This is a genomic window from Fibrobacter sp. UWCM, assembly GCF_900129735.1.
GTDB lineage: Bacteria > Fibrobacterota > Fibrobacteria > Fibrobacterales > Fibrobacteraceae > Fibrobacter.
This window is the reverse complement of record NZ_FQWR01000027.1, coordinates 1-50,777: the sequence shown is the minus strand read 5'-3', so window position 1 is coordinate 50,777 and position 50,777 is coordinate 1. Positions and strand designations below refer to the sequence as shown.

Sequence of the window (50,777 nt, the reverse complement as noted above, 5' to 3'; positions counted from 1 at the left end):
TTGCGGTCGCCCTGAAGGAGAACGGAGATTGCGAGCAGGGCGGCGTTGCCCTTGCCTTCCTTGAGCACGTTCAAGTCTTCGGCCAAGCCTTCGAAGCCCAAATTGTTGATGCCGAACGCAGCGAAGAGTTCCTTCTCGGCGGCCATCTTCGCCTTGGTTACAGAAGAATCCTTCCTCGTGACAAGGTACTGCACGCGGTCGTACTCGAGGTGGGTCACCAGGTTGATGTTCGCGGAGGAGCGTCCCTTCAGGTTGGTCAATGCGCGCAGCTTGATGGCGGCGGAACTGTTCTCGCCCGTCACCTCGTTGCGGTAGAAGCCGTCCGCCACAATGTAGGCAAACGCACTGTTCAATTTTACAGTCTTGATATCGAACGTGCCATCGGCGCGTTCAATCTTGCCGCCGAACGTCTTGCCGGTCTGCTTGAGCGAGCGGCCGTTCTGAAGTTCGTACGCCGTAATATCCGTACCGGTAACGAACGGGCCCTTCTGGCTCACGCCGCTTAGGCTAATAGCACTATCCAGAGTAACGCAGTCCTCGGCACTCACGTTAGCGTCGCATGCCTCGGGCTGTTCCACATAACCCGTCAGATCCATCGTGAAGGTCTCGGAACCGCAGGCGATTGTCGCGGTCAGTGTGGAGGATTCCTTTATGATACAGCCCGTGCCGTTCGTACCGTTGGTGCCATCGGTGCCCTTGTCACCTTTTGCGCCAGGTGCGCCGTCCTTGCCAGCTTCGCCCGGCTCACCCTTTACACCGGGAGCGCCGTCTTTTCCGTTCTTTACCGTGCCGATAGATTCCCCGTTACAGAAAATCTCGAAGCCCGTGCCGTCGCTGAGGCTCGTGGAGGTACAGACGTTGTCGCCCACGCTCACCGTGTTCGCGCCGAGCGCCATCCACTCCTTGCCGTCGCAGCCCAGGAACTCGTGAGTTTCGGTGATGAAAGCTGTCTGGCCCGCAATTTCCTTGGTACACTCGGGCAAATCCTTGCTCGTTTCCACAGCGCCAACGTTCGCGTTTATCTGCTCAGTGATGTCGTCACCGCAGGCAGAGAGCCCAAAGGCAAGAGCAGCGGCAAGGGCAAGAACAATACTTTCAGATCCTCGCCTACGCGAGGATGACGTCAAGCAAGAGTGTGACGCGGGTAGAAAACGGGTTAAACGTTTCATAAAACAGTCCTCATAAGGATACGAACTTATATTTTACATACAAATGTAGTAAAAAGGCGACATTTATGACAAATTCGCTTACTTCACGTTATAAATCGTGAGGGTCTTGCTGTATTCGTAGCCGACAACGAGAAGTGCTGTGCCGTTCGGGCTCTTTTCGGCGGGGATAAACAGCACGCCTTCGGGGCCACGGTCGCTCGGGTCAAGGTAATAGTCAACAAGTCTTGGCGAGGGGTTGCTTGTCTTGCCGAAATCGGTAATGTCGAATACGGCAATACCGCTCGTGCGTTCAAGCCCCACGAAGGCGTATCGCTTGCCCGCGACCTCGCCCACGGTCACATTTTCGGGTTCGCAGCCCTTGTCTTCGCTGCGGGAATCCATCTTGACCTTGTTCTTTTTCGCATTCCAGTTAAAGTAATCGGGAGCGACCTTCGCAATCATGCGTTCGAGCATATCGCCGCTATCCCAGACAAGCGCGCCTGTCGCACCGTCGAAGATGCTCACGCTGCGGGAACCGAACGTGTATGCGTACGGGCAACGGCCACCGGGCGCCATATCGGGCACGGCATCGCAACGTTCCAGGTTGCTCACGGAAATCCCGCCCAAATCCCTGACCAGCTCCGGAGTAAACACCTTCGGGTCCAAACGCCCCTGCTGCGAAAGCATCACGAGGCTCGTCACATCGGTCCAAGCCTTGTAATCGTTCACGGGAGCGCCCTCGTTCGCCGTAACCACAAAAGGCCTGCCGTTTACTACAAACGAAGAAATGCCATCGGGTTGGCGCAGTCCACGTAACGGGTAGTTCGCAATTTCAACTTTCGAATTCTTCTTGGCGTCGAGCCCGAACCCGGGAACGGAATGGTCGACAAACCCGAGCGGGTACACGTTCGTGATTTTCTTTGCGGCAATGTCCACGACCGCTATAGCATTGTTCTCTTGCAGGCTCACCCACGCCGTCTTGGAATCCGGCGAAACGGTGATGTACTCGGGCTCGAGCGACTTCACGAACCCCTGTGCTCCGGTTCTGCGGACCCCCTGCGCCATCAGCGATGCGGTATCGAGCCCGTCAAAGCCCGCAACCGCAATCTCGAGGCGTGACCACGGACCACTCTTCGGGGCGGTTACAATCGCGACACCGCCCTCGGGATCTTCGTGGAAATTCATGTCGGGAGAGCCCTCGCAGGCAACCAGGAGTGCCGAGCCATCGGGCGTAAACGTGAGCATGTCGGGCTGGTGGCAGACCTCGAAGAACCCGAGAACCTCGAGGCTGTCGGTATAGCGCATCACCTGCACATGGCCCTTTTTCCATTCAGGTGCGTTCAGCAGGCTCACTGCGAAAAGGTTCCCGTTCACCGTCACGCTCGAGGCATCGCCCCCCAGCGAAACAGTCCTTACGACCCTCGGCTTCGCCACGTCGGAAAGGTCGACAATTTCGAGCAGGTTATCGCCACCCACGACAAACAACTTCTTCTTTTCGGGCATGTACGCCGATATTTCCGCAGACTTCATGGGAATTGTCGCGAGCGGCTGCAGCGTAGCCCCCAACTGGAACTGGCCCGCAGGCGCATCGCCACCCTTCGCAAGGCATAGCCCCGCACCCAGCAACACCCCCATAACAGCACACAGTCCAAGTCTCATACGGCCTCCGTCAGTCAAAAATCAGCCAGAACAGGAGCGCCCCGACAAGCAGGCCTCCCATAAACGAAGACGAGCTCATCACGGCCGCCTTGCGGCGTTCCTCGTCGGCACGGTCCTTATCCTTCTCGCTCGCCTCGATAGCAATCCCGAGGGCCTTCGCGCAAACCTCGTTGTTCTGCTTCATCACCTGGTAACTCTGTTCCCAGTTGGCGCACTTGGCCTCTTCCACGACAACCGTCTTGCGGAGCGAATCCTTTTCCACCATGCACAGGCTGTCGCGAACCTGCATCACGCTATCGCGCAGGGCGAGTTCCTCTTGCATCACGTCTACCGGGACCATTTCTGCAGGAGCGGCGGGCGATTCACCCGCAGGCTGTGCGGGCGCGGCTTGAGTATTCGCAACTTGCGTATTTCCGGCATTAGACGGCGCATTGCCTGCATTAGACGGCGCGGCAAACGCGAACGCAACTGCAAAAAGTAGAACAGCGAAAGACTTCACGAACATCGGTTACAACCTACCTGGGCAACACGGCAGTCTTGAGCCACTTGCCGTCGGAATATTTCATGTAGTAGACACCCGGAGCGAGCGTAGCGGAATTCTTCACGATGGAGCCGTCGAGGGTACGGACCTGCACCACGCGGGCCGTTGCACCCTGGGCGGGAGCGGTCACGAGACGCGTAGAACCCTCGGAAGAACTGGACGCAGGTTCGGTTCCCGAAGAAGAACTTGCGGGTGCATCGCCGGACGAAGACGTTCCCGGTTCTGCAGAGGACGAAGTCTCGGGCTTCGTAGAAGAAGACGTGCTGACCACGCTCGAAGAGGATGCATCCAACCCGTGGCTGGACGAGGAATTCTCTTCGGAAGAGATCGGCCCCGGAGTCCCGCTGGACGACGAAACAACAGGGGTCTCGCTCGAAGAAGACTTGCCTTCGGAAGAGGAACTCGCGGGCGGATTGCTCGAAGAAGATTCGGGCAAGAGCGGCTTTCGGGAATCGACAAGCACTACCTTGAGAGCCTGGACGCGGACATATTCCGAGCGTATAGTCCTTGTCGGCTGGGAAAAATCCATAGCGTTACGAGCAACCTCGAAAACATGCAAGGAATCCATGCCAATAGAAGAGGAATAGGACCTGCCCGTCGCTCCGTAAGTATTACCATTAATAACCGTATCGAAAACGAACTCGTGGGTAAGCCCGACAAACCACCATTCAAAGGCGAATTCGAACGTCTTGGAAGCCAGCATGTAACCAGAATTGTAGCTATTGTCTTCAGGAATCTTTGCGGGAGCCATACCCAGCAAATTGTACGTATTCGTAGAATCGTAGCCATCCAGTTTCATGTTGTGAATATCGAAAATGTATGTAGCAATGCCATCTTACGAATTCTCTTTCCACTGCTTGCTATTATTCCATGTCGCATACTTGAACTCCGTACCTCGCCTTTCGCGACACTCCGCACTTATCGAAAGCGGAAGCTTGTTTGCGAACGATTTTGCACTGACCGTCACCGTCCTATACGATTCATGCCGCGTGGAGTTAGAGGAATCCTTCGCCCAGGTGTGCGGATTGCCGTACCAGTTCGATTCTTCAATATAGGCAGGCACAAGTTCAATCACAGGCTGTTCGCCAAGCGAAAGGGAATCGCAGACGTTCCGATACGGCGTATCATCTGCCGCATAGAGGGCGGGCACCATCGCGAGTGCCACAAGAGCAAGGAAAAACTTCTTCATAAAACCTCCCTTTTCTCCTAAATATATATCGTTTTCGCGCGAATCGTTAGCGGGCAGGGCTCGCCGGCAACCAAATCTGCAGGCATACTACCCGCGGGCAGCCAGAATGCGCTTCCAGCCGTCTTCGGGAATCTGCGCGCCCATCACCTGCACCACCTCGTTGGAGACGACGCTCCCGAGGTTGCCGCTGCGTTCCATGTCCCAGCCGTTCATGTAGCCGTACAGGAATCCCGATGCCCACAGGTCGCCGGCACCAGTCGTATCGATGGCCTTCGCGGGGCCAGCCTGCACGCGGGTAACCTTGCCGTCCTTCGCAATGAGGGCGCCACGCTTGCCAATCTTCACCACGGCAACCTTCGCCTTCTGTGCAAGAACATCAAGTGCAGCCTCTTCCTTCACGCCCGCATACGCATACGCCTCGTCCTCGTTCGCGATGATGATATCAATCATCTTATCGGCAAAGAGTTCATCGAACAGCTTGCGGCAGGCTTCCACCACGCCAAAGCTACTGAAGTCAAGCGCGGTTTCCACGCCCAGGCTACGCGCCAGCGTAAACGACTTCTTGAAGCAATCCGCATTAAACGCGCGGTAGCCTTCCGCATACAAGAGGCCCACGCCGTCGTAGAGTGCAGGCACAAAGTCCTCGCTCACAAGGAAGTCAGAAGCGCCGAGATACGTCCACATGGAGCGCTGGGCATCGGGTGTGACCGCACTGAACACGCAACCCGTAGCCGCATCGCTCATCCCGAGTTTCGATTCCACGCCGTTGCGTTCCAGGTGCTCGCGGAAAATTTTCCCGAGTTCGTCATCGCCGACCTTCGAGATAAACGCAGCCTTGCCGCCCAGGCGCGAGAGCCCGACCATCGTATTGCAGGTAGAGCCGCCCGGCACGCGCAGCGGGTTCTTGAGCGCCGCAAGGAACTTTTCCATCTGCGGCCAGTCCACCATGTTCATGCCGCCCTTCTGCACGCCCTGAGATTCAATCCATGCGTCATCCACGTTCGCGAGAATATCAACGAGGGCTGCGCCCATACCAAGAACTTTCTTCATAACATTTCCTCTAAAAATGCCCTGAACTAAAAGCCTCCCCTACGGCGGCGCAACTTTTCGCCCGCGCGCAGCAAGAACTGCCGTTCGGATTCGGTCAGCGAGTTGATTCCCTCGCTATTGACCTTCTTCAAGATTTCGTCCATGCGCTTCTGCTCATCGACGTAAAAGACCTCGCCCTCGATAGGCTCGTCACTGCGGGCAGGGCCATTGCGGTAAACGGTACCCTCGCCATCATTACGGCCACCATCGTGAACCTTAAAGCGACGGCTGCGGATTTTTTCTTCCATACTGCGGCGCGCCCCCGCAAGCGTATTGCCGAACCCGTGTTCGTACAGGTACATGTAAAGGAACCCGCCCACGACACCGCCCAGGTGGGCAAAGTGCGCCACGCCATCGCTCGAATGCGCCATGAACACGTCTACCGCGACCATGAACCACATCGCATACTTGATGCGCATTGGGAAAAAGAAGAACATCAAAAGCATACGGTCCGGGAAGAACTTGTAGTAGGCGACGAATATGCCCATCAACGCGCCCGAGGCGCCGATAATCGGGGCGTTCGTCATGCCGAGCCAGTACATCGCGAGGCTGAACACCGCAGCAAAAATCCCGCAGAAGAAATACATTCCCGTAAAGTGTTTGGAGCCCATCATGTCGGCGATATCACTGCCGAACATCCACAGCATGAGCATGTTGAAAAGAAAATGCCAGAAGTCCACATGCACGAACATGTAAGTCACAAAGCGCCACGCCTGCTCCGGAGCGAACGGCCAGAAGGCTCCAAAGTATGCAATGTATTCGGCAAGGTTTCCATAACCGAGGCCAGGCAGGTTCAGGTGCAAGCCGAGGATTTTCCCGCCCACATAGGCGAGCAGAAAAATTACCGCATTGACAATCAGCAGGGTCCGCAGGACTTTAGGTAAAAACTGGAAAGGTCTCATAGTAGTTGGTCACTGGTTATTGGTCACTGGTTGCTAAAATTGCCGGACTCAAGAATCATTTCCGCGACGGGTTCAGGTACATACTTCGCGAGCAGTTTACGGCCTTCCTCGCCCTTCGCGATTCCCGCCTTCAAAAGTTCTCGCACCACCGTGCTCGAAATCATCAGGTGCTCGGGAGCGCTGGAAAGGAAAACCGTCTCGCATTCCGGGTAGAGCATCTTGTTGTTCCACGCAAAGGACTGTTCAAAATCCAGGTCGGCCGCATTACGGATTCCGCGCACCAAATAACTCACGCCGATATCCTTCATGAATTCGGTCGTGAGCCCGTCGAACGCATCCACATACACATTCGGGATTCCCTCGACAGCCTTCTTGATCATCTCCACACGCTGCGATTCGGAGAACATGTAGTTCTTGGAAACGTTCTTCGCCACAAGCACGTACACGTCGCCAAAGCACTCGGAGGCACGCCTCACGATATCAAGGTGCCCGAGGGTAAACGGATCGAACGACCCCGCGAATACGACATTTCTCTGCATGCCGTAAATATAGAAATTTAGCAGGCTCGCTTTTCAGCAAGGCATAAACAAATCCTTTATTACAGAGTGGTACTGCACTGGCCTAAAGACCCGATATGTTGAATACGGAAATCACCCGTAGTTCCCGCAGGGCCTTCAAATTTCAATCTGATAGTAGCAACATTTCTCAATACTTCATAAATACCAGGATATGGACCAAATGCAGACCACGGAAAATCAGTATGAGTCCAAAACTTTGACTCAGGAACCGTAACTCGGTAATTGCTATAGGACGAAACAGGCTCATTTTCGACACCAAGTTCAATAACAAAATCAATGGTAGACTGGTAGGCTACGCATATACCAAGCCATGCTTCAACATTCACTCCCTCCTGGTTTTCGCTCCATATATTGAAACCGAAACCCGCATACGGGTAATCAGAACCTTCTCCTAGAACCACGCTAGCCTTTATTCCCCCATAGGCATCAGCTAACAGACCAAAGAAATCTTCACCTTCGTTCCTCTCTATATCTGGAGGGAAAATAAACCTAGAAGATCCGCCTTCATTGTGGTCATAAAAATCATACCAGTAGCCAGAAGTTTCTTCCGGCGAGCCCGTATTAACTTGACCTCCACTACACTCTTCCCAACCGAAAAAGTAGTCAACAACTCTTCTGCTTGAACTAGATACATCTTCCGAAGAACTAGAAGATTCTGTTTCTACCAAACTGGAACTAGAAGAAACATCGGATTCGCTCGAGATGTCCATCACCGAAGAGCTTGATTCTTCAACAGGCACAGGTACAACACTACTACTAGAATCCACAACAACATCGGACGTTGCCAAAGACACATCGTCATTGCAGGCAGAGCTGAAAAAGGCAAAAGCGCCTAGTCCTAGTAGCAGAAACTTTCTCATAGCAGGCTTCCTCACAAGTAATATACACTATTTCTTGCGAAGTTGCAAACCAGTTTTTCAGATATTAAGAGTAGATCCCCGCCTACGCGGGGATGACATTGCGGTATATCACCAGCGAGGATTCGCCGTAGCGGCGGACCTGAACCGTTTCCGCTTCCGCGGCCTCTTTCACCCATGCGGGGAGGTTCTTGCTCGGGGCCTCGAACACGGCGACACCCCCCGGGTTGAGCCATTCCCAGTACTTGCGCAGGTCAGGGTATTCCCTGTCCTTGAACGGAGGGTCCGCATAGATAAGGTCAAAGCCCTCCGTTGCGCAGAGCGATTCCTTCTCGAGCGTGAGGACGTTCTTTTCCAACAAAGTAACTTTTTCGGAAAGGCCGAGCGCCTTGTACGCCTGGTACACGAGCCTCGCCTGCGAATGCACGAGTTCTACCGCTACAACGCTTGCAGCCCCGCGGCTTATCGCCTCGATGCCCATAATTCCCGAACCCGCAAACAGGTCGAGCATGCGGAAGTTTTCCACTCCCTGCAGAATGTTAAAGAGGGCTTCCCTCGTGCGGGAAGCCGTCGGCCTGGTCTTGTTGCCCTCCGGAGAAGGAACGTTTCTTCCGCGAAGAGCACCTCCGGTAATGCGGATAGACATGCTTACGGGGTGACAAACATCACCAGCGTGAATGCCGATGCGATTGCGCGCTTGGCGAACTTCATTTCGGCCTTTGTGACACCGATGCGAATCGGGGATGCATCGAGGGCGCTCATCAGGGACTGCAGTTCCGGGAAATCGGAGTTCGATGTCACCTGGTAGGTAAAGCGCTTGTACACGCCGAATTCCTCGACGGCAGGCTTGTCGAAACCGTTGAGCGTTACTTTGTTCGCAGCAGCGAGAGCCTTGAAGGCCTTGACTTCATCGGCAACCTCACCCACGTTCACGAACTTCGAGACGGCAGCCTTGTTTATGTTGTTCACATTGAACAGGCCAAACGCAGTAATGTCGGTCGCGGGAGCGTTTTCGGGCAGGGGCGGAGTCCTGAAATCGGAACTCACCTGCTTGATACGTTCAAGGAAGCTACGCTGCGACGTGGGCTTGACCGACACGCCACGCACGTAGAAGTAGTTGGGCGACTGGAACACGCAGTCCGAGAACCCGACATCGTCCGGGGTAGCCGTCGTGAGGAACGTAAAGAACTGGTTGATGGCGGCGCGCTGGAACGAAATCTTTTCCATCGGGAGGAACGAGCTGTAGTCTTCGCGCTTGTTGTTGAACAGCACCTGCGGCTTGACCTCGCCCACGACCTGCTTCACGGTCAGGGAATTCCTGTGCTTGATGGCCTCCTCGGCTGCAGCGTTCTGTGCCGCGAGCGAACCACCGGCGGAGGTCTGCTGTCCGCTGCTCAGGGTAAGTGCGGTACGGCTCGGGTCCTCGGCGCCAATGAGCGAGAGGTACGGGCCCGGCAGAACACCCTGCAATGGCTTGGGAACGCCGAACACGCTGATAAAGCAGCTGAAGGCAACAAACACGAACAAGGCGGCAAGCAGCCCGACCAAGGTTTTCTTCTTGGAGGTCTTTACCTGCGCCGAAACGTCGGTCACGCGGACCGGGGTAACGATATCGACGGTGGCCGCGCGTTCGGCGGCTTCCATCAAGTTCAAGCGAATCATACACCCTCCATCACGCTGAGTGCAGTCCCGATAGCGCCGGCGCAGTTAAGTACCGCGGCAGAATCGGCCTCGTCGACCGGGAGCCTTAAGTTGGAGAACGAATCCATCAGAATGAGCTGGCAGCTGTCCGTAAGCTTTTCGCGGAGTTTCTGGACGAACAGCGGTTCCATGGCCATTTCGCCGCAGATATTCACCTGCTTCACTTCGGGCACGGAGTTCTGTTCCTTCGCAAGCTTCATCTGTTCACAAATGCCATTAGCAAGAATCTCGGCAGCCTCTTCCATCGAGGCGTTCACGAGCGAAAGCGTAGACACGCAGCGGAGCGCATGCAGGTTGTCCTTGCTGAGCCAGAGCATAGTCACGCCAAAGTAGTCGGCCTTGATGACGCACTCGACCTGGTTTATGCCGTCGGCCACGTCCATGAGGTTCATGAGCGAAAGCACGTCCACTTCCATGCTCTTCGGCACGAGGCTCTTGCTGCGGAAGCCCTTGCGGAGCGCCTCGGCCCATTCACGCCGGACCGCGATAAGCAGAACGGTCTCGCCCACGGAGGCGTCGCCGCTCAAGACCTTGTAGTCGAGGATATAAGAATCCTTGTCGCCGTTGGTGATGAGGCCCAGGTACCACTGGACGTAGTCGTCGATGTTCGCGACGGCCTCGGCAGGCACGCAGATCTGGCGGACTATCGACCTGAAGGCGGGGACAGTCACCGAGATGGCCTCGACATCTTCCAGACCGTTTTCTTCCATCCAGCCCTGGAGGACGGTCTCGAAAGTGAAAATGTCATCGATGGGGCTCGTTTCCGTCTGGAGCACGGCAGTCTTCAAGACGCGCTTTTCGGCAGCGTCCAAGAGGGCGACTTTCAGGGAAACATCACCGACCTCAATACCTAGGTACAATTTCGTATCACTCATATACTCAACGACTTATGAAGATTTTGACACCCTAAAACTAATCAAAAATCACCCACGGGAGAATGCCCTCCAGCTTTTTTTTACCGATTCCGGGTACTTTTTGCAAGGAGGACGGCCCTCCGAAGGGTCCGTTCGCCTCCCGGAAGGCAATAATCTTGTCGGCGAGCTTGGGGCCGACCCCCTTCAGGGCGCAAAGTTCATCTGCCGTGGCATCGTTGATACGCAAGGGAAAGCGGACGACCGCCTTCTTTTTCTTGCCCCTTTTCGGGGGAGATTTCGCCTGCGGGTCGCCGGCGCTCTCGGCCACGGCGGGCATGTCCGGGGCACTCTCCCCCGCATATTCCAACTTGGACTGCGCCACACCCGAAACTTTGCTCGTTTGAGCATACTTCTGACGGTCTGCAATGTCCACGTTCTCGATGGCGGGCAGCCCCCAGGGGGCAAACCTCACCAGCGTACCCACCGCAAACAGGAATATTGCGATGCGCACGACTTTCTTTTCGGCAGCATTCATCGGACCCCTCCAATTTTAATTTATCTGCTTCCGCGGTTCATCATTTCTTTTTCTATCAGCGCCTCCACCGTGCCCGCGTCAGATGGGACATCCACCGACACCGACGGGTAGGGGCTCTGCACAATGCGTATCGGACGCCTGCCCAGAATGCGCATCTGCTCCAGCGAGCGCTCCTTCTCCACGGCGTTCTGCGGGAGGGAGGCGAACTCGTCCCGCGACACGCGGGAATACGCGTATATTCCCTGGTGCTGGAACCAGCGGGGAGCATCCGCCGGAGCCACGTTGCGGGTAAAATCTACGGCAAGGTCACCTTCCACGCGGACCTTGACTACGGTTTCCAGAGTCGATTCCGCAGGGTTCAGCGGGCAGGCGACGGTCACCCAGCAATCGGGGTGCAGGGCAAGTTCCTGCGCGACATCGGAAAGCACGGAAGGTTCCACAAGGGGCTCGTCGCCCTGAAGGTTCACCACAAGGTCCAGGCCCAGCATGCGGGCGGCCTCGGCAACGCGGTCGGAACCCGTCGCCGCGGGGCCGGTCATCACGAAGTCGAAACCCGCGTTAGATACCACCTCCGCAATCTGCTCGCTGTCGGTCGCGCATACGATACGCCCGAAACAGTCCGCTAGGAGCGCGCGCTCCAGCGTCCTTACAATCATTTCCTTGCCGCACAATTTAAAAAGAGGCTTCCCGGGAAACCGAGAAGACCCAATGCGTGCGGGTACAATGCAGTGTACATCCGTCATAATTCTAATAACGCCACTTAGGGCAAAAAGGTGCGACTAGCCGCCAATGACCTTCGGGATGGCGAAGTGGTCGTTTTCCACGGCGGGAGCGTTCGCGAAAGCCTGGTCAAGGGTAAAGCCCTGCACCGGGACGTCTTCGCGGAGAATCGTGGCGCCGTTTTCGACCGCAGTCATCGGTTCGACATTCGAAAGGTCAAGGGCCTTCAGAGCCTCGAGATGGCCGAGCATCTTGTCCAGATGCCCCTTCACCGCAGGGATATCCTCTTCTGCGATGCTCAGGCGCGAAAGCTTCGCCAGTTTCAGTACTTCATCATTCTCTAACATATAACCTCGTTACTTACAGTCCGTAAAATAGCAAATTATTTTCACGGGGACAAGTAGCTAGTAAAAGATCCCCGCCTTGGTTCGGCGACGCTCACCACAGGTCGCGGGGATGACATAACGCGGGAATGACGTGACGCAGGGACAACCGCTAGCCGATAATCTGGAGGGCGGCGTACTTGAGGACGATGGTCCTCGTGGTTCCATCACTGTTGAACCGCACATCCACGCGGGCGTTATCGCCGGTGCCGTAGCACTTGACGATGGTCCCGACGCCATACTTCGCGTGGCGCACGCGCACTCCCGGGTGGAACGGATTCTCGCTGAACTCGTCGTAGACGACCCGCGGGCCACTCGGCACAGCGGGCTTGGGCACGTTGTTTACCTTGATGGGGTTCCGGTAGACGATACGCTGGTCGTTCTTGCGGACAGAAGAGGGTACAGACGGTTTGGAGAACGAGCCCCGCGACATTCCGCCTCCAAACGAAGAACCGCGCGATGCCCCCGGGAAACGGCTTGCACCCGGGAACTGTCCGGAGCGCGGGTAAGGCGCACCCGAGGAGAACCCTTGCGACATGCCGCCGATGCAGGGCGTGAACTCCACCACCGACGGGTCGAGTTCCTTCAGGAATCTCGACGGCAAGAACGGGCGGATGGTACCCTGGAAAAAGCGTCGCTCCGCATGGTACAGATAAAGTTTCTTTTCGGCGCGGGTGCAGCCCACGTAGAACAGTCGGCGTTCCTCTTCCATCTGTTCACGCATTTCCTTATCCGTCGCAAACGAGGAACCGCGGACCAGCGGGAAAATTTCCTCATCACAGCCCGCGATATGCACCGTATTGAACTCCAGGCCCTTCGCCATGTGGATAGTCATGAGCGTCACCGCACCTTTGGAGGTATCAACCTTCTTGTCGGCATCGGTCAAAAGCGATATATCCTGCAGGAAGGCGTCGAGGGTCGCATTCGGGTGTTCTTCGTCAAATTCGCGGATGGCGTTCACCATTTCGTCGATGTTCGCGATGCGCTCGTCCGCCGTAAGTTCGTCGTCCTTGCGCAAGAACTCCTTGTAGCCCGTATCGGCAATAATCGTTTCGGCAAGGATGGGGAGCGGTGTCTCGCCCGCCTTAACCAGTTCCTTCCATTTCAGAATCATGTCGGCAAATCCCTTGAGTTTCAGGGCGCCACGGCCTGCGCCGTTAGCCTCCGCCACGAGCATCTGCCAGAAGGTTCCTTCGCCCCTGCGCACGCGTTCGAGAATCGACTCTACGGTAGTTTTCCCGATGGCGCGGGACGGGGTGTTGATTACGCGCAGGTGTGCGGCATCGTCCTTCTCGTTGGCAAGGAGCCTGAGGTATGCGAGAATGTCCTTGATTTCCTTGCGGTCCCAGAAGCGCGTGCCCCCGAAAATAACCGAAGGAATGCGCATGTCGTTGAGCGCCTTCTCTATCACGCGGGACTGCGCGTTGGTGCGGTAGAAAATCGCCGTCTTCGAGAAGTTGCTCATGCCCGCGGCGCTGATGTTTTCTGCAATCTGCTGCGCCTCGGAGCGGTCATCCATCATGTGTCGCACGCGGATCGGGTCGCCCGCCTCTTCCTTGGAGAACACGTTCTTCTGCATTTCGACAGGGCGGATGTTATGCGCGATTACGGAACCCGCGCCCTTCACGATGTTGCTCGTGGAGCGGTAGTTGCGTTCGAGTTTCACGATGGTCACCGGGGCGAAGTCGCGGTGGAAGTTGCGGATAATCTTGATGTTCGCGCCACGCCAGCCGTAAATACTCTGGTCGTCGTCGCCCACCACGGTTACGTTCTTATTTTCGTTTATCAGGAGTTTCAGCAGTTCGTACTGCACGTCGTTCGTATCCTGGTATTCGTCGACCACGACAAAGTCGAAATGATTCTTTAGCTGGTCGGCAAGTCCCGGAACCTTCTGCAGCATCAGGACCGTGTTGAACAGCAGGTCATCGAAGTCCATCGCGTTCGATTCACGCAGGCGCTTCTGGTATTCGGCATAATAGCGCGCGCGCTTTTCTTCGTCGGCAAACTCCGCATGCGCCATCGCCACCTCGGGCGTCTGGAGGACCGCGGAACCAAACTCGTAGAGCACCGTATTCTTGTAGCGCGAAATGGCCCCGTGCACGCGCTTGATTTCGGCGGCATCGCAGTCGTCGCCCAGGTCTTCCTTCAATATCTGCTTCAGCAGGCGTTTCTGGTCGTCGTCATCGTATATCGAAAAGTTGCCGTCGTACCAGGTACCACCAAATGCCTGGAGAGCCTGGCTCGTGTTGAGGCATTTCTTGAGCAAGCGCAGGCACACGGAATGGAATGTTCCCATCCACGAAAAGCGCAACGGGGCATCGAGCAACTTCTGGATACGCGCGGTCATCTCGCGGGCAGCCTTGTTCGTGAACGTCACTGCCAAGATCCTGTCGGATTCCACGTTATGGTACGACACCAGGTGCGCAATCTTGTACGTGATGGCACGGGTCTTTCCCGAACCCGCACCCGCCAAAATCAGCATAGGGCCTTCAATTTTCTTCGCGGCAGCCGCCTGTTCCGGATTCAGCTCGCTATCCAACACACTCGCATCGACAACACGTGCCATTAAAAACTCCCAAAAGACTCAAAATATCGTTTAATCTATAGCGCGCAAAATATAAAACAATGTCACCTTCTTTGTAGAAGAAGGCGATTAAAATTCAGGTATAAAATTCACGCGGGAGGGGCCCCAGCTCAGAGTTGCGAAGGCCGCACGGGCCCCTCCCTGCACCCTTCCCATCCTTGGCCGACGCTTATGCATACATTAAATACGTTTATTTCAAAATAAAAAGCGTTTCTTTCAATAAAGAAACGCTTATTTCAGGAATTTAGAACAGCATCATCGGGGGCCAGTGCCCGGACTTGGGGCGTTCCTTGAACGTCGCCTTCGGCAGGAACTCCTTGAGTTTCAATGTCATCGCGGGCGTCACGTCCTGGTCCATGCGGCCGTAGAGCACCTGGATGTCGTCGCCGTTTTCAATCACGCGGTCAATCCTGTTCTGCACCATGAACCTGAGCCCTTCGGCAAGGCAGTCCGGGTCCATTTTCTGTGCGGCCTCGAGCCATTCGTCGGGCCAGTCGCTGAACTCCTCGCCGAACTGATCCTTGAACGCATCCAGGGCGACATTCTTCGAGCCGTGCATCTCGCGCGCCTTGAAGAGAATGTTCTCGGAATTCCACGGGCCGTCCTCGTCGCAAAAGTCGGCGAACGGCGAAAGCAGAATCCACTTCTGCGACTTGGGGCGCTTGGACTGCGCGCACATAAGCAGGAACGCGCCCAGCCCCCAGCCTACAACGGTTTCCGCCTTCGGCATGCCGTCGATGGCGTAGACGTTGCCGAGGTTAGCGGCCATAGTTTCGTAGGGCACAAAGACATGGTCGGCAGAAGCATCCGCATCTGTCAGGTCGTCTTCCCAGAGGGAAAGATCCGAGGCCCAGTCGGGCAACCATATCCATTTTTTACTCATACCACAAATGTATATATGCAAATTCAAAAAAGAAAACTTTTTTCAAAAAAAATTAATTTTTTTACAGATACTATATTTTGGAATAAGCAAATTGTATTTTTTTTGAACAGAACAGCAAAAAATAATATAGATAGGCCACCCATGCGACTCCTTGCAATCACAGCAGCTTTCCCGATTATACTCGCCGCCTGCGCCGGCGCACCCGAAGTCGAAACTGAACCCGCAACCGACACCGCGGCCCCTTCAGCTAGTTCGGCAGGCTCACTAACCGGCTCAGGGACCTTATCAGTAACCGACGAAACCGCAGCAACCCCCGAACCGGCGAAGCAGCTCCCGGACAATTCGTCGCTCCCGAGCATCCTCGTGACCCCCGCCCAGAACGGCAAGGGAATCTCTGAACTGCAGGTAGTGCAAAACAACCCGATGGCACGCGCCATGATGGAAGCGGTAAACGAATACCTGACCAAGAAACTCTACGACGTGAAGTCGCTCGAGGGGGACGCAAACCTCAACTCCGTGGTGCAGATGCAGAACGACATCGCCGAGACGGACGAAGACCTCTCCTACCTCGCGAGCCTCGCCCTCGGTGCGGACGTGTACATCAAGTTTTCCGGCAACGTGAAGCCCGGCGCCATCTCCGTCGACCTGAACGCCTACGAATCTTCCACCGCAAGGCTCCTCGGGAGTGAATCCGCCATGGATGACGACTGCGGCGGCAACGACCAGACCGCTATCGCCGAATGCCTCCACAAGGCAGCAAGGCGCGCCATGCCCCTGCTCGAAAAGAAAATCAAGGCATACTGGCAGAAAGATTTAGAACAGGGGATTCAGTACAAAGTAATAATGAATATCAAGGGAGAATTCGACGAGGAAGAAATCGAGGACCTGCACGACGATATCGCCTCGGGGCTCAAGAAGGCGTTCAAGCGCGTAAACGTGAACGTGATGACCGCAAAGACCATCGACGCCATCATCTACGCCGACGGGAACGAGTTCCCGGATTCGCAGAGCGTGTACAGCGCCATCCGCGGTATGCTCAAGGGCAAGGGCCAGACCAAGAAAATCAACCTCACGAGAAAACTCATCCTGATGGATATCGAGTAGGTGACCCCGAACCTGAAAAACATTCTCGCGGCAACGCTCGTACTGTGCGCAATCGCGCAGGCGCTCCCCTCGCGCCCCGAAAACAGCCACATCTACGACGAGAACCGTCTGGTCCCAGCGCAACAGCTTGAATTTTTTGACCGGCTCTCGGACGAAGTCGCGAACGAGACGGGAATCAGCATCGATGCCGTGCTGCTGGACGACATCGGGGAGCGCGTCGCTGCAAAATACGCCGAGGGGATTGCGGAAAAATGGCAGGCGGACGCCGGCCGTGAAGGCGAAGTCCTGATATTCGTCGCCCAGAAGCAGAGGCGCAAGCTGGTAGTGACCCGGGGAACCGCAAGGGACATCCTTGACGAGGCAAAAATCCGCAAGGCCGAGCAGGAATTCCTTGTGCCGAACTTCCGCCAGGAACGCTACGGCGACGGAATCCTTTCGCTTGCCGGGTGGCTTACCTTCACCATCAGCGACAGCACAGGGAAAAAATTCGACATCGACATGCAGGAAGCACCCGCCGAAGAAGGCATGACCGTGCGCGGGTGGATTTTCGTCGCGGTCGTGTTCGGCCTGCTCATCGCCTTCGGGAGAAAGGGCCGGAGGTTCGGGTTCTTCGACAACATGAAGAAGTTGCTATGCGTTAGCGAAATCGAAAAGTCGCAGTGGCCGGGAATATTCCGGGACGCCTTCGGCGAGAACCTCGTTTCGGCGTTCATCTCGGGCAGGTGCCTCGTGGAAGGTTTCGACGCGCTCGCAACGCCCTGGACTATAGACTTTATCCTCAGGGACAATTCGCCCGAGGTGGTCGCGAAGCTTGACGCCTTCCAGGAAAAGGCCCGCAGGGAGAACATCGCGTTCGGGCACTTCTACACCCCGGCAGAAATCGCGCAAATCCACGACCCGCAGGAACTTGAATACCTGCAAATCGCAAGCAGGAACGCGCCCCTCTGCGGCGTTCAAGATTTCGGGGTTCAGGATTTGGGGGCTCAAGATTTCAAAAATTGCTGAAAAGTAGGACTAAGTGGGCGATTTTTTGAGGTTTAGTCCTATCGGCCTGTGCAAAGCCCGGTCGACAATAGGACTAAATCGCGGCAAATGTGAGGTTTAGTCCTATCTTGTTTGGCGTTCAGTCCTATTTTACTTGGCGTTCTTGAACATTTACCAGTAATTTGGGGAAATTTTTTGCACAATGCAGAATTAAAATAGGACTAAACATGCGAAACTTTGGGGTTTAGTCCTATCGGCTTGTATAAAGCCCAGCCGACAATAGGACTAAATCGCGGCAAATGTGAGGTTTAGTCCTATTTTAGCGCTTGATTACATCACGCGCTCCCTAATCGCGGAGCCTTCCCTAATCTCACTACCTCCGGCGGATTGCGCCGCCGAAGCCGCCACGCGAAGACCCGCGGTCATCGCGGTCCTGGTCGTCCCTGCGCGTTGAAGGTGGCTGCGGAGGCGGCGTGGACGAAGAGCCCGAAGACTGCCTGCGATTGTTCGCGATATCCATCGGGTCGTAATCGCTTCCCCGACCGTTATCCCAGCGGTCTTCTCGCGGGCTCTGCGCCCTCGGTGGAGGCGGAGCCGCCTGCATGTTCCTGCGGGTAACGTCGTTACGCGAGGTTTCACGAGACACCTGCGACTCGCGGGAATTCAAGTCCACAGGGCGCGTTGCCCCCGAATGGCGCGACACCGCTGCCGCAGGCCTTGAGGCCTGCGGGGCAGGCCCCGCCGAAGAACGGCGATTCAGGTCCGGCCCGACGGTATGCCTGTGGCGAGGAGGAGGCGCATAGCGGTGCGGGTGCCTGGGCCCGCGCCTGGGCGCGTGCCAGCGGTGGTCGCGCATGTAGATTGCGCGCGCATTCCAGTCAAACCAGCAGGAACCCCACCCCCAGTACCCGTAATGCGTGCCGAGCCATACTCCCGGAGCGTAGCTTACACGCACGTACCCGTCGTAATAATTGTAATAAACAACATACGGATTGTACACGGGAACGTAGACGTATTCCGTACGTACTGGCAAAATCGTGATGTTGTCGCCAGTCGTGACCTTCACGTAGTCGTCATTCCGCAAGTGCCCGTGCTCGTTTGCCGCCCTACGCAAGCGCTGCACCGCCTGCATAACGTCTTCCTTCTGGATAAACACGGCATCGCCAAGCTGGTCGGTCCATGCGGCATACCTATTCATCATCGAAAGCACGCGCGGGAACGGGATAAGCGCCTGGACGCTCGCATCGTAAGGCAGTTCTGCGGCCGCAATCGCATTCGAAAGCGCGTCGCCCTTCAGGTGCTTGTGTGAATTTGCCCATTCGCTCGCGGGGGCAATCTGTTCTCCGTAAGTAGATGCGGCCAGCACCTGAACCAGGAGCGGGTCCGGGTACAGCGCAATATTCGCCACCAGCGTGTCCAGTTCCGAAGCGCTGAAGTAACCCTGCGCGCGGCCAACCCCCGGCAGGCAGAAAACCGCCGCCAGCAAGAGAATAAGCCAAATTTCGGAACGTTTTGTCTCAATTCTGGACATAGAAACCTCCTTCCCTATCAATATACAACTATTTGATGAACGGGAAAACCCTTCGGTTTCAAAAAAAATCGCCATTTTTCGCTTTTTTTTGAGTTGTAAGCAAAAACAACGCGTAAACGACAATTAACATAGAGTTTAAACATATATCATATACTTTTAGTCTAGACAAATGAACAGGTTTGGTTGGAGGTCTCATGTCAAGCCTAAAAAAACTCTCTCTCGCTGTCGGATTTGGCCTGGCTGGCGCATTCGCACAGACATACGATTTGCCCATCGTGTTCATCGACACCAAGGGTAAATGCCTAGACAACACCGTGAACGACAAGATGCCCGCCACGATGAGCGTGCTGGACGCGGCAACGAACAACGTAGCCGACAGCGCCAAGGGTACGCACTACGACATCGGCATCAAAGTGCGCGGTCAATCTTCAGCCAAGTTCCCCAAGCCCGGCTACAGCGTGGAAGTCCGCGACAACCAGGGCGAAGGCATAGACGTGAGCATGCTCGGGCTCCCTCCTGCAGACGACTGGGTGTTCCACGGCCCGTACGTTGACAAGAGCCTGATGCGTAACGCGCTCGCCCACTGGCTGTTTAGGCAGGCTGGCCACTACAGCCCCCGTACCAAGCACTTTGACCTCTACATCAACGGCGTGTACCGCGGCGTGTACGTGCTTATCGAAAAAATCAAGCGCGGCAAGTACCGCGTAGACGTGAGCAAGCTCAAAGAAACCGACATCAGCGGCGACGACGTGACCGGCGGCTACATCTGGGCATTCGACAAGACCGGCACCAATACCGGCGGCATGGGCAACGAAGACATCAACAAGGAAGGCTTCAAGACCGCCGACGGCCTGAACGTCATCATGCACTACCCCAAGAAGGAAAACCTGCAAACCCAGCAGCAGGCCTACCTGAAAAAGTACCTGGAAGATCTTGAGAACCTGTTCAAGAACGGCAAGAACGGTAGCGGGTACGAAAACTACGTGGACATGACTTCGGCACTCGACTACGTGCTGCACGAAGAAGTGACCAACAACTCCGACTCCTACTGGTGCAGCTTCTTCTTGCACAAACCCAAGGATAGCAAGGGCGGCAAGGTGACGCTTGGCCCGGCGTGGGACTTCAACCTCGCCATGAGCAACGGAAGCCAGCCCGAAAACGGCGGCAACAACAACGGCGGCAACAACGGCTTCAACTGGAATATGTGGGGCGGTGGCGGTATGGGCGGTGGCGGAATGGGAAGTTCCGGCACCACCGGCTGGCAAATCGAGAGCAGCATGAAAACCGGCATGAGCGGGCTCAAGATTCCCAACTGGCTGCTTGGCATGTGGAAAGACAGCCATTACCAGAGCGAACTCAAGAAGCGCTGGGCGGAACTCCGCAGCGGCGTATGGCACACCAAGACGATGGACGTGTATCTCGACTCCATGAAGACGTACCTGACGAAGGCTGCCGACAGGAACTTCAAGCGCTGGCCGAACTTGGGCAAGTCTAGCGGACAGGGCGACAGCGACCCGCAGCCGATGAGATACTGCAACCAAGGCGGTGGTCAGCAAGGCTGGGGCATGAACATGCCCATGGGCGGCTACAATGCCGATACCTGGGACGGCGAGTTCGAACATCTCCGCAAGAAGATGAAGGAACGCATGAAGTGGATGGACCAGCAGCTCGGATTTACCGAACCTGCGCAGCCCATCGTCACCGAGCCCGTAATCCACGTTCCCGACTGGGCGAAGGATACCGTATCTAAAGTCGATCCCCCGATACAGACTACTGGCCTCGATGATTTCAGCAGGCTCTCGCCGACAAACTTCTTCAACGTGAACGGCGACAAGATCGAAATCATGACAGACCTGGGCGGAACCTTCGCGCTAGTCGACCTGAACGGCGTCACGCTGTTCAAGACCAGAATCAAGAAGGGTGTTACGACCCTGAAGGTGCCGGAAAGCGCTCAGGACAAGCACTGGATTGCAACGCTCAACGGGAAGATGCTAAGCCGCTAAAGTTTTTACCGCGGCGCACGCCCCAGAAATTGTCGTGAACTTGGTGAAGTGTATTTTTACCGTTCACGACGATTTTTATTTCTAGGCGCGAGATGTAGACGCCAGTCCCGACCAGGCGGCCGCTATTGGAACGCATGTTCCATGCAAGGAAGATATTTCCCTTGTTCTTGAGGCAGCCCTCTTCGCCGTACACTCCCTTGTCGGAGCACCTTATCGTATTGGACGTTCCGCCCACGTACTCGCCGAACTGACTGTAATAGAACGTGCGGTAGTGCAGTTCCACGGCATCGTCAGATACAATCGTCCTTTCGCCGCTACGGTACTCTTCGAGATTGAATTCGGTTACCTCGCCCGCCTTTACGGCATCGACAAGTTCACGCGCAACGCCTGCTTCTGCAAGTTCCGCATCCAGCTTGCCGCTACGGATGGCATCGAAGAGGTCGGCCTGCGTCACGGTCTGGACATTCCCTATGGTGATTACCGTATCGCGGCTCGCCTCGATATTCGCCTCCGCCATTTTCGCGAAGAGCACCAGGTCGCCCTCGCCGACAACGGACCTGTAGTTGTCCTCGGTAACGGAACCGTCCAAAATCCCGTTGATGGCCTGCTCGCTAAAACCGTACGAGGTATCCACCAGGTTCACGCGAATGTCGTTGAACAACTGCGTCAAGGCTTCCTGCTCGCTGATGCCGACTATCGTCGTGTCGTAATCCGTCTCGCTCCCGACACGCGACTTCACGAAGGCGTCGAACTTCTCGACGGCATCCTTCGTCTGTTCAACCATAATCTTCGCGATATCGAAATCGACAAGCGAGCCCTGCACGCCGAGCGAATCCGCTATCTGCTGGGCGCTCTGGCTTATATCCGTAACAAGCTTCACCTGCGTAACCGTGTCGTTCCTGACAATGCCATAAGGGTCTTCTCCCAGCGAGACTACGCCCGGGTTCTCTACACCGAGTTCCTGGTCGCCCGTAATGACCACCCACGGATTGTCCCTGTGCGGTACATTCCCGGCAAGGTCCTGCGCACCGCCCTTGGGTGCAAACCTCACCAGATCGCCGTCCGTCGGCAGTACAGCCCCGTTCCCGCCCGAGGTATAGATGAGCGTCATGCGCGCTCCCGTTCCGCCCTGTTGCAGAGGCCTTTCGGGCTTCTCGTTTATCCCCGAGCGCATGCAGGTGTATTCAAAAATCTCCGTAAACAGGTGCCGGGACTCTTCAGGAATCGCCTCGCTGAAGGTAATGTCTATAAGCCTGCTCCCGTCCTTGCTTATCTTTTTCGAGGCCGAAAGCACGATGGGCCCGACTCCGTCGGCGACCTGCTCGTTCTCGATAAAGAAGTTGCTGACCTCGCCCTCATTTTCGTAGGTAAACCAGTTGTTCAGGCTTCCAGAATAGATTCCCGACGCATCTCCGGTAAACTGCCTACTGCCAAAACCGCAAACCTTCCCGGTACATTCCGCGCCAAGGTCTTCGGCAGTAAGCACGATATCGGTCTCGTTCACAATCTTGAATTTCGACGTCGCCACGAACGTTTCTCCGAAAGTCAACTGGATAGAATCCAGACGGCTCTTGCCATTGACGGCGCGTTCAAAGTGAACGTACAGGCTGTCGGCACGCCCGTCCCCGTTCCGGTCCATCGCAATAGCCTTCTCCACGCGCGGTGCGGGAGGTTCGGCAAACTTCAGGTCGGTCCATACCGAAACGCCCGCCGCGGCGCCCTTCGCCGTGAGCACGGCTCCGGACACGGGAGCATTCGCATGCACGTAGAATGTCGCACGCCCATCCTCGTCCAGGTTCACCGCGCTGATTTTCTTTCCGCCCGGCGCATCCAAGATATCTATCGCCGCATTCGAGAACGATAGGTTTATCTTGCGGTTGTAATTGTTGACGACGGCCCATTCCTCGAAGAACGTGATATTCACCTGGTAAGTCGCATACGCCCAGGGGCCAATCTGCGCCGTATCGCCAGAGACCTGCGTACCGAGGACAGTCCAGTCTTCCTTCGCGAACGCGACGCTTGGCACGGAATAGGACGGCACGGTAATTTCCACCTTCGTCACCTGGCTCGGGTCAGCCTTCAGGGTAATTTCCAGGAAGTAGTGCCCGGGAGCAAGCGCGTAGTTCGAAACAATCGCTGCAGAATCTATCGAGAACGTGGAATCGCTCGTAATCTTGATTCCCTCGTAATGGGTACCGACCCCAAGTATCTCGGGCCCCGCGAGGTTACCGCCGGTAAGCTTGAAGGTCGACGCGCCACCGGTCGTATCGCGCTCGGCAGAATTCGCGTCGAAATTGCAGGAAAGCTTGCTCTTCTTGTTGATTTGCCATACCTCGTAACTCATTCCGGAGCCGCGCCTGTCCGAAGTCAGGAACAGCGACGCCTCGACCTGCAGGTCAATAGAAGTGCGCATGCGGAAATTCGACGAACCGGTATGGCGCTCCACGTAAAAGATATGGAAGTCGTACGTCTTTCCCGGAACAAGCATGTCGCCGGTATTCTGCCCGATGGTATCGAGATCTACAGCACCCGCCACCTGGCCATGCTGCCCGCCGATATCCACTGCAAGGCGATTGTCGATAAACACCCAAACATCGTCGTCGCCGTAAAAGTCAAAGTACTGGCCAGGGACATACTCGAACGTCGCCTGTATCTTTGCGGCATACCCGAAGTTGTGCTTGCCTATCTTCGTTCCCTTCAGCTGGTCGTAGTAAGGGTTCGGCACCTTCTCCGCATCGTCGAGAAACTCGAAATCGTCCAGCAGGAACATTCCGTCCGAATTGGCCTCGTTGCCTTTCGATATCTGGTCCTTCGAAACTTCCGCAAGCCAGAAACCCTCGTCGTCCATAGATACATACAGGTCGCGGCAGGTCATGTTCGTGTATTCGTTGCCCGCACTGTCCTTGGCGACAACCTCGGGCAGGAACCAGCTGTCGAGATGCTCCGTAATCTTGCACTTTTCCGGGAAGGGGTCCGCACGCACGGGAACCCCGTTCGCACCGAGCCTGTATTCGACCATGCCCGTAATGGCCTTGTCCTTGCCGGAGCACCCGCCCGAACCGAAGTCCGCGCTGACGCCGTTTGCGGGGTCACCGTTTTTTCCGCTTCCGTCGCCATCGCCATCGGTACCGTGCAGCCAGTCGTAGACGGTCACGGGAATCTTCTTGAGCGGGCAGTCGCCAAGCACGCCGGGGTAACCGGAAAACAGCGCGGGAACATCGGCCTTGTACCCCTGCACCCAAACCGTATCGGAGAGGGCGGCAACGGAATCCAGCAATATCTCGCTTGATTCCGTAGGTTCCTCGGCAACCATGCCCTCGGCACCCACGTAGTTGAGGCCGACAGTCTGCTTGAAGTAAACCCCGAAGCCCTCGGCAGGCGCATCCACTGTAGCCTTGAACCAGCCGCAGTAATTTTCGAGAGGCGTCATCGTGGCTACGGAATCGCCCCCCACGAACAGCACCGCGTTTGTGTTCGACCACGGCGTAAAGAAGACGACCGTCTTTTCGGCATGAGCCGTTCCGAGCGCCAAGACGGCTGCCACGGCCAGCACCCTGCCCTTTTCTACCCAATTCACCATAACATCCATCCCTGAGATCATCTACAATGTTCTCAAATTTCAGAAACAAATATAACATCTTTACAATAAGATATATTGTTTTTAAACAAAATTTTACCATTATTTAATAAAGAATGTTCTCACTTTTTACAAAATGTTCTCATTTCCCCTCAGAAACGACCGAATAAAAAAAGGCGGCGCAAGGCCACCTTATTCTCCACATTTTGCTAAAAGCAAAAGGGACGTCCGATGGACGCCCCTTATTTGTTATTTCTGATTTGACCAGATGACGTAATCCCCGAGGGCTTCTATCTGCTTTTTATCCAGGTAGTAAGCCAGCGAGGGTTTATTCGGAAGAATGATTTCGTACATGATGAAGGAATTGATCTTCCCTGCCGAAAGGGCCTTGTCCAGGCGGGTAAGAGTCTTTGAATTCGCCTTGCGTTCATCAATTTTCGGCAACAGGCCGGCAAGGCATTCCTTGATCATCGCCTCGCCCATGTCCTTGTTTGACTCGGCACGCTTCTTGTACTCGGGTTCGAACTTCCACGCGGCCTCGATAAACGCGTAATACATCCAGAGGGTATCGGCCTCCACCACCACGGAACCATCGGGTGTCTGGAGGACACGTGCCTGCGGGTTGAACGCCCAGTGGCTTGAATCGAGCCCGTTGGCCGCATAGATTTTCTGGCGCAGGGATTCGAGCCGCGGGTTGTTGCGGTTCAGCACCTTCGCTATAGAAATCTCCTCGAGGGCCCTTTTCCTGTCGCCCTTGTTGCGGTAAACGTCGGCAAGCAGCCAGTGCGCAAGGTAATCGATGTAGTTCGCATCAATCGCCTTCTTGTACCAGGATTCAGCCATGTCCCAGTTCTGCTCTATACCGAAGGTCTGCGCGATGTAGGCCATCACGATTGTCGCATTCGGGTCAAGCAGCAGCACGCGCTTGTAAGCATCGCGGGCCTTCGCGTATTCCTTCTTGGAAAAGAGGTCCTCCGCCTTGTCTAAAGCCTTCTTCACGTCACCCTTGAACTCGAAGGCGGTCACCTTGTAACCTCCATCCACAAACCTGCGGTAGGCGGGCATGTTCAGCAAGTTGCTGCGGTCCGGTTCCGGGAAAGGTTTCTTGAGTTCCTTCACGGAATAGGCAATCTTGGAGGAGTTCAGCGTCTCCATCGCGCGCTTCAGGGGGTTGTCGTTTTCCGCAAAGGCAATTGCGGCAGACATACAAAGAATGAGAAGTGTCTTGAATTTCATACTGTAGTTGTAAAAAGTTAGTCCTTTATGCAGCGAACGTAACAACCGAAGAGTTTCTCGTTCTTACTCATGCTCGCATAATCTCTGTTAGCAAGCAAATAATAGGCAAAACGCGGAGATACATCGTAAGAAGTCCAAAGACATGTGGAACTGCCTGTTTGCTGATTATTGAAGACGGGTGGCAGAACCATCCCGCCAGGCATCAGCGAAAATCCGTATTTATCACGGAAAGCACTTTCAACGGTTCTAGAATCATTCTGCCACAAGTTAGACGCCTTCAAGTTGCTATTCCCGGAATGCCGTTCATTGACTGCGTAGAGCATAGTCTGGAATTCAGCCAAATCCGGCAAATGCCAGCCTTCCGGGCAAATTCCGCGAACATCTCTCGCTCTTGTGCAATATGAATCATTGCCACAGCCGACCGCATCATCGGAAAACTTGCCCAGGTAGTCCATGGCCGCAGCCCAGGTATATCCATATCCGTACTTGGCACAGGTATCCTTGTCGTCCTTCATGCATCCTGCCCCTTCCGGATAATCAAGCCTCAGATTTTCCGCCATCCATGTTTGATCACCGATCACGACAGTCTTGTATTCACGGTTGTCGCGACTATCCTTGAGTGTCCCGTATTCGCAGTTGTCCTCTTCTTGCGTCTTGCACGGTTCCAGTTGCGCGACATCCGCAGAATCGGGTATCACCTTATAGAAATCGTCATCCTTCACGCACCTTACGGCCATATAGCAGCCACCACTATTGTCTTTCCATTCCACCGGTTTTTCTGCTTCCAAGTTAAAGGAATACAGGCTACCGTACTGGGCATAGTCTGCCGACATGTATATGGCTTTCGTATTGGACCCTCCGCTACATCTCATTCCCGTGGGAGTCGCGGCAAAACCATAAATGTCCGTATCGCCCTGCCTATCGTACCAGGCGTCGACTGACCGCAGCAACTTACCCGCAGAATCCGGCCCGCCAACAGTCGTCACCAGCTTGCTGAAATCCATAAATCTCGGAAGATGCCAACCTGCGGGGCACGAGACTTTCGCATCGCGGTCCCAATAGTAGCGCCATACATCGGTGTCGGCAATGTCCGGGGTATAATTATATGAATATTTCGTGGCAGTATCCGTATAGTTCAGGTTCTGCGCCATCCAGGTCTGTCCCCCGATGACCACGTACCGGTAAGCCTGCCCGTCGCGTTCGTCGATAAACACCTGCACGCTGCTCGAACTCTCGGGTTCCTGCGAACTGCTCGACTCTACAGAACTGCTGGATTCTGCAATGGAACTGCTAGATTCCGCGATGGAACTGCTGGAAACGATTTCAGATGAACTTTCTATGGAACTGCTCGATTCATCCACAGGATATTCAAGCGATGACGAGCCGTCATCGGAACACGCCGCCATCGCCAGCGCAACAAAAGCACCCGTCACACATTTCTTAAAACTCATTTGCCTGTTCATCGAGAGGCCTCCTATTCAATCTTTTCCAAAGATATATTAAAAGGCGGCGCAAGGCCACCCTTTAGTTTGTTTAAAGTCGCTGTATCAGAACCGTGTGGATTCTATCGCATCCTTCGGATGCTCCAGAATGACATCGTTCATGACGCAGTATCGCGATGCGTTATAATTCGAATTACTTCGCGACGGTTTTTGCGAAAGAATCCTTCAGATCGACAGTCCTATTAAAGACAAGATGACCCGGCTTGGAATCTTCGCTGTCGAGGCAGAAGTAGCCCTGACGCATGAACTGGAAGCGGTCTTCCAGCTTGGCGTTCGCGAGGCTCGGTTCCACCTTGGCCTGCTTGATGACCATGGATTCCGGGTTCAGGTAGTCGTGCCAGTCTTCGCCCTCGGGAACCTGCGCCGGGTCTTCCAGCGTAAACAGGTTGTTGATGAGGCGCACTTCGGCATCCACGGCATGTGCTGCAGAAACCCAGTGGATGGTGCCCTTGACCTTGCGGCCATCGGGAGTCTCGCCGCCCTGGCTCTGCGGGTCGTATTCGCAGTGAATCACCGTCACCTTGCCGTTTGCATCCTTCTCGACGCTCTTGCAGGTCACGAAGTAGGCGCCCTTCAGGCGGACTTCGCCATCCGGCTTGAGGCGGAAGTACTTCTTCGGCGGTTCTTCCATGAAGTCGTCGGCCTCGATGTAGAGTTCCTTGCCAAAGGGGACTTCGCGGGTACCGGCGGCGGGATCGTTGGGGTTGTTTTCCACCTTGATCATCTCCACCTTGCCGTCTTCCCAGTTGTCAATCACGAGCTTCACCGGGTCGATGACCGCCATCACGCGGTTCGCCGTCTTGTTCAGTTCTTCGCGGATGCAGAAGTACAGGAGGTTCACGTCCACCATGGAGTCGGCCTTCGACACGCCGATGCGGTCACAGAACTCGCGGATGGAACTCGGAGTAAAGCCACGGCGGCGGTAACCGCAGACCGTCGGCATACGCGGGTCGTTCCAGCCCATCACGGCCTTCGTCTCCACCAGTTCCAAAAGCTTGCGCTTACTCATCATGGTGTAGGTCAGGTTCAAGCGGGCAAATTCAATCTGCTGCGGGCGGTTGTCTAGGCCCAGTTCAATCAGGAACCAGTCGTACAGCGGGCGGTGCGCCTCGAATTCCAGCGTACAGATGGAGTGGGTAATGCCCTCGATCCAGTCGCTGAGCGGGTGGGCAAAGTCGTACATCGGGTAGATGCACCACTTGTCGCCGGTGCGGTGGTGGGTGCAGTGCTTGATGCGGTAGATGACCGGGTCACGCATGTTCATGTTCGGGCTAGCGAGGTCCACCTTCGCACGGAGGCACTTCTCGCCGTCGGCGTACTTGCCATCGCGCATCTCGCGGAACAGCTTCATGTTCTCTTCGATGCTGCGGTCGCGGTAGGGGCTCGGACGGCTCGGCTTGCCGGCATCGTTGCCGCGATATTCCTGCATCTCGTCGCGAGTCAGGTCTTCCACGTAGGCCTTGCCCATCTCGATGAGTTTTTCAGCAAAAGCGTAAATCTGGTCGTAGTAGTCGCTGGCGAAATATTCGCCGCCCTTCCATTCAAAGCCGAGCCACTTCACGTCTTCGCGGATGGAGTCTACATATTCCACGTCTTCCTTGGAGGGGTTCGTGTCGTCAAAGCGCAGGTTCGTGATGCCGCCGAAGTCCTTGTACTTGTTTGCCGTACCGAAGTTCAGGCAGATGGACTTCGCGTGCCCGATGTGGATGTAGCCGTTGGGTTCGGGCGGGAAACGGGTATGCACCTTGGTGCGCTTGCCCGTCTTGAGGTCGTTGACGATGATGTCCTGTACAAAATTCGAAGATTCGGGAATATCCATTGTGGCATCCTTTAAAAAATTACGGGGAAAATTTAGTAAAAAAACGTCATGCCGCAGTCACGCCGCAGGCGGGACAAGGGCATCTATAGACACACTTGTCGCTCCGCGACTTCGGTGTGACGAAGGAATGTGATGCAGGCTATTTCGGCATCTGGGCGCCGTAGCCTTCCATGAGGCCAAACAGCAGGAGAGATTCTTCCATCGGGTACTTGTTCATGAACATGGACACCTTCGAAGAGATGGAGCCCTGCTTGTTCATGCCCATCGCGGCGCGGAACAGGTTCGCCGGAGAGTTCTCGTTATACGAGGTCTGTTCGGTGTAGGTCGCATTCAGGAAGCCTTCGAGGTAAGCCTGGTTGATCTTGCCCTTGAAAATGCTCGGGTCGCTGATGGAGATGTTCCCGCTCAAGCTCTCGATGCTCGGGGCATCTTCGAGGTCCTCGAACTGGTCGTCGGCAACATTGAGCCAGAGGATGCTCGGGCTCACCGTAACGGTCACGTCGCCCTTCTTGTTCAAGATGAACGCGTTCTTGTCGAGCCAGACCTTCTTCGTTTTCGGGTCACCCTTCGTGTTGTCGAAACCCGCCATCATGTTGAGTGCGAGCAGGTTGTTGTGGATGCGGCTAAAGCAGTTCGTGTTGGAACGCACGCCGAAGCCCATATCACCGAATTCCTTGGTGCGGGTCCAGGTGAACATCACCGTGTTGTACGCAAATTCGTAATCGACTGCGCCCAGCTTGTTCTGCTTGGCAAGCACGTTCGCACCGATAATGCGGTTCGCGATGAATATGTTGTTCAAAACCTTCACGTTGCCCGCGAAGTGGTTCACCTGCAGGGCAATGTTACCGGCGTTCACGAACACGCAGTTCTGGATGGTGAGGTCACCCTCGGAATTTTCGCCATAGAGGCTGTACACGTTCAGCGAGGGGTTCGTGGTGTTGCCCTTTGCGGGCGGTTCAAGCCACATGCCGGTCGCAACGCCTTCGGGCTTGCCGTTTACCGCGTGGTAGCTGTTCGCTTCGCCCTGGTCGAAAATGAAACCGTCAATCACGACCTTTGAGTTCGCGCCCTTGTAGTTGATGTGCAAAATGCCCTGGCCCTTGGTGGAGTTCATCTCGTTGGTGGGCTGGAACATCGTCTTGTTCTTGATGACGTCGCGGGTCTTGAAATCGTCGGAATAACCGCCGATGAGAGATACCGGCTTGTCGAGCAGAATCCAGCCCTTCTTCATCTGGCCGTTGTAGTTGCCCGCGGCCACGTGAATCGCGTCGCCGGCAGAAGCAAGTTCAATAGCCTTCCAGATGTTCTTGAGGGGCGCAGACGGGGACGTACCTTCGTTCTTGTTCTTGCCGCTCGGGCTCACGTACCAATCTGCCGCAAAAGCCTGGCCAGCAAGCGTAAGAGCTACAGCCACTGCAATCATTTTAATGCTTTTCATATTACTCCTTTAGAAATTTTACAGGAAATATAGTTCAAAATCGTTACTGACGGCGCTGTTCCTCGCGAATCTGTTCCATGCGGTTCCTGTATTTCGTGTTGACCGCCTTGAGCCTCTCGTCCGAGACGGCCTTCCTGAACGACGGGTTCATCGCCTCGTAAACAAATTCGCGCACGCCCTGGACAAAGAATCTCGCCTCGAAATCCTCGTTGAAACTCTTCCTCATCCCGTCAAAGAGCATGTCGATTGTCACGCCCTGCGCGTAGGAATACTTGACAATCATGGACGTGGTATCGGCAATGACAACCTTCTGGCCCGTAATCGGCCCCGCAAGGGCAATCTCCGGAGCCTTGTCACCCGCCGCCCTACGTTCCGCGGCCACCTTCTCGTAATGCTCGTTGATATCCTTCCGCTCTTCCTCCGAAAGCTGGAGTTTCCAGGTCGAATCCTTCAGGGCCCTCTCGTTATCGACAATTCCCTGAATCATTGCATCGAGATCGACCATCGCGCCGACCCGATGGGGCGTATTCATGTACGACGGCAACCCGTAGACCGAACCCAGGATGTAAGCAAATACTTGCGCGTCCGTCATCGCGCTTGCGGCATCGTTCTGGGGCTGGACTGCCGCTTGCTGGGCCTTGACCTGTTCCGGAGCGGCCTTTTCCGCGACCTTCTGCGGTTCATCCGATTCACAGGCAAGCAGAGTAAACGCGCAAATACACAAGGCAACAAATTTTTTCATAGTAAATCCTCTTTTGCCTTAAATATTATATATCTTTTGTAAGGATTATTGAGAGTTCAGCCCCAGGTGGGCGGACAAAAGAGGTAAAATTGGACCGTATCAACGGAAAAACAGAGACGCTCTGTATCTTCGGGCATCCGGTGGCGCACAGCAAGTCGCCCGCGATGCACAACGCCCTTTTCGATGCGCTAGGAATCAACGCACGCTACCTCCCCCATGCACCGGAACCGGAAAATTTCGCGGACGCCATCCGCGGGTTCAGGGCAATGAATTTCCGGGGGGCAAACGTTACCATCCCGTACAAGACCGAATTCGTGGGTTGCGACGGAAGCCCTAGACTCGTAGACGAACTCAGCAACATCAGCAAGTTCACCGGCAGCGTGAACACGCTCTACTGGAAAGACGGAATTGTCGGGGGCACTCTCCGCGGGACGACGACCGACCCGTACGGCTGCATCCGCAACCTCGAAGAAAACGGCGTAGACGTCAGCAACAAGCGCGTGGCGCTCCTCGGGAACGGCGGTGCGGCGAAGGCAATCGCGTTCACGCTCGTGGAACAGGGCAACGCGCTCACCATCGTGTGCCGCACGGCAGAAAAGGGCCAGGCGCTCGCCGACAGCCTGAATGCGGTATTTGTCGAGGTCGGGGTAAAGGTTTCGACCTTCGCCGACTTCGAAAGCATCTCCGCCGATTTCGACATCATCATCAACGCGACATCCGTGGGCATGACCCCGAACGAAGGCGAAAGCCCGCTCCCCGCAGAATGCCTCCACAAGGGGCAGGTCGTGTGCGACATCGTGTACGCGCCGCCGCGCACCAAACTTCTGCAGATGGCAGAGGCGAAGGGCTGCAAGGTCGTCACAGGCGAAGGCATGCTCGTACACCAGGGGTTGGAAAGTTTCCGCAAGTGGTTCCCGAAGGAGACGGAGGGCCGCACCAACGAAGAACTGACTGCGATTATGCGCAAAGGGATGCAGGGCTAACATGAAAGAGCATATTTTCCTCACCGGATTCATGGCCAGCGGCAAGAGCCGCACGGGCCGCACCCTTTCCGAACGCCTGGGCCGCCCGCTCGTCGATACCGACGCGGTTATCGTCGAGCGCGCAGGCAAGAGCATCAGCGAGATTTTTGAACAGGATGGCGAAGCGAAGTTCCGCGAGATGGAACGCGACGTGATTGCAGAAATCGCGGCCAACGAGACACCCCAGGTGGTATCGCTCGGCGGCGGCGCCATCAACAATCCCGAAAACGTGAAGGTCATCCGCGAATCGGGAACGCTCATCCGCCTGTGGGCCAAACCCGAAATACTGAGTGAACGCATCGGCCGCAAGAACACGCGCCCGCTGCTCGCAAACCTGAGCGACGAGGAACGCCTCGCGAAAATCAAGGTGATGCTCAAGGAGCGCGAAAAGAACTACGCGCAGGCGGATTTCAGCGTGGAAAGCACGAACGACGTGAACGATTCCCACATCATCGAGCGAATCCTGCGCATGTTGCAGTTCTGGAAGAGCCATGCGCTCGATGTTTACCCGAGCAGCGGGGGCCGCTACCCCATCTTTATCGGGAAGGATATCGTCCCCGAGACGGCATGCCTGCTCGAAGGCCTGCAGCTCGCCCCCTCGCACGAATTCCTGGTATGCACCGACACGACCATCGCGAAGGCGCAAGGCAATATGCTGAACATGCTCCGCGGCCAGGCCGGCAGGTGCCCCGTATTCAAGTTCCAGGCGGGCGAACGCAACAAGACGCTCCACAACCTGAACCAGCTTTTCACGTTCATGCTGCACCGCGGCTACACCCGCAAGAGTTGCCTGTTGCAGTTCAGCGGCGGCGTGGTCGGCGACATGGCCGGCTTCGGGGCCGCCACCTACCAGCGCGGCATCCCGTTCATCCAGTTCCCCACGACCCTCCTCAGCATGGTCGACAGTTCCGTGGGCGGCAAGGTGGCGGTGAACCACCCCGAAGGCAAGAACATGATAGGCGCGTTCTACCAGCCCCGCGCGGTGGTGTGCGACATCTCGGTGCTTTCGACGCTCAACGATACCGAATACCTCGCGGGCCTTGCCGAAATCGTGAAGTACGGCGTCATCTACGACGAGGAATTCTTCCGCTACCTGGAAGGCAACGTAAGCGCCATCAAGAACCGCGACTTCGATGCGCTCAAGCACATGATTTTCCGCAGTTGCCAGATCAAGGCAGAGGTCGTGGGCATCGACGAGAAGGAATCGGGCCTGCGCGCCATCCTCAATTACGGCCACACCTTCGGGCACGCCATCGAAAAACTTACCGGCTACAACATGTTCAGTCACGGCATCGCGGTTTCGCTCGGGATGCGCGTCGCCGCAAGGGCCGCCGTAATGCTCGGCATGATGGATGCCGCGGCAGAATCCCGCCAGAACGCGCTCCTCGACGCACTCGGATTCCCGAAAACCTTTGGCGTGGATACGGAAAAGGCCTGGGAAGCGATGGCGGTCGACAAGAAGGCCGAAAAGGGCACGCGCGTTTACATTCTGCCCACCAGAATCGGTGCGGTCGAAAAAGTAACGAACATCGAAAAAGATATTGTAACGAAAGCATGGGATGCAATTAGGTGAGGAATAGCATATGAGCATATTAGTTACAGGCGGTACGGGAGGACTCGGTTTCCACATCCTCTCGAACTTGAGCGGAACAAGCCATGGGCTTTACAGTTTCAGCGACGAACAGCCGCAGCCCTGGCAGAAGGTGGACGGCGTGGAGTACCTCACTGGCGACATGCTGAACTTCAAGGACGTGCTGGAGATGATGCAGAAGGTCGAGCCTACGCACATCTACCACCTTGCGAGCCAATCCTCCGTGGGCCTCAGCTACAAGAAGCCCTACGAGACCCTGAACATCAACCTGCTCGGCACGCAGACGCTCCTGGAAGCCGCAAGGCAGGTGGTCCCGAAGGCGAAAATCATGCTGCTCAGTTCGAGCGAAATTTACGGCCGCACGGAACAGCACCTCACCTACCTCCACAAGGAGACTGACCTGCCGAACCCGCTCACGCCCTACGCGACATCGAAGGCGTGCATGGAAATTCTCGGGAACCAGTTCAGGAACGCAAACGACATGCACATCGTCGCCGTGCGTCCCTTCCATTTTACGGGCCCGCACCACAGCAGGCGTTTCGCAATCCCCTCCATTACCTACCAGCTGGTGAAGATAAAGTATTACCACGCCGAACCTGTAGTCTATTCGGGTAGCCTCGACATCAGCCGCGACGTGGTGGACGTGCGCGACGTTGCCCGCGGGATGATACAGATTCTCAACACGGCCCCCTCCGGGCAGGTGTACAACATCTGCAGTGGCAAGTCTTACACCTTCCGCGAACTCGTCGACATGCTCGTCGAGATTGCAGACGTGAGCGTAGACTTCCGATTTGACCCTGCCTACGAACGCACGAACGATATCCCGTTACTGATTGGCGACCCCACCAAGGTAAACGAAATCGGCTGGAAGCCCATGATAAGCATCGAGGACAGCCTCACCGACCTCTTCAACGAAATGGTCGTGCGCAGGCGCACCGAACTCAAGCTCGGCATGGGCAAGGACCTGCCGCTGTAAAAGCGCTCGTTATCCCGATATTACGCCAAGCGCCCCGATAAAGGGGCGCTTTTTTTCGCCTCATTTTTTTATTTTTAGGAATATGAGACGTTCCTTCGGCAAGTTATTTTTCGCAGTCCTCACCGCATTTGCGGTCCAGGCCGCTTTCGCGGGCGATGTGACGCCCCCCTCTGGCGCCGTGCGCAACCTTACGGCAAGCGATTTTATGCCGCACCAGAACAGCGCGAAGGAATTCAACGAAACATGGAGTTACCAGTTCGTGTTTGACAACGGGACGCGCGCATTCGTGAACTATTCCACGCTGTACGTCCCCGCTTCGGGCAAAAAAATCGGCTGCGACATGAGCTTCTGGAACTTCAAGGGCAAAAGTTACGCCGTGGGCCGCCAGTACCCGCCCGAACGCCTGAAGGCCATCAAGGAAAAGAGCACCATCGACATCAAGGGCGAATACGCGATGGAAAACAAGCCCGGCAAGGGCCACCGCGTGTACTTTACCGCCGACAAGGGCGGAAAGTTCTTCATGGACCTCACGTTCGAAAGCGCTGAACAAGGCAAGGTGCTGGGCGACGGCATCTGGAAAGTCGGGGACGCAAAGTTTGCGCAGTACGTGCACATCCCTTACGGGCGCGTTTCGGGCCGCATCGGCTACAACGAGGATACGATTAGCGTGAAGGGATACGCCTACATGGACCAGATTTGGCAAACCGTGCAGGCGACAGACCTCGCGGTCCGTTCCATAAACTTCAGCACCAATACCCGCTCGCCCTACTATGCGGGCAGAATCTCCATAAGCGAAAAAGGCGGGTTGTTCGGCTATGCGCTCTACAACGCGGGTGAAGGCACCAAACTGCTGTTACCCACGCAGGTCAAGGACGGCGAGGAAACCTACAGCGGCAAGAAGTTCCCGAAGAACAAGCTTACCATCGCATGGAAGGAGGGCGCCCCCGAGCTTTCGTTCCCCGTGAACAAGACGTACCAGAAGGCAAGCCTCCTGGACAAGGTGGACGGGTGGTTCGCGAAGAAGGCGATGAAGATAGCCGCGGGCGGAGAGATTCTTTTCTACCGCGGGCGCAGCGATGCGAGCCACAACAAGAAACTCGACTGGACCGTAACGGGAGCGAAGGACTAATGACGAAGTTTCGCCCCTGCATAGACCTGCACGACGGAAAGGTAAAACAGATTGTCGGCAGTTCGCTCAGCGATAGCGGTGCCGGCCTCAAGACGAATTTCGAGACGGACCGCTCCCCCGCCTGGTTTGCAGAACTCTACAAGAAGGACGGTATAAAGGGCGGACACGTGATTATGCTCGGGAAGGGCAACGTGGAAGCCGCAAAGGCGGCCCTCGCGGCATACCCGGGAGGCCTGCAGGTCGGGGGTGGAATCACCGCCGACAACGCGATGGAATACATCGGGGCGGGCGCAAGCCACGTGATCGTCACCAGCTGGATTTTCCCGGAAGGCAAGCTCGACCGCGAGCGCCTGGAACGTTTATCGAAAACGGTGGGTCGCGACCATCTGGTACTTGACCTGAGCTGCAAGCGCATCGCCAATGCAAGCACAGGCGACTCCGTTTTGCACGGGAAAGATTGCCCGCACTGGAAAATCGCCATCAACCGCTGGCAGACGCTTATCGATATCGAGATTACCGCCGAGACGCTCAATGACCTCGCCCGGTACTGCGACGAGTTCCTGATTCACGCCGCCGACGTGGAAGGCAAGCAGCAGGGCATGGACGACGAACTCATCGTGTTCCTCGCCGAAAACAGCCCCATCCCCTGCACGTACGCGGGCGGCGCCAAGTCGCTTGCCGACCTGGAACACTGCAAGCAAATTTCAAACGGAAAGATTGACCTCACCATCGGATCGGCGCTAGACCTTTTCGGTGGCAAAGGAGTGAAGTATGAAGACTGCGTCAGGTTCAACAAAGCTTAAGGCTACCGACGCGCTGGACACGAGACCGCCGATTTTCGGGCGCACGGTCACGAGTACTTTCAGGAAGATGTTCAGTTTCAGGCATCAGCCCCCCGGAAACCTGCGTACCGGCATGATTCCGCCGATTGTTTTCGGGTCGCTACTCCTGAACATTCCGAAGTTACTGAAGTTGCGCGGCTACCTCAAAAAGGAACGCGCCAAGAGACCCGCAGACGACGTGCGCATCCTGTTCTATTCCGACAACCTGGACGAAACGAACGGGATTGCGAACAACCTGAGGAACGTCATCCCGTACATGCGTGCCCACGGGATGAAAGCTTTCCTTGCCGGCAACGCTTTCAACACGCGCCCCTGCGGCGTGGTGGAAAACGGCTACTGCATTCTGCTCCCGAGGCTATTCAGCATGGAACAGCTCGGGTACGCGAACAGCGAGCTCGCTATCCCGCGCGTGGGCCCTGTGCTCAGGCTCTTGAAGCGCTACCCCGTCGACCTCATCGAGTTCGAGACCCCGAGCCCCGGCGCCTGGCTGGTATGCTTCTGCGCGAAGGTTGCGGGCATCAAGGTATTCAGCCACTACCGCACCGACGTCCCTACCTACACGAAGACCCTCGTGAAGGCAAAATGGATGTTCCACTTTGTGCTGTGGCTCATGAAGATTTTCTACGGGATGACAAAGCCCGTGGTTAGCCCCTGCAAGGACTACGCGGACATTCTCACCTCGCAGCTGAAAATCCCCGCGAACCAGGTGCAGATTCTGCCCCGCGGGCTCCCGCTCGAAAAGTTCTCGCCCGACCTGCGCGGGAAGGGCGTGTGGGAAAAGTACAACGGCTCCACCGAAGCGGTACAGACCGGAACCGCGCGCAAGGTCCGTTTCTCGTTTATCGGACGTATCTCGAAAGAGAAGAATCTCGAGTTCTTGAACGGCGTGTGGAAGAAGTTCGCCGCCCAGCACAGCGACGTGGAACTCATGTACGTGGGTTACGGCTGGTACCTCGAAGAAATCAAGAAGTTCTTCGCAGGCGACAACAGCGTGCATTTTGCAGGCGAGCAGGGCGGCGAGACGCTCGCAAGCCTCTATGCGGATTCGGACTTCTTCCTGTTCCCGAGCGTGACGGACACCTTCGGGAACGTCGTGGTAGAAGCGATGTCTACGGGGACGCCCGCAATCGTGAGCAACTACGGTGGCCCGCACGATATCGTCATGGACGAAGCCGCGGGGCGCATCTTGCCCATCGACGAGAATGCATGGCTGAACGCGATGGAAGAATGCCGCACGATGTTCCTGGAAAAACCCGAAGAATACGCCAAGATGCGCGAGGTCGCTCACGAGCGCACGCTCAAGTACACGATGCAGAATTCTACCAAGGCGCAGTTCGATTTCTTCAAGAAACTGAAGAAAGAAGCCTACAAGCTATAGTTTCACTTTCTGCGCCTTGCGCCAGCGCTCACGTATAAGCTGCAGGTCGTGCTGGTAAGGGTTCCGCTTGAAATCCTCGAACGCCCACGCCGTCGGGTGGAAAACGCCCTTCGCGTACGTGAGCAGCATGTCTAGCCACACGCCCTCGCCCGCATACAACTTGAACGGCCCACGCTTGTAACTCGGGAGCACCACCTTGTCCAAGTCCATGTAGCCGATATCGATATTCACGGTACGCATGTCCGGATTCTCGGCACTAGCCATCGTGAGTTCAAGTTCGTTACTGCGCACCTTTTCCAGGGCAATCGTCTCTGCAGGGATGCTTTTCTCGAAAGAAACCACGCCGCGGTACAGCCCCTCGCCCATCTCGGGCTCGTAATACGGCGTCTTGTCGAAGGCGAAAAGCGCACCCTTGTGGCGCAGCGGCCCCCAGGTATTTTCCAGTGCACGCAACACTTCCGGGTTCCATTCCGCACCCTTCTGGAGAACAAACGCGAGCAACTGCACCGGCTCGCAAAACTGTCGCTTAGTCGCCATCGTAACCTCAGTGCGGGTAGACCCGCAGGTTCTTGCGGATGTGTTCCAGCTGCTGTTCCGTAAAGCCGTCCACGCCATCCTCGTTCACTGCGGGGAACATCATGTTATGCGAATCCGGACAAGAGTTCATATCGAACGCGGTCGCAAACCTCCCGCGCAAGGTGGGCAACCTGGCAAAGTCGCTTACGGGCTTACCGCCACGGCTCTTTAGAAGTCCCGAGGTAAGCAGGTCCTTGCAATACGGAGTATCGGTAAAGCCATCCTCGTAGTTCGAGTAGTCCATGTCCACCTCGAAATCTGCGAGGGTCGCAGTCGTGTGCCTCAACCCGAAGAAATGCCCGGTCTCGTGAATCGCAGTCGATATCATGGATGTGTACGGCACACCCTCCTCGCCCGAGGGAGTCTTGTTGTACGCGCCAATGACGACGGTACTTCCCGTGCCGCCCTGCAAGTTGCTTCCATACAGGAGCGAATATCCCAGCACCCAGTCCGCCTCGATGCGGTGCACCAGCAGAATATCAAGAGCGTTCTTCAGCTTGGGCTCTGGCCAGCCTCCCAGTTCGGTTACAAACATGTCGTCGGAAGACCTGCCTGCAACCCAGGGCTCGTTCGCCGGGTACTTCGAGCCGAGCGTCGGATGTTCATGCGCGTATCGCACGTACAAGGTATCGATAACGATAGACGAGTAATATGTCCTGAAATTTGTGAGTAAGAGTTCCGCAAACAAGTTCTCGTTCATGAACGAATCAAGGAAATCGACCTTGCCCACGACAATCAGGTTGAGCGAAAGCGTATCGGAATAGGGGCCCTCTGCAGCAAGGCGAGCCCAGCGCGTTGTACCCTTGTAGAGTTCGCCGTCCAGCACAAGCGTGGTCACCCATGTATTGCGGTCAAGTTCCTCGCACAGGAATTCATAGACATAGCGGTTGCCTTCGAGCTTCGGCTCCAGCGTGCGCACGTGGCTGGTCGAAACGCGGCCTTCACTTACCATCTCCCCTAGTCGGAAAAGCTGGAGCACGGGCGCGTCCTCGATATTCGGGTCCTTCTCGAATGAAAGGGTGTACGAGACCTTCGGGTGCACAAGTAGTTGCAAGCCTTCCGCCACATGGGCCGAGGCAGAATCGTTGTTCGCGAGGTCGTTCGGGTAAAGCACGTACGGAGAAAGCGTCCGCGGAAGAATTACGGGTTCACCCGATTCTTCTTCGGCACAGCCCCAAAAACCGGCCACGAGGAGGGCTAAAAGCATGTAAAGAATTTTTTCACGCATGTTTTGGCTCATTTTCGCGTTTCGGGCGTCTTATAGATAGAGGCACCTTCAACCTGAAACAAAACTATAAAAATATGAGAAAAAAACAAAACAGGAAAGCGGTTCTTTTACAGAACATGCGCGATTTGATGGACCCGCTTGCGGGGAAACCGGCACTCGTCGCAGCACTCACCGTGATGGCGACATACGCAAGCCTCGATGCTCCGGAATTTGCAGTGGCACTGCTCGCCCCCATCGCAATATGCACGAGATTTTTCCCGAGGAGCGTGCAGTGGTGCATCCTGGGGGCGCTTGTTGCCGGAGTGGCGTGCCACGGCCTGCTCGTGGGCCCGCGGGGGGCAAGCCTCCCGGACGACCTGCCCACGAAGGCGTGCGGTAAAATCGAGGCGATGCTCCCGAGGGCAAACGGGACCGCGTTTATCATTGCGGTAAATGAGTATCGCGTGAGGATAACCGAAAAGCGGGATTTGCCCGCGCTCCCGGAACCGGGAGACAGCATCTGCTACGAGGCAAAGTGGTACCCGGTCATGGACCCCACGGTTCCCGGCGGGTTCAACACGCGGGAATGGCTCACGAGCCAGAAGTTCGCCGCCTACGGGAAAATGCTCCACTGGGATTCCTGGCGCGGAGGCTGGACGTTCGAGCGGTATTTCCACCGGTTCCGCCGCTGGCTCAAGACGCGGTTCGACGACTACTTGGAACCTGCGGAGACGGGGCTCCTGCTCGGGCTACTCGCGGGCGACAGGAGCGGCATTCCCGAGGCGCTCCGGAACGACTTCCAGCGTTCGGGCCTCGTGCATGTCCTTGCGATTAGTGGCTTCCATGTGGTTCTGCTCGCGGGCATGCTCATGGTGTTCCTGAAGGCGACGCGCCTCCCCCACAAGGCGGCAAGCATCATCGCAATCTGCCTGCTCGGCGTGTACGTGCCGGTCACCGGCGGGTCGCCCGCAGTCATACGCGCGGTGCTGATGTTCGCTGTCCCGCAACTGGGCACGCTGTTGCAACGCCCCGCGAATACACTGAACAGCCTGGGGGTCGCCCTCCTGTGCATACTCCTGCATTCGCCCGCAGAACTCTGGAATACGGGCTTCCAGCTTTCCGCAGCAGCAACCGCGGGCATCCTCGTAGGCAACAGCTACAACCCGCTCCGCCACCTCCCGGAATTCCTGAAGCGGAGCAAAACCTGGAACGTGCTCGAATCTCTCGCCATCGCCCCTACATACGTTACTTTGTGCGCAACGCTTGCCACGGCGCCGTTCCTGATACATCACTTCAAGACGCTCTCCCCGATGGCGTGGCTCGGGAACATCGTCGTGGTTCCCCCGATTTCGTGGGGAATGCAGGCAGGGCTATTCGCGGCTCTTTCGCCCATCGACTTCATGCGCGAAACATTCTGCTATGCGGCAGGATTCTTCCTCCGGCTTGCAAGTTTGCTCACCCGGCTCCTTTCCGATTCGGCGCAGGCATCCGTTACCGTCGGGCCGTTCAATGCCTGGATACTGCTCCTGCTCGGCCTGCTGTTCGTCACGTTGCCCGTGTGTCGCAAGAACCTGGTCGCCCGCGGGTACTGCATCATATGCACGCTTATTTTTTCCATCACGTTCTGCGTCCAGGGCATAACGCAAATTCTGGGCCCTACCTGGAGCATGACCGTCATCGATGTAGGGCAAGGCGACAGCATCTTGCTGAAAAGCCCCGGCGGGCGCTACATTCTCGTCGATGCAGGCGATATCGACTACACTGATTCCGGCAAAGACATCATCGTGCCCTTCCTGCACCACATCGGCGTGCAGAGGCTCGACGCACTCGTGATAACGCACCCGCACAAAGATCACTTCGGGGGTGCCGCAAGCCTGCTTCGCATGTTCCCGGTGAACGAGATATGGACAAACGAATGTTCCCGCACGGCAGACGGCGTAGAATGGCGCGAGATGGTCGAGGAAGCGGTAGACCGCAAGGTTCCCCTGCGCGAAATAAGGCGCGGCTTCACCTGGAAGGAATCTTTTTTCGGGAGCGACTTCTTTCAACTGCAGGCGATACACCCGAAGGGGCTAAAAGACCGCGAAAGGGAATGCCGCGACCTGAACGAGGCGAGCATCACGTTACGGGCGAGTGGGCTCGGGCATTCCGCAATCGTCACGGGCGACCTGACCGTCCCGGGCGAGAAGACGATTCTGGGGTCGCTCGCCTACCTAAGGAGCGACGTGCTGAAGGTGGGGCACCACGGGAGCAAGACATCGAGCAGCGAGGATTTCCTGAAGGCGGTGGGCCCGCAGGTTGCCGTCATTTCGAGCGGGCGCAGGAACAGGTTCCGCCACCCGCACAAGCAGGTGACTGAACGGCTCGACGCGCTTGGGATTCCTTACCTCAATACGGCGAAAAGCGGGACCGTTACCGTAACGTTCTCGGAAGATTCCGTAAATGTGGAGACGATGTTGAAATGAGCCCGCGCCGTTTATTGTTCGAAAAAAATGCGCAGTTTATTGCACGAAAAAAATTGCGCGCAGTTTATCGCTTCAGGCAGTCGAGCGCGACATCGTGCAGGGCGCCATTCGTCGCGACACTCGAGAACCCTTCGTAAATCGGGGCCGTGGGCTTGCCGTCTGCATCAAAGAGCTCGGTCTTGCCGTCGATGGTACTGAACTTGCCGCCCGCTTCCTTGAAAAGGAGCGGATACGGCGCGATGTCCCAGAGAGAAACGACCGGGTCCACCATCACTTCGGCGCGCCCTGCCGCCACAAGGTAATACCCGTAGCAGTCGCCCCACCCGCGGTGGAGCCTTGCCCCGCGACGGAGCTTCGCGAAACCTTCACCATAGCCCGAAGTTTCCATGGTGTTTACCGTACCCGAAAGCACGAGAGCCTCGTTCAACTGCGATACGCCCGATACACGAACTGCGCGGCCGTCCAGGAAGGCACCCCCGCCGTTTACCGCCCAGACGGCGGTATTCATCGCCGGAATACGGATAAGCGAACACACCGGAACATTCTTCTTGTAGAGCGCGATAAGCGTGCCGAACAGGGGAACGCCGTGAATAAAAGCCTTCGTACCGTCAATCGGGTCAATCACCCACTGGTATTCCGCATCGGGGCTTTCGATTCCGAATTCCTCGCCAATCACGCCAAAACCCGGAGTTTCCTTCGCCCAGAACTTGCGGCAAAGTTCTTCCGTGCTCTTGTCGGCAACCGTTACCGGCGTGTTGTCCTTTTTCCACTCTACGCCGATACCGGATTGGAAATACTTCAGGATATTTTCCTGGGCCATCTCCGATGCCTTGAGCGCGATTTGCAGCAGGTCGTTGAATTCCTGGGCCATATTACGCCTCGCACCATTTTTTCACGAGTTCCATCAGGAATGCGTTCTCTTCAGGCTTGCCTACGGTCACGCGGATGTATTCCGGCATGCCGAAGCTCGTAAGCCCGCGGACAATCATGCCGTTGCTTTCCAGGAACGCGACAAGTTCCTTCGCGCGTTCACCGATGCGTACGCAAATAAAGTTCGCCTGAGTCGGGAGCACCTTGAGCCCGAGCGCGTTGAATTCGCGGGTTAGCACAGCAATGCCCTCAGCATTCATCTTGCGGGTCGCCTGCACGTGTTCCTTATCGCCTAGAGCGGCGATCGCCGCCACCTGAGCAGCCTGGTTCACATCGAACGGCGGTTTTACCTTCCACAGGGCACGGACAACTTCGGTACTACCGAAGGCATAGCCCACGCGGAGCCCCGCCAGCCCGTAAATCTTGCTGAAGGTGCGGTTCACGAACAGGTTCGAGTACTCGCCAACAAATTTCGCCATGTTCGGGTAGTCCGGTGCCGTCGCGAACTCGGCGTACGCCTCGTCCAGGAACACGAGCACATTCTGCGGGACCTTCTTCAAAAATTCGCGAATTTCGCTTTCGGTGTAGTACGCGCCCGTCGGGTTGTTCGGGTTGCAAATAAACGCCACGCGGGTCTTCCCGTCGATTTTCTTCGCCAGTTCATCGAGCGACGTGCGCGCCTCGCCCTCGCCCACACCGATAAAGTCGGCTCCGTTCGAGAGCGTCGTAAACTTGTACACCGAGAACGTCGGCGTAATGCCCACGCAGTTGTCGCCCTGGCGGATGAACGCCTTGCCCACCATGTCGATAATCTCGTCGGAACCGTTACCGACCACAATCTGGCTCGTTTCCACGCCGTACATCTTGGCGATGGAATCAATCAGTTTCGGCGCATCGCCGCGCGGGTACAAGTGCAGGCTGTCCGCAATCCGGTGAAACGCCTCGACCGCCTTCGGGGAAGCCCCGAGCGGGTTTTCGTTGGACGCTAGTTTCACTACCTTGTCAAGGCCAAAGCGCTCGCGAATTTCCTCGATGGATTTTCCGGGAACGTAATCGGACAATTTCGAAAGTTCTGGACGCGGTTCTATCATATCAACCTCTTTTCGTGCACAAATCTACATTTTTCGCCAGAGGATTATTTTAAATTTATCGCGTATGAACCGCCTTGTAGCCCTGTTTGTCGCCGCACTATGCGTAAATGCGTTCGCCGTCGATCGCATGTGGGACATCCGCTACACGTTCGGCCCGGACACACGCCCCTCGCCCCGCTGGGGTATCGGCGTCGGCGCGGTGAACAACTACGGCTCGGACATTCTCTTCCCGGCAAACATCACCATGGCGCTTTCGCGCGAATGGAACATCGGCGGCAAGGTAAACGTACAGAGCATCGACAAGTTCGACCAGGTCATCGTCTCGCTGGATGTCGGCGGGCGCTACCTAATAAATGCGAACAACTTCGTAGAGCTCGACGGTAACTTCGGCCTGAATCGCAACAACAGTACAGCAGTCGTGCTGACCTACGGCAACGAGCAGTTTATCTCAAAGAACTTCGCGAACTTCTACGAACTGCGGGCAGGTGCGCTACAAGGCGTTACCGGAGAAGACGGTTACGTAAAATTCGCGGCGGGCATGACACCCACCCTCTATTTCACGACATTCTTCCGCACCTACATCGAAATCAACATGTCCGGGAGCATCGGGAACCTGACGGACGATTTTATGATTGACATCATCCCGAAATTGGAACTGAGCCTCGGGCCCGCGAGGGTCAGACTCGATTTCGACATCGGGATTATGCAGAAGAAAAACAACGACGTGCAAACCATCGCACTCTACGTGATAAGCGCGCTGTAGCCACAAATTGATAATTGATAATGGATGATTGATAATGCGAAGTGTGTAATTTCACATTTGTCACTACACACCTCACATTTCACATCATTTACTATTTCACCGTAAACGCAGTGCCATCGTCATCCTCGCGACTTCATCGTCATCCTCGCGTAGGCGAGGATCTTAATCAACATCCGCGGCTATTTCACCGTAAACGCAGTGCCGTCGTAGTCGATGACCACGGGCTTTGCGGCACTCACGGTACCGGCGAGAATGGCATGGCTCAGCGGGCGTTCCACGTTCCTTTCCAGGTAACGCTGGATCGGCCGCGCGCCGAATTCCGGCTGGTAAGCGCCGTCGGCAATGGCATCGAGCGCCTTGTCGGTCAGCGTGAGCTGCAAATCCTGACGGGCGGCGCGTTCGGCGAGTCCCTTGAATTTGAGCCTTACGATGTCCCTGATTTGCGGCTTTGTGAGGCTCTGGAATACCAGCACTTCATCCAGACGGTTCAGGAATTCCGGCCTGAAGAAGCTGCGGAGCTCCGGCTCGATTTCCTTCAGGGTCACGGGCTTTGCATCACCCGCGCGGTTCTGGAAGTGAGCGGCACCCAGGTTCGACGTCATGAGAATCAAGGTGTTCTTGAAGTTCACGGTACGGCCCTTGCCATCGGTCAGACGACCGTCGTCAAGCACCTGCAACAGCGTGTTGAACACGTCGGGGTGAGCCTTCTCGATTTCGTCCAGCAGAATCACGCAGTACGGATGCGTACGCACGGCTTCGGTCAGCTGGCCGCCTTCTTCGTAGCCCACGTATCCCGGAGGCGCACCGATCAAGCGGCTCACGCTATGCTTTTCCATGTATTCGCTCATGTCGATACGCACCAGCGCATTCTCGTCGTCGAACAGTTCCACGGCAAGCGCCTTCGCAAGTTCCGTCTTGCCAACACCCGTCGGGCCCAGGAACAAGAAGCTACCAATCGGCGCATTCTCGCGGCTTAAGCCACTACGGTTACGGAGAATTGCTTCCGAAACCGCTTCTACGGCCTCGTCCTGGCCAATCACGCGGGCATGCAGGCGTTCGTCCAGGTGCAACAACTTGGCCTTTTCGCCTTCGCAAAGTTTCGTCACCGGAATTCCCGTCCAGCGGCTTACTACAAGGGCGATGGTCTCTTCCGTCACCTCTTCGCTCAGGTCGCTGTCGCCGGCAGACTTCTTGATTTCTTCCGTCTTCGCGGCGATTTCACGCTCCAGGTTCACAATCTTGTTGTACTTGAGTTCGGCAGCGCGGTTCAAGTCGTAGCGGGCTTCGGCCTGCTCCATCTCGTCCTTCGCCTGCTGCAAGGACTTCTTGAGGCCCTGCAACTCGGCGTTTTTCGCGCGCCTTTCCTGCCAGCGGTCCTGCATCAACTTGACTGCAGCATCTGTCGTCGCGAGTTCTTCACGCAGCTCTTTCAGACGCTTTACGCTGGTGTCGTCGGTTTCCTTCGCCAAGGCCTGCTCCTCGATTTTCATCTGGAGTTCCTTACGCTGCAAGGTGTCCAAAGCTTCCGGCACGGTATCCATCTGCGTCTTCACAAGGCTTGCGGCCTCGTCAATCAGGTCAATAGCCTTATCCGGCAAGAAACGGTCGCTGATGTAGCGGTTCGAAAGTTTCACCGCCGCCACGAGCGCGTTGTCGTGCAGACGCACGCCGTGGTGCGCATCGAATCCGTCCTTGATGCCACGCAGAATTGAAATCGATTCCTCTTCGCTAGGCTCGTCAACCTGCACGGGCTGGAAACGGCGTTCCAAGGCGGAGTCCTTCTCAATGTACTTGCGGTATTCCTGCGTGGTCGTCGCACCGATGCAGTGCAGCTCACCACGGGCAAGCTTCGGCTTGAGCATGTTGCCCAAGTCCATGGAGCCCTCGGTCTTACCCGCACCCACGATGGTGTGGATTTCATCGATGAACAAAAGCGTATTGCCGTCATCTTCAAGTGCGTCCAGCACCGCTTTCAGACGTTCTTCAAAATCGCCGCGGTACTTTGCGCCCGCCATCAAGGCCGACAAATCCAGTGCGAACAACTTCTTGCCCTTCAAAGCGTCAGGCACGTCGCCGCGATAGATTCGCTCGGCGAGCCCTTCGACAATAGCGGTCTTACCCACGCCAGGTTCACCAACCAGGCACGGGTTGTTTTTCGTCTTTCGGCTAAGAATCAAGATGACGCGGCGGATTTCTTCTTCACGGCCGATCACCGGCGAAAGCTTTCCGTCAGCGGCCATTTCCACGAGTTCACGGCCGTAGAGTTTCAGCGGAGACTGCTCCTCGGCATTGGCTGCCCCTGCAAACGGATCCGACAGCCAGGTTTCCACGACTTCTACGGAACCGAGCGCGTCTTCGAACACCTTCGCAAGGCCACGGTCGCCCGAGAATTTCATCAAGGCCACGAGCATGTCGCCCGGGGTCACCATGCGGTTCACCTGACGCGCCGCCTGCACCGAGGCGCGCAAAATACGGTTCAAGTCGTTATCCGGTTCCACGTCAGGGTTCACGCCTTCCATACGGGGAATCTTCTGCACGAACGGTTCCAGCTTGCCGCGGAGTTCATTCGTCTTCGCGCCCTTCGACTTGTAGAGTTTCTTCAAGGTGGCATCCGGGCCTTCGACAAGCCCCACCGCCAAGTGCGCCGCACCCAGGTAGGAATGCGAGCAACGGTCGCGCAGGCTCTGCGCCTTCGCCAAAACTTTTTCTGCATCGTTATTGAAATCGGACATAGTTGCCTCTTTTTTATTTTTACCGCTTTCCAGATGCAAAACCCATGCCAAGGGCCTCGCTCGGCAAAAAACGCCCCAAATAGCGCAAAAACGGCAACTCCCGCCATCAAAAGCAAAAAAATGTCGCATTTTTCAGCATCATTTTTTCAAAATAAGACGCGCGGGTGTTTAATTCCGCATAAATAAAGGTATATTCAGAAAGTAGGTCTGATAGGGGCTCTTTATGAGCAAAAATAAGACAAAAACGGGAACTAACCTTCAGCGATGTCAAATTCTGGGTGGGCATCGAAAAACTGATTCACCGTGATAATCGGAATACCCTTGATTTTCTCCAACACAAGCAGGTCCGAATCACCGCTCACCAAATAGTAGGCGTTCGCGGCAATCGCACATTCCAAAAACATATTGTCTTTAGGATCTCTGCAGACATTCACAGCCGCATTCTTTTCGATAATGGTCATTACCTTTGCAATTTGGCTTTTCCACCTTGCTGCGATATCGGGCCTTTTGCTGGCTACTTTATCAATAATACGGCAATACTCTGCCATTATGTCGATAGTTGCAAAGGGCTTTATTTCTTGGCGAAAAATAAGCGACAGGAATTTTCGAGGCGAACCATTCCAAAAAATACCCGAAACAAGTACGTTGGTATCTACAACGACGTTCATCGATTTTCCTTGATAAACGCGCTTAGCATATTCGGCGTCGTTTCCAGTTCACTTGTGATTTTATCCGTCTCTTCCACAAGAGTCTTGAACTCGGACATGCTGGGCATAAGCACCGGCTTGAGCAAAATATTCGTGCCATCGCACACGACAATCAGCTTGTCCCCGGTATCCAGGTTCAGTTGATTACGGATACTCCTTGGAATGACGATTTGTCCTTTTGTCGATAGACTTGTTATTTCTAGAGTGTCCATAGAGCCTCCGGTAAGATATTCTTACCAAAATATAAATAATAGCGACGAGGCAGTCAATAGGCCAAATTGTGAAAAAATCGCCAAGAACACGCGTATTTTCAGCATTTTTTAGAAATTTCTCGTTCGAGACTTAAATTTTAGCATATTTCAAATACACACAGAAACAAAAGGAGAAACATGCCCAAACAGACTCTCGTTTTCGAAAGCCCCGTCCAGCTTTCGGTGCAAAATTCCATGCTCAAAATCGCATACAAGGACAATCCCGACAACGTCACGCTGAGGGCAATCGAAGATATCGCCATCATCCTCATCGATAACCATTCGGCATCGCTCACCACGCCGCTCATCGGCAAACTGGCAGAGCAGAATGTCGCAGTCGTATTCTGCAACGAAAGGCACATGCCATCGTCCATGCTCATGAACCTGGACGCGAACACCCTGCAAGAGAAATACTTCCGCCTGCAACTGGACGCTCCCCTACCGCTAAAAAAGCAGATGTGGAAAAATGTCGTGGAGGCAAAAATCAAGAACCAGGTGCTGCACCTAAAGTCCCTTGGCAAGAAACACGACAGGCTCCTGAAATACGCCACCGGAGTCCTTAGCGGGGACTCCAGCAACCGCGAAGGACTTGCCGCGCAATACTACTGGAGGGAACTTTTCGGCAAGGAGTTCATCCGCGACAGGTTCGGCGAACATCCCAACGACTTTTTGAATTACGGCTACACACTCCTGCGAGCCGCAACGGCACGCGCCCTGATGGCGAGCGGGTTACTGCCCTCCCTCGGAATTTTCCACCGAAACTATTACGACGCATTTCCGCTGGCAGACGACATCATGGAACCCTACCGCCCCTTCATCGATCAGATTGCATACAAATTACACGCGGCCAAAAAGAAAAAGTTGGACAAAGAAGTCAAGGCATCCTTTCTGGAACTATTCTACACCAACATTCCCTTCGGGGAACAGATGGTGCAGTTGGGAACATGTCTCACCTACACCACCGCTTCCGTCGCAAAATTTTTCATGGGCGAAACTAAAAACATCGCCTACCCGAGGGTAGCATGTGGGTCGTAGCGATTTTCGATTTTCCAAGACACTGCAAGAGCGGCCGCCAAAACATGGACAGATTCGTCAAGGAACTAGAAAAAGAGGGGTTCAGCAAGGTGCAACGGGGAATGTACGTCCGCTACTGCACCACCGCAGACAATGGCAGGACACACCGACGACAAATCGCCAATATAATCGAGCCCCGCTCCACGGTCTGCCTGCTGAGCGTCACCGACAGGGAATTCCTGGAAATCTACAGCCACTTCGGCAGCACCAGGGCTCCAAAAAAATGGCCCAAATCCCAGAATTTTATCCAATTTTTCTGATTTTTTTAGCGTCAAACCGCTTGCGAACCCGCATAAAATAAGGTATATTCAGAAAGTAGGTCTTATAGGGGCTCTTTATGAGCGGAGATAAAACTAAAACAAGGTTAAACAACGCTAAACAATGGTATAAGATTGCATAAATTCGAGCATAGAGTGCAAAAACAAAGAAAATCGCCAAAAGAGGCTGTTAAATTTATATATTTTCGCTCTTTCCTTGTGTGGGGCGGTTTGAAAAAGGTGTATGCATTAAAGTATTCATTTTTTTTTTAAAAGAACGGCCCGCC

The 50,777-nt window shown here is 55.7% G+C and carries 44 protein-coding genes; 13 read left to right on the top strand and 31 right to left on the bottom strand.

Going from position 1 to position 50,777, the window contains the following annotated elements; genetic code table 11:
* The 17 genes from BUB22_RS14210 to BUB22_RS14135 all read right to left on the bottom strand — a co-directional run.
* A partial coding sequence (locus tag BUB22_RS14210) for a collagen-like triple helix repeat-containing protein (protein WP_139259022.1) occupies positions 1 to 1,169 on the bottom strand: 1,169 nt, incomplete at its 3' end.
* A gap of 78 nt (positions 1,170 to 1,247) precedes the next feature.
* Complete coding sequence (locus tag BUB22_RS14205) at positions 1,248 to 2,807, bottom strand: choice-of-anchor I family protein (RefSeq protein WP_254794757.1); 1,560 nt, start codon at positions 2,805 to 2,807, stop codon at positions 1,248 to 1,250.
* Between the two features lie 10 nt (positions 2,808 to 2,817).
* Positions 2,818 to 3,312: a hypothetical protein gene (locus tag BUB22_RS14200; protein WP_073116162.1), complete on the bottom strand. Its 495-nt coding sequence runs from the start codon at positions 3,310 to 3,312 to the stop codon at positions 2,818 to 2,820.
* A 10-nt stretch (positions 3,313 to 3,322) separates the two neighbouring features.
* Positions 3,323 to 4,147: a hypothetical protein gene (locus tag BUB22_RS14195; RefSeq protein WP_073116160.1), complete on the bottom strand. Its 825-nt coding sequence runs from the start codon at positions 4,145 to 4,147 to the stop codon at positions 3,323 to 3,325.
* A gap of 36 nt (positions 4,148 to 4,183) precedes the next feature.
* Positions 4,184 to 4,537, bottom strand: a complete 354-nt coding sequence (locus tag BUB22_RS14190; RefSeq protein WP_073116156.1) for a hypothetical protein — start codon at positions 4,535 to 4,537, stop codon at positions 4,184 to 4,186.
* Positions 4,538 to 4,624: 87 nt separating this feature from the next.
* A complete protein-coding gene (locus BUB22_RS14185) occupies positions 4,625 to 5,587 on the bottom strand; it encodes an adenosine kinase (RefSeq protein WP_073116153.1) in 963 nt (320 codons plus the stop codon).
* Between the two features lie 26 nt (positions 5,588 to 5,613).
* Positions 5,614 to 6,528 (bottom strand): rhomboid family protein, encoded by a 915-nt coding sequence (locus tag BUB22_RS14180; protein WP_073116149.1) that lies wholly within the window; start codon positions 6,526 to 6,528, stop codon positions 5,614 to 5,616.
* A gap of 23 nt (positions 6,529 to 6,551) precedes the next feature.
* On the bottom strand, positions 6,552 to 7,067 hold the full coding sequence (coaD, locus tag BUB22_RS14175; protein ID WP_073116146.1) for a pantetheine-phosphate adenylyltransferase: 516 nt from the start codon (positions 7,065 to 7,067) through the stop codon (positions 6,552 to 6,554).
* 59 nt (positions 7,068 to 7,126) lie between these two features.
* The gene (locus BUB22_RS16465) at positions 7,127 to 7,966 is read right to left on the bottom strand and encodes a hypothetical protein (protein WP_139259021.1); all 840 of its coding nucleotides are present in this window, start codon (positions 7,964 to 7,966) and stop codon (positions 7,127 to 7,129) included.
* A gap of 82 nt (positions 7,967 to 8,048) precedes the next feature.
* Positions 8,049 to 8,609 (bottom strand): 16S rRNA (guanine(966)-N(2))-methyltransferase RsmD, encoded by a 561-nt coding sequence (gene rsmD, locus BUB22_RS14170; RefSeq protein WP_073116142.1) that lies wholly within the window; start codon positions 8,607 to 8,609, stop codon positions 8,049 to 8,051.
* Between the two features lie 2 nt (positions 8,610 to 8,611).
* Positions 8,612 to 9,625 (bottom strand): hypothetical protein, encoded by a 1,014-nt coding sequence (locus tag BUB22_RS14165; protein WP_073116139.1) that lies wholly within the window; start codon positions 9,623 to 9,625, stop codon positions 8,612 to 8,614.
* Positions 9,622 to 10,539, bottom strand: coding sequence for a type IV pilus biogenesis protein PilM (locus tag BUB22_RS14160; RefSeq protein ID WP_073116135.1), 918 nt, complete (start codon positions 10,537 to 10,539; stop codon positions 9,622 to 9,624). Before BUB22_RS14160 ends, BUB22_RS14165 begins: the two co-directional genes overlap by 4 nt.
* A gap of 37 nt (positions 10,540 to 10,576) precedes the next feature.
* Positions 10,577 to 11,053: a ComEA family DNA-binding protein gene (locus tag BUB22_RS14155; RefSeq protein WP_083535560.1), complete on the bottom strand. Its 477-nt coding sequence runs from the start codon at positions 11,051 to 11,053 to the stop codon at positions 10,577 to 10,579.
* Positions 11,054 to 11,073: 20 nt separating this feature from the next.
* Positions 11,074 to 11,796 (bottom strand): 3-deoxy-manno-octulosonate cytidylyltransferase, encoded by a 723-nt coding sequence (locus BUB22_RS14150; protein WP_073116132.1) that lies wholly within the window; start codon positions 11,794 to 11,796, stop codon positions 11,074 to 11,076.
* Positions 11,797 to 11,832: 36 nt separating this feature from the next.
* Positions 11,833 to 12,120, bottom strand: coding sequence for an Asp-tRNA(Asn)/Glu-tRNA(Gln) amidotransferase subunit GatC (gene gatC, locus BUB22_RS14145; protein ID WP_072808223.1), 288 nt, complete (start codon positions 12,118 to 12,120; stop codon positions 11,833 to 11,835).
* A gap of 148 nt (positions 12,121 to 12,268) precedes the next feature.
* Positions 12,269 to 14,722, bottom strand: coding sequence for an ATP-dependent helicase (locus tag BUB22_RS14140; RefSeq protein ID WP_073116128.1), 2,454 nt, complete (start codon positions 14,720 to 14,722; stop codon positions 12,269 to 12,271).
* 262 nt (positions 14,723 to 14,984) lie between these two features.
* Positions 14,985 to 15,623 (bottom strand): alpha/beta fold hydrolase, encoded by a 639-nt coding sequence (locus tag BUB22_RS14135; RefSeq protein ID WP_073116172.1) that lies wholly within the window; start codon positions 15,621 to 15,623, stop codon positions 14,985 to 14,987.
* Between the two features lie 141 nt (positions 15,624 to 15,764).
* On the opposite strand from BUB22_RS14135, the gene BUB22_RS14130 reads away from it, so the two are divergent.
* Together BUB22_RS14130 and BUB22_RS14125 are read left to right on the top strand one after the other, a co-directional pair.
* Entirely contained in the window at positions 15,765 to 16,727 is a 963-nt protein-coding gene (locus tag BUB22_RS14130; protein WP_073116124.1) for a DUF6175 family protein, read from the top strand.
* Positions 16,728 to 17,732: a TPM domain-containing protein gene (locus BUB22_RS14125; RefSeq protein WP_073116120.1), complete on the top strand. Its 1,005-nt coding sequence runs from the start codon at positions 16,728 to 16,730 to the stop codon at positions 17,730 to 17,732.
* 352 nt (positions 17,733 to 18,084) lie between these two features.
* Here BUB22_RS14125 and BUB22_RS14120 read toward each other — a convergent pair whose 3' ends face one another.
* Positions 18,085 to 19,242 (bottom strand): DUF3300 domain-containing protein, encoded by a 1,158-nt coding sequence (locus BUB22_RS14120; protein WP_073116117.1) that lies wholly within the window; start codon positions 19,240 to 19,242, stop codon positions 18,085 to 18,087.
* A gap of 194 nt (positions 19,243 to 19,436) precedes the next feature.
* Between BUB22_RS14120 and BUB22_RS14115 the strand changes: the two genes are divergently transcribed.
* Positions 19,437 to 21,245 carry a CotH kinase family protein gene (locus BUB22_RS14115; RefSeq protein ID WP_073116112.1) on the top strand — a complete coding sequence of 603 codons (1,809 nt, stop codon included), beginning with the start codon at positions 19,437 to 19,439 and terminating at the stop codon, positions 21,243 to 21,245.
* Here the strand turns inward: BUB22_RS14115 and BUB22_RS14110 are convergent.
* The 6 genes from BUB22_RS14110 to BUB22_RS14085 form a co-directional block, all read right to left on the bottom strand.
* On the bottom strand, positions 21,220 to 24,825 hold the full coding sequence (locus BUB22_RS14110; RefSeq protein ID WP_073116169.1) for a fibro-slime domain-containing protein: 3,606 nt from the start codon (positions 24,823 to 24,825) through the stop codon (positions 21,220 to 21,222). The two genes, BUB22_RS14115 and BUB22_RS14110, sit on opposite strands and share 26 nt — an antisense overlap.
* Positions 24,826 to 25,071: 246 nt before the next feature.
* Entirely contained in the window at positions 25,072 to 26,028 is a 957-nt protein-coding gene (locus tag BUB22_RS14105; RefSeq protein ID WP_254794756.1) for a tetratricopeptide repeat protein, read from the bottom strand.
* Between the two features lie 47 nt (positions 26,029 to 26,075).
* Positions 26,076 to 27,521, bottom strand: coding sequence for an FISUMP domain-containing protein (locus BUB22_RS14100; protein WP_083535559.1), 1,446 nt, complete (start codon positions 27,519 to 27,521; stop codon positions 26,076 to 26,078).
* Positions 27,522 to 27,693: 172 nt separating this feature from the next.
* Complete coding sequence (locus tag BUB22_RS14095; protein WP_073116105.1) at positions 27,694 to 29,379, bottom strand: glutamine--tRNA ligase/YqeY domain fusion protein; 1,686 nt, start codon at positions 29,377 to 29,379, stop codon at positions 27,694 to 27,696.
* A gap of 139 nt (positions 29,380 to 29,518) precedes the next feature.
* Complete coding sequence (locus BUB22_RS14090; RefSeq protein ID WP_073116103.1) at positions 29,519 to 30,817, bottom strand: DUF1565 domain-containing protein; 1,299 nt, start codon at positions 30,815 to 30,817, stop codon at positions 29,519 to 29,521.
* 43 nt (positions 30,818 to 30,860) lie between these two features.
* On the bottom strand, positions 30,861 to 31,559 hold the full coding sequence (locus tag BUB22_RS14085; protein WP_073116101.1) for a hypothetical protein: 699 nt from the start codon (positions 31,557 to 31,559) through the stop codon (positions 30,861 to 30,863).
* 89 nt (positions 31,560 to 31,648) lie between these two features.
* Between BUB22_RS14085 and aroE the strand changes: the two genes are divergently transcribed.
* From aroE to BUB22_RS14055, 6 genes are all read left to right on the top strand, one after another.
* Positions 31,649 to 32,542: a shikimate dehydrogenase gene (aroE, locus tag BUB22_RS14080; RefSeq protein WP_073116099.1), complete on the top strand. Its 894-nt coding sequence runs from the start codon at positions 31,649 to 31,651 to the stop codon at positions 32,540 to 32,542.
* Between the two features lies 1 nt (position 32,543).
* On the top strand, positions 32,544 to 34,154 hold the full coding sequence (gene aroB, locus BUB22_RS14075; RefSeq protein WP_073116096.1) for a 3-dehydroquinate synthase: 1,611 nt from the start codon (positions 32,544 to 32,546) through the stop codon (positions 34,152 to 34,154).
* 10 nt (positions 34,155 to 34,164) lie between these two features.
* The gene (locus BUB22_RS14070; protein WP_073116094.1) at positions 34,165 to 35,148 is read left to right on the top strand and encodes a GDP-mannose 4,6-dehydratase; all 984 of its coding nucleotides are present in this window, start codon (positions 34,165 to 34,167) and stop codon (positions 35,146 to 35,148) included.
* Between the two features lie 82 nt (positions 35,149 to 35,230).
* Positions 35,231 to 36,277, top strand: a complete 1,047-nt coding sequence (locus BUB22_RS14065) for a hypothetical protein (RefSeq protein ID WP_073116092.1) — start codon at positions 35,231 to 35,233, stop codon at positions 36,275 to 36,277.
* The gene (gene hisA, locus BUB22_RS14060; RefSeq protein WP_073116090.1) at positions 36,277 to 37,080 is read left to right on the top strand and encodes a phosphoribosylformimino-5-aminoimidazole carboxamide ribotide isomerase; all 804 of its coding nucleotides are present in this window, start codon (positions 36,277 to 36,279) and stop codon (positions 37,078 to 37,080) included. The genes BUB22_RS14065 and hisA overlap by 1 nt, the downstream gene beginning before the upstream one ends.
* The gene (locus tag BUB22_RS14055) at positions 37,049 to 38,497 is read left to right on the top strand and encodes a glycosyltransferase (protein WP_073116087.1); all 1,449 of its coding nucleotides are present in this window, start codon (positions 37,049 to 37,051) and stop codon (positions 38,495 to 38,497) included. The genes hisA and BUB22_RS14055 overlap by 32 nt, the downstream gene beginning before the upstream one ends.
* Here the strand turns inward: BUB22_RS14055 and BUB22_RS14050 are convergent.
* Positions 38,492 to 39,034: a DUF4416 family protein gene (locus BUB22_RS14050; protein ID WP_073116085.1), complete on the bottom strand. Its 543-nt coding sequence runs from the start codon at positions 39,032 to 39,034 to the stop codon at positions 38,492 to 38,494. The genes BUB22_RS14055 and BUB22_RS14050 overlap by 6 nt on opposite strands.
* Before the next feature lie 7 nt (positions 39,035 to 39,041).
* Positions 39,042 to 40,280: a hypothetical protein gene (locus BUB22_RS14045; RefSeq protein WP_175547305.1), complete on the bottom strand. Its 1,239-nt coding sequence runs from the start codon at positions 40,278 to 40,280 to the stop codon at positions 39,042 to 39,044.
* Between the two features lie 95 nt (positions 40,281 to 40,375).
* Between BUB22_RS14045 and BUB22_RS14040 the strand changes: the two genes are divergently transcribed.
* Positions 40,376 to 42,745 (top strand): DNA internalization-related competence protein ComEC/Rec2, encoded by a 2,370-nt coding sequence (locus tag BUB22_RS14040; RefSeq protein WP_073116081.1) that lies wholly within the window; start codon positions 40,376 to 40,378, stop codon positions 42,743 to 42,745.
* Positions 42,746 to 42,809: 64 nt separating this feature from the next.
* Here BUB22_RS14040 and hisN read toward each other — a convergent pair whose 3' ends face one another.
* Both hisN and hisC read right to left on the bottom strand, forming a co-directional pair.
* On the bottom strand, positions 42,810 to 43,616 hold the full coding sequence (hisN, locus tag BUB22_RS14035; RefSeq protein WP_073116079.1) for a histidinol-phosphatase: 807 nt from the start codon (positions 43,614 to 43,616) through the stop codon (positions 42,810 to 42,812).
* A 1-nt stretch (position 43,617) separates the two neighbouring features.
* Positions 43,618 to 44,706: a histidinol-phosphate transaminase gene (hisC, locus tag BUB22_RS14030; RefSeq protein ID WP_073116077.1), complete on the bottom strand. Its 1,089-nt coding sequence runs from the start codon at positions 44,704 to 44,706 to the stop codon at positions 43,618 to 43,620.
* Between the two features lie 64 nt (positions 44,707 to 44,770).
* Here hisC and BUB22_RS14025 point away from each other — a divergent pair, with 64 nt between their 5' ends.
* Positions 44,771 to 45,469 (top strand): hypothetical protein, encoded by a 699-nt coding sequence (locus BUB22_RS14025; RefSeq protein WP_073116075.1) that lies wholly within the window; start codon positions 44,771 to 44,773, stop codon positions 45,467 to 45,469.
* A gap of 179 nt (positions 45,470 to 45,648) precedes the next feature.
* On the opposite strand, the gene BUB22_RS14020 is transcribed toward BUB22_RS14025, so the two are convergent.
* The 3 genes from BUB22_RS14020 to BUB22_RS14010 form a co-directional block, all read right to left on the bottom strand.
* Positions 45,649 to 48,201, bottom strand: a complete 2,553-nt coding sequence (locus BUB22_RS14020; protein WP_073116073.1) for an ATP-dependent Clp protease ATP-binding subunit — start codon at positions 48,199 to 48,201, stop codon at positions 45,649 to 45,651.
* Between the two features lie 251 nt (positions 48,202 to 48,452).
* Positions 48,453 to 48,869 carry a putative toxin-antitoxin system toxin component, PIN family gene (locus BUB22_RS14015; RefSeq protein ID WP_073116070.1) on the bottom strand — a complete coding sequence of 139 codons (417 nt, stop codon included), beginning with the start codon at positions 48,867 to 48,869 and terminating at the stop codon, positions 48,453 to 48,455.
* Positions 48,866 to 49,120 carry an AbrB/MazE/SpoVT family DNA-binding domain-containing protein gene (locus BUB22_RS14010; protein ID WP_073116068.1) on the bottom strand — a complete coding sequence of 85 codons (255 nt, stop codon included), beginning with the start codon at positions 49,118 to 49,120 and terminating at the stop codon, positions 48,866 to 48,868. Before BUB22_RS14010 ends, BUB22_RS14015 begins: the two co-directional genes overlap by 4 nt.
* Positions 49,121 to 49,297: 177 nt before the next feature.
* Between BUB22_RS14010 and cas1 the strand changes: the two genes are divergently transcribed.
* Positions 49,298 to 50,194, top strand: a complete 897-nt coding sequence (gene cas1 / locus BUB22_RS14005) for a type II CRISPR-associated endonuclease Cas1 (protein WP_073116066.1) — start codon at positions 49,298 to 49,300, stop codon at positions 50,192 to 50,194.
* A gap of 44 nt (positions 50,195 to 50,238) precedes the next feature.
* Entirely contained in the window at positions 50,239 to 50,493 is a 255-nt protein-coding gene (cas2, locus tag BUB22_RS14000) for a CRISPR-associated endonuclease Cas2 (RefSeq protein ID WP_254794755.1), read from the top strand.
* The last annotated feature ends 284 nt before the right edge of the window (positions 50,494 to 50,777 follow it).

What these genes read in the sequence shown, in the direction of transcription:
- BUB22_RS14205 (WP_254794757.1), bottom strand. Translation starts at nt 2,807, where the DNA reads ATGAGACTTGGACTGTGTGCTGTTATGGGGGTGTTGCTGGGTGCGGGG.
- BUB22_RS14200 (WP_073116162.1), bottom strand. Translation starts at nt 3,312, where the DNA reads ATGTTCGTGAAGTCTTTCGCTGTTCTACTTTTTGCAGTTGCGTTCGCG.
- BUB22_RS14195 (WP_073116160.1), bottom strand. Translation starts at nt 4,147, where the DNA reads ATGAAACTGGATGGCTACGATTCTACGAATACGTACAATTTGCTGGGT.
- BUB22_RS14190 (WP_073116156.1), bottom strand. Translation starts at nt 4,537, where the DNA reads ATGAAGAAGTTTTTCCTTGCTCTTGTGGCACTCGCGATGGTGCCCGCC.
- BUB22_RS14185 (WP_073116153.1), bottom strand. Translation starts at nt 5,587, where the DNA reads ATGAAGAAAGTTCTTGGTATGGGCGCAGCCCTCGTTGATATTCTCGCG.
- BUB22_RS14180 (WP_073116149.1), bottom strand. Translation starts at nt 6,528, where the DNA reads ATGAGACCTTTCCAGTTTTTACCTAAAGTCCTGCGGACCCTGCTGATT.
- coaD (WP_073116146.1), bottom strand. Translation starts at nt 7,067, where the DNA reads ATGCAGAGAAATGTCGTATTCGCGGGGTCGTTCGATCCGTTTACCCTC.
- BUB22_RS16465 (WP_139259021.1), bottom strand. Translation starts at nt 7,966, where the DNA reads ATGAGAAAGTTTCTGCTACTAGGACTAGGCGCTTTTGCCTTTTTCAGC.
- rsmD (WP_073116142.1), bottom strand. Translation starts at nt 8,609, where the DNA reads ATGTCTATCCGCATTACCGGAGGTGCTCTTCGCGGAAGAAACGTTCCT.
- BUB22_RS14165 (WP_073116139.1), bottom strand. Translation starts at nt 9,625, where the DNA reads ATGATTCGCTTGAACTTGATGGAAGCCGCCGAACGCGCGGCCACCGTC.
- BUB22_RS14160 (WP_073116135.1), bottom strand. Translation starts at nt 10,539, where the DNA reads ATGAGTGATACGAAATTGTACCTAGGTATTGAGGTCGGTGATGTTTCC.
- BUB22_RS14155 (WP_083535560.1), bottom strand. Translation starts at nt 11,053, where the DNA reads ATGAATGCTGCCGAAAAGAAAGTCGTGCGCATCGCAATATTCCTGTTT.
- BUB22_RS14150 (WP_073116132.1), bottom strand. Translation starts at nt 11,796, where the DNA reads ATGACGGATGTACACTGCATTGTACCCGCACGCATTGGGTCTTCTCGG.
- gatC (WP_072808223.1), bottom strand. Translation starts at nt 12,120, where the DNA reads ATGTTAGAGAATGATGAAGTACTGAAACTGGCGAAGCTTTCGCGCCTG.
- BUB22_RS14140 (WP_073116128.1), bottom strand. Translation starts at nt 14,722, where the DNA reads ATGGCACGTGTTGTCGATGCGAGTGTGTTGGATAGCGAGCTGAATCCG.
- BUB22_RS14135 (WP_073116172.1), bottom strand. Translation starts at nt 15,623, where the DNA reads ATGAGTAAAAAATGGATATGGTTGCCCGACTGGGCCTCGGATCTTTCC.
- BUB22_RS14130 (WP_073116124.1), top strand. Translation starts at nt 15,765, where the DNA reads ATGCGACTCCTTGCAATCACAGCAGCTTTCCCGATTATACTCGCCGCC.
- BUB22_RS14120 (WP_073116117.1), bottom strand. Translation starts at nt 19,242, where the DNA reads ATGTCCAGAATTGAGACAAAACGTTCCGAAATTTGGCTTATTCTCTTG.
- BUB22_RS14115 (WP_073116112.1), top strand. Translation starts at nt 19,437, where the DNA reads ATGTCAAGCCTAAAAAAACTCTCTCTCGCTGTCGGATTTGGCCTGGCT.
- BUB22_RS14110 (WP_073116169.1), bottom strand. Translation starts at nt 24,825, where the DNA reads ATGGTGAATTGGGTAGAAAAGGGCAGGGTGCTGGCCGTGGCAGCCGTC.
- BUB22_RS14105 (WP_254794756.1), bottom strand. Translation starts at nt 26,028, where the DNA reads ATGTCTGCCGCAATTGCCTTTGCGGAAAACGACAACCCCCTGAAGCGC.
- BUB22_RS14100 (WP_083535559.1), bottom strand. Translation starts at nt 27,521, where the DNA reads ATGAACAGGCAAATGAGTTTTAAGAAATGTGTGACGGGTGCTTTTGTT.
- BUB22_RS14095 (WP_073116105.1), bottom strand. Translation starts at nt 29,379, where the DNA reads ATGGATATTCCCGAATCTTCGAATTTTGTACAGGACATCATCGTCAAC.
- BUB22_RS14090 (WP_073116103.1), bottom strand. Translation starts at nt 30,817, where the DNA reads ATGAAAAGCATTAAAATGATTGCAGTGGCTGTAGCTCTTACGCTTGCT.
- BUB22_RS14085 (WP_073116101.1), bottom strand. Translation starts at nt 31,559, where the DNA reads ATGAAAAAATTTGTTGCCTTGTGTATTTGCGCGTTTACTCTGCTTGCC.
- aroB (WP_073116096.1), top strand. Translation starts at nt 32,544, where the DNA reads ATGAAAGAGCATATTTTCCTCACCGGATTCATGGCCAGCGGCAAGAGC.
- BUB22_RS14070 (WP_073116094.1), top strand. Translation starts at nt 34,165, where the DNA reads ATGAGCATATTAGTTACAGGCGGTACGGGAGGACTCGGTTTCCACATC.
- BUB22_RS14065 (WP_073116092.1), top strand. Translation starts at nt 35,231, where the DNA reads ATGAGACGTTCCTTCGGCAAGTTATTTTTCGCAGTCCTCACCGCATTT.
- hisA (WP_073116090.1), top strand. Translation starts at nt 36,277, where the DNA reads ATGACGAAGTTTCGCCCCTGCATAGACCTGCACGACGGAAAGGTAAAA.
- BUB22_RS14055 (WP_073116087.1), top strand. Translation starts at nt 37,049, where the DNA reads ATGAAGACTGCGTCAGGTTCAACAAAGCTTAAGGCTACCGACGCGCTG.
- BUB22_RS14050 (WP_073116085.1), bottom strand. Translation starts at nt 39,034, where the DNA reads ATGGCGACTAAGCGACAGTTTTGCGAGCCGGTGCAGTTGCTCGCGTTT.
- BUB22_RS14045 (WP_175547305.1), bottom strand. Translation starts at nt 40,280, where the DNA reads ATGCTTTTAGCCCTCCTCGTGGCCGGTTTTTGGGGCTGTGCCGAAGAA.
- BUB22_RS14040 (WP_073116081.1), top strand. Translation starts at nt 40,376, where the DNA reads ATGAGAAAAAAACAAAACAGGAAAGCGGTTCTTTTACAGAACATGCGC.
- hisN (WP_073116079.1), bottom strand. Translation starts at nt 43,616, where the DNA reads ATGGCCCAGGAATTCAACGACCTGCTGCAAATCGCGCTCAAGGCATCG.
- hisC (WP_073116077.1), bottom strand. Translation starts at nt 44,706, where the DNA reads ATGATAGAACCGCGTCCAGAACTTTCGAAATTGTCCGATTACGTTCCC.
- BUB22_RS14025 (WP_073116075.1), top strand. Translation starts at nt 44,771, where the DNA reads ATGAACCGCCTTGTAGCCCTGTTTGTCGCCGCACTATGCGTAAATGCG.
- BUB22_RS14020 (WP_073116073.1), bottom strand. Translation starts at nt 48,201, where the DNA reads ATGTCCGATTTCAATAACGATGCAGAAAAAGTTTTGGCGAAGGCGCAG.
- BUB22_RS14015 (WP_073116070.1), bottom strand. Translation starts at nt 48,869, where the DNA reads ATGAACGTCGTTGTAGATACCAACGTACTTGTTTCGGGTATTTTTTGG.
- BUB22_RS14010 (WP_073116068.1), bottom strand. Translation starts at nt 49,120, where the DNA reads ATGGACACTCTAGAAATAACAAGTCTATCGACAAAAGGACAAATCGTC.
- cas1 (WP_073116066.1), top strand. Translation starts at nt 49,298, where the DNA reads ATGCCCAAACAGACTCTCGTTTTCGAAAGCCCCGTCCAGCTTTCGGTG.
- cas2 (WP_254794755.1), top strand. Translation starts at nt 50,239, where the DNA reads ATGGACAGATTCGTCAAGGAACTAGAAAAAGAGGGGTTCAGCAAGGTG.